The following is a 57,671-nucleotide window of genomic DNA, read 5'->3' on the forward strand; positions in this document are numbered from 1 at the left end:
TATTTAAATATGCAGCAAAAAAAGACATGGTATTAGGTATTAGCGATCAGCAAACCGGGGCTCGGGCCGTTATATTACCGATGTCCTCACCGCTAAATAAAATTCTGTGGACGGTTGATGACAGGACCGGCGAGATCGCTCTGGCCGCCAGCGAGGAGCTGCTGCTGGGTATCCACGGGGATCAAATGGGTTCAGGCGCAGCGATTGAACTCCAGGCGCGGGGGAGTAAAGCGACACAGCGGTGGGATTTAGTCAGCTCACGTCGCTTTATTAAAAGCAAACAAAACCCGAGCTTTGTTATTGACAGCGTCAACCGCGGCACGCACCAGGGGAATCCGATTATACTTTACGAATTTAATGGTTCGGAAGCGCAGCAGTGGGTATTTGTGCCGATGGATATGTTAACGGCAAATAGCCCGGAATAAATATTGCTTAAAAGAGAAATAGAATCGAGCCTCGCTTATTCTGGTACAGAGAATAACGAGGCTATGTCCTTATTGTGGCGTCGACAATATTAATTAAAAATAAATTGCCAGACAATCCAGCCGCCAAAAGCCATCAGTATGGCGCCGGCCGTGCGCTCGACTCGCCAGACGACGGCGGAAAGGCGGCGCTGCACCGACGGTAGCGCAATCAGCGTAACCAGCAACAGATCCCATATCAACACCACGCTGGTCATCCATGCCCCGCTGACGGCCTGCTGCACCAGCGTGACGTTCGGTCCCAACAGGGAGGTCATCAGCGCGAGGTAGAACAGGGCGTTTTTCGGATTGAGCAGCGAAGAACCCAGCCCGAGAAAAAGCTGTTTCACCAGCGACGGGCGCGAAACCGGGGCGCCATCCAGCGCCAGCGTGGTAGGACGGCTTCTTATCAGCAGACTGCCAATCCACAGTAAATACGCCGCGCCCAGCAGCTCAATCACCGTAAACAGCAGCGGCGCGTGGCGCAGGATCCCCCAGCCGATTACCGCCAGAATAATATACAGACCGTTTCCGGCGGCAATGCCGATACACAGGCCGACGCTGCCGCGCAGGCGATAGCGGATGGCGTAGCCCACCAGCAGAAAAAAATCCGGCCCGGGGCTCAGCAGGGCGACAAAATGAGAAAGCGCCAGCGCGGGGAAGGCGGAGGGAAAGAGCGTAGCGAGTATGTCCATAGCAACCTCAGTAGTAACCTGAGGTCACCCTACGCCAGCGTGAACGCTAATTATTGTCTGTTATTGATCGGGACTGCGCATACTGGCGCGGCGTGGCGGCGGTATAGCTGACAAAGGTTTTATGAAAGTGACTCTGATCGGCAAACCCGGCCTGGTAGCCCACATCGGCAATATTATCCCCTGCGCGCAGGCGCGTTTTAGCGAATTCAATACGCGCGATATTGATAAAACTGGCGGGCGTCAGGCCGGTCTCCTGCTTGAAGGTGCGGATCAGCGTCTCTTTACGTAGAGCAAACTCGTCGGCGAGGCTATCCAGCGTCGGCGGCGCCTGCAGATCGGTTGCCAGGCGGCTGAAAAGACGGGCGCTGGTCTCGCTTAGCGCCTGAGGCGCATGCGGGCGCAGCGGTAGAGTATGAACCAGACGAGCGACGCTTGCAGGGAGCTGCATGGTCTGCTGCTGCCTCATCTGCTCCACGATCTGCAGATAATGCGCAAAGAGCCCGGCATCGCGAATGACGGGCGATGATGTGATCAACCTTGCCTGATGCACACCGTCTGTCAGCTGTTGCCAGCACCAGCTTAGCTCGAGATAGAGCATATGGTAGCTGCGCGGCTGGCCGTCGCGCGGATTACAGCTGTGGGGTGCCTGCGCGGGGATAATAATCAGGTCGCCAGGGCGCAGCAGATACTCCTGCCCGCTGCAGATACAGCGCGTTTCCCCCTCGATAATCGCCCCAATGGAGAGCTGCGGATGACGATGCCGTTTATAGGCCTGGCGGCTAAGCCATGTGCTGCGCAGCTCCAGCCAGGGAAGCTGTTCGTCACGCCAGAAAGTTTGCTGAATGTCGCGCGTATGGCTCACGGCTGGCTCCTGAGCTGAAGGGAATAGCTGTTTATAACATGCCATCAGCCGGTGGGAAAACTGCGAGTCGCGTTGGACAAAAATGTTTTGCTTGCAGCCGAAGAAAAATAGCTTTCGTCGCGGCTCGTAAAGACCAACAGCAGGGCGTGTGGTGAGAAACAGGGCGCAGTAGAGTGGCGGCAGGATTTCTTACGCAGGCGGATAGCCATGGAAAAGGGTACTACGTCCACGCCGCACGATGCGGTATTCAAACAGTTTCTACGTCATGCTGACACCGCGCGGGACTTCCTTGATATCCATCTGCCGCCAGCGCTACGAAAAATGTGCGACCTGGATACGTTAACGCTTGCGTCCGGTAGCTTTATTGAAGAGAACCTGCGGGCATACTACTCCGATGTTCTGTGGGCGCTGAAAACTGCCGCGGGAGAAGGCTATATCTATGTGGTCATCGAACATCAAAGCTCCCCGGATGCGTTTATGGCCTTCAGACTCATGCGTTATGCTATTGCCGCGATGCAGCGCCATCTGGATAACGGGCATAAAACGCTGCCGCTGGTGATCCCGATACTGTTTTATCATGGCGTCGCCACGCCATACCCCTGGTCGTTATCCTGGCTCGACATGTTCGCCGACCCAGCCCTGGCAAAACAGCTTTATACCGGACCATTTCCGCTGGTGGATATTACCGTCGTACCTGATGACGAAATTGTGCAGCATCGAAGAGTCGCCCTGCTGGAGCTGATGCAAAAACATATTCGTCAGCGCGATCTGCTGGGTATTGTGGAGCATCTGACGGCCATTTTGCTTAATGGATACGCTAATGACAGGCAGCTGAAAACGCTGTTTAATTATCTGATTCACTCGGGCAAAGCGCTTCGGTTAGGTAAGTTCATCCGCGAAGTGGCCCAGCGGGTACCGCAGCACAAGGAGAAGCTAATGACTATCGCCGAAAGGTTACGTGAAGTAGGGCGCAGGCAGGGGAAGCGGGAAGGCCTTGAGAAAGGTCGTCTGGAGGGGGTTGAAGAGGGGCAGCGCGCCGAAGCGCTGCGTATCGCCCAAACGATGCTCGCCGAAGGTATGGCGTTGGAGACGGTGCTAAGAATTACCGGTTTGCCGGAGGCGGCGCTTGCGGTCAGGCATCATTAGGCCCCTGATGCGCCGGGGGGCAGCTGGAGCCGTTTAGCCCTCCAGGCGTTCACCATTTCATTCCTGGAAAATTCCGTATCTACCTGATCCGGAGCGCATCCTCAGCTATCTCGACTACCCTTAATAACCTGTGCGGTATTTATGACTGCGTTAACAGCGATAACAAGGAGACATGCGATATGGCTTATCAGACGGTGAATCCTGCCAATAATCAGCTTATCAAAGCGTATCCGGCACACAGCGATGCTGACGTGGAAGCGGCGCTGCAAAAGGCGGATGCGCTTTATCATTCGCAGTGGGCCAAGGGAAATATTGACCAACGGCTACCGATCCTGCACAAGCTGGCGGACCTGATCGACAGCCGGGTTGAAGAGCTGGCCAAAATCGCCAGCCAGGAGATGGGTAAGCTTATCGAGCAAAGCCGCGGTGAGGTCAAACTGTGCGCGCAAATTGCCCGCTACTACGCCGATAACGCAAAACAGTTTCTGGCGCCGGTAAAATATCCGTCAGAACTGGGTGAAGCCTGGGTCGAACACCATCCCATCGGCGTACTGATGGCGGTAGAGCCGTGGAACTTCCCTTATTATCAGCTGATGCGCGTGCTGGCGCCGAACCTGGCGGCAGGGAACCCGGTGATCGCCAAACATGCCAGCATCGTCCCGCACTGTGCGGAAACCTTCGCTCAGCTGGTTCGTGAGGCCGGCGCGCCAGAGGGCGCATGGACTAACCTGTTCATTTCTCAGGATCAGGTAGCGAAGATCATCGCCGACGATCGCGTACAGGGTGCGGCCCTGACCGGCTCGGAAAAAGCCGGTGGCGTGGTAGCGGCGCAGGCGGCTAAACACATTAAGAAAGCGACGCTTGAACTAGGCGGCAACGATGTATTTGTCGTTCTCGACGATGCCGATCTGGAGAAAGCGGTGAAGACCGGCGTGCAGGCGCGGCTCAATAATGCCGGGCAGGTGTGCACCGCGGCGAAACGTTTTATCCTGCATGAAAAAATTGCCGACGCTTTCCTCAGCCAGTTTACGCAAGCCTTCCGCGAGGTGAAAATTGGCGATCCGCTGGACGAAAGTACCACGCTGGGCCCGCTCTCCTCAAAAGACGCGCTGGAAACGTTGACCAAACAGGTGGACGAGGCGGTGAAAAATGGCGCGAAACTGCATCTGGGCGGCAAACCTGCGCAGCGAGAAGGCAGCTTTTTCGAGCCCACCATACTGACCGGCATTACCCGCGATAATCCGGCTTATTTTGAAGAGTTCTTCGGTCCGGTCGCGCAAATCTACGTGGTGAAAGATGACGATGAGGCGGTGAAACTGGCCAACGATTCGCATTACGGCCTCGGCGGAGCCGTGTTCAGCCAGGATATCGACAGGGCGAAACGCATGGCTTCGCGGATTGAAACCGGGATGGTCTATATCAACTGGTTAACCGATACCGCGCCGGAGCTGCCGTTTGGCGGCGTTAAGCGCTCCGGGTTCGGCCGCGAGCTTTCCGATCTTGGGATTAAAGAGTTTGTGAATCAGAAGCTGGTGGTGGTTCGCCGCTAAGCAACCGAGCGCGCAGATGCTCTGACTCCCCCACCGGACTAATGGCCCTCCCGGAAGACATCGATTGGCGAGGGTTTCTTCCTCAGGAAGAGGGAGGGGAAGGGTAATTTTGCGCCTCCTTCGCTCATCCTGACCCTCTCCCCCAAGGGGAGAGGGAACCGTCCATGCGGCTATTTGCGCAAGCTGGCAAACGCCGCGCGAATTTCTTTTTCCGGTAGATTGATGCCGATAAAGACGAGGGTACTGTGAGGCCGCTCATCGCCCCATGGTCGGTCCCAGTCGGCGCTGTAGAGGCGCTGAACGCCCTGAAACAGCAGGCGATTCGGTTCGCCGTCGATCCACAGCATCCCTTTATAGCGCATCAGCTGTTCGGCAAAAGTGAGCAGCAGATTTTCCATCACCCTGGAGACTTCGCTGATATCTACCGGATAATCCAGCTCCACTACGATTGACGATACGTCGTTCTGCTTGTCGGCCATAAAGTGGAAGCGCGGTTTGCTGCTAACCACGTTCTCCTCCAGCATAAAACCGCTGGTGTTAAACAGCAGATTCAGGTCGATATCGCCGTGGATGACGCGGTAAATGGGCGCGCGGACGTTGATGCGCGTCAGCCGCTCGCGGAGCTTGTCGCTGTCGCCCGCCACGTCGGTTTTGGTGAGCAGGATACGATCGGCGTACCCCACCTGCGACTGGGCAATGGTGAACTGGTTCATCTGCTGGTCAGCATGTGCCGCATCAACCAGCGCAATCACCCCATCCAGCAGGTAACGTTCGCACAGTACATCATGAGAGAAGAAGGTCTGAATAATCGGGCCGGGATCGGCCATGCCGGTACACTCAATCACCAGTCGGTCAAAATCAATTTCTCCGCGATCGCGGCTGTCGAGAAGATCGAGCAGAGCGTCTTCCAGTTCGTTGGAGCGGGTACAGCAGATACAGCCGTTGGTCAGGGTTTTAATCTGCGTCGCGCGGTCGCCGATAAGCTGGTCATCGACGGCGACTTCGCCAAATTCGTTTTCGATAACGGCAATTTTAAAGCCGTGCCGTTCGTTCAGGATATGGCGCAGTAGAGTGGTTTTACCGGCGCCAAGAAAACCGGTTAATAGGGTAACTGCAATCGGTGCCATATTTGCCTCCATTAGCAGCAGCGCACGCCGCCTTTGCCGTCGCCGCCGTAGCGGGCCTGCTGGCGTTCGCGAAAGAATTCATCATAGGTCATGTACGGCTGGTCCGGATGATTGGTCTGCATATGCTCGACGTAATTATCGTAATCCGGAATGCCAATCAGCATTTTCGCTGCCTGACCGAGATATTTTTTTGCCTGACCTAAGTTACCAAACATTATGCTTTCCAGAGAACGAATAAAGCCGGATGGCGGCTAGCGCCTTATCCGGCCTACAAACATTCGCTTGTGTAGGCCGGGTAAGCGTAGCGCCATCCGGCATTAGGGGTTAGTGATGTGAAGAGGTCTTCACGCCGCCTTCCGGTACCGGTACGTACGGTGTCTCTTTGTCGGTACGCACTTTATTGTTGCGTACGTTGAGCCAGGTTTTGATGCCGTAGAAAATGATGCTGTAGACCACGACAAGGAACAGAATGCTCAGACCGGCGTTGGTGTAGTTATTCACCACGATATGGTTCATGTTGGCAATCTGCTGTGCGGTCAGTTCGCCGCCGGAAGCGATCTTCTCTTTGTACTGCTGAGCCATGAAGAAGAAGCCTTCCATCTGCGGGTTGGTGCTGAACAGTTTCAGGCCCAACGCCCAGGTGGTGCACAGCAGCAGCCATGCAGCCGGGATCACGGTGACCCAGATATATTTGGTGCGCTGCATTTTGACCAGCACCACGGTACCGAGCACCAGCGCCACGGCGGCCAGCATCTGGTTAGAGATGCCGAACAGCGGCCACAGGCTCTTCACGCCGCCCAGCGGGTCGACCACGCCCTGATACAGCAGGTAGCCCCACAGACCAACGCAGCCCGCAGTACCGATAATGCCTGCTACCAGCGAGTCGGTTTTCTTGAGGAACGGTACAAAGTTGCCCAGCAGGTCCTGCAGCATAAAGCGGCCTGCGCGGGTACCGGCATCCAGTGCGGTGAGGATAAACAGCGCTTCGAACAGAATACCGAAGTGGTACCAGAAGCCCATATCCGCCATCGGGATGATTTTGTGGAACACGTGAGCGATACCCACGGCCAGCGTCGGCGCGCCGCCTGCGCGGTTCAGGACCGACGGTTCGCCGATATCTTTCGCGGTTTGCAGGATTTGTTCAGGAGAGATCACGAAGCCCCAGGAGCTGACGGTCGCTGCCGCGTGAGCGGTGACATCCCTCAGTTGGGCGGCAATCAGCGCGGCGTTTTCACCGCCCATTTCGTGCAGGTTCGGCATGGTGATGCCCAGACCCGCCGGCGGAGTGTTCATCGCGAAGTAGAGACCCGGTTCGATAATTGATGCCGCCACCAGCGCCATCACCGCCACGAAGGACTCCATCAGCATCGCGCCGTAGCCGATAAAACGGGCGTCGGTTTCGTTAGCCAGCAGCTTCGGCGTGGTGCCGGAAGCGATCAGGGCGTGGAAGCCGGAGACCGCGCCGCAGGCAATAGTGATAAACAGGAACGGGAACAGCGCGCCTTTCCACAGCGGACCGGTACCGTCAATGTACTGGGTCACCGCCGGCATTTTCAGGTCAGGGTTAAGGATCACGATACCCAGCGCCAGGCCAACGATTACGCCGATTTTCAGGAAGGTCGCCAGGTAGTCGCGCGGCGCCAGAATCAACCATACCGGCAGCAGAGCCGAGATAAACGCGTAGCCAATCAGGGTAAAGGTAATCGTGGTGTCTTTAAAGGTCAGCGCCGGGCCCCAGTAAGGGTCGTGGGCAATCACGCCGCCGAAGTAAATAGACGCCACCAGCAGAACGATGCCGATAACCGACACTTCGCCTACCCGACCCGGGCGCAGGAAGCGCATGTAGATCCCCATAAACAGGGCAATTGGCACGGTCGAGCAGACGGTGAACACGCCCCATGGGCTTTCCGCCAGCGCTTTAACCACGATTAACGCCAGCACCGCGAGGATGATGATCATTATCAGGAAGCAGCCGAACAGCGCGATGGAGCCCGGTACTGGACCCATCTCCTGCTTGATCATCTCACCCAGCGAGGCGCCGTTACGACGCGAGGAGATAAACAGCACCATAAAGTCCTGTACCGCTCCTGCCAGCACGACGCCCGCCAGCAGCCACAGGGTACCCGGCAGGTAGCCCATCTGCGCGGCGAGCACCGGGCCCACCAGCGGACCGGCGCCGGCAATCGCGGCAAAGTGGTGGCCAAACAGCACGTAGCGGTTGGTCGGAACGTAGTTCAGGCCATCGTTATTAATTACCGCCGGCGTCGAACGCGTAGGATCGAGCTTCATCACCTTTTGCGCAATGTACAGGCTGTAATAACGGTAGGCGACGAGATAGACGGAAACCGACGCCACCACGATCCACAGCGCACTGACGTGCTCACCGCGGCGCAGAGCGACGACCGAGAGGCAAAATGCCCCGATGATTCCAAGAATCACCCAGGGTATGTGCTTGAATAACTTTTTAGTATCCATAGTAAAACCTGGCGTTAATGAGATGAATAATGGGCCGAAGCCGTTTAGTTTTGAGTCAGGGTTGGTGGAGGTATTGATTAGCTATGCTGGAGACGATCTTGCCAGAACTTTGCGCGCGTAAAGTTGGGTAAATCTGTGAGTGGTTATATTTGGGGTTAAGCGGTCACTTGCCGGGGTAAGCGGTTGGGAGGGAAGTTAACAGGGAATAATTATGTGATTGAGATCACAGGGAGTTGTGGTGTGGCACGAGTCATACCAGCGGCAGATTATATCAATTCAAATTCATTATTCTCATTTCATAATGACTTCACATTTTACCTTTATTGCTGAAATATATTCAGCAGTCCAATAAAAATAGCCCCTCATTGATGAATTCGTCGTTAAGTTATTATTACGATGATTGCCTTATGAATATGAGTTGATATTTATGCACGTTTGAATGTATTTAATCGCCATTAAAGAGTGTTTGTCATCGACATGGATAGCCCTGGCTTAAAAAATAATGAATAAACGGAGTTTAATTCATAAGGCTTTTATTATCTCTGCGCTGCCAGTGTGGGGGTACGCCGCGCCTGCGGATACCGTACGTGAGCAGCAGTTCATCAACCAGCAGCAGCGCCAGCAAGCCCTGGAAAGTCAGCTCGCGCCGCCGTCACCGGATATTCATTTATCCGCGGAAGGAGTAAATATCGATGATGGGCTATTTCCCGTTGAACAACCTTGCTTTGCTATTTCTCGGGTTATTTTGCAGGGCGCCGAAGCCTTACCGCATTGGCTTCCGCTCCAGCGCCAGACAAATAAAGTGAATGGGCGTTGTCTGGGAGGAAAGGGAATAAATCTACTGATGGCCCAATTGCAGAATATATTAATCGACCGCGGTTATATCACCAGCCGGATCCTTGCTCCGCAGCAGGACTTAAAAAGCGGTGTTTTACGCCTGGTGGTGATGCCGGGTTATATCCGTGAAGCCAGGCTTACGGCGCAGAGCGATGATTATCTGTGGCTGGCGAGCGCATTTCCGGCGACTGACGGGAAACTGTTGGATTTGCGCGATATTGAACAGGGGCTGGAAAATCTGCAGCGCCTGCCGACGGTTCAGGCCAGCATGGAAATTGTTCCGGGCGAGACGCCGGGGCAAAGCGATATTGTCATTAACCGCCAACAGGAGCGCTTCTGGCGCATCGACGCCTCGCTCGATGATTCCGGCTCTAATGCCACCGGCCGTTACCAGGGGAACCTGACGCTGTCACTGGATAACCCACTATCCTTAAGCGATCTTTTTTACCTTTCCGGTTCACATAACCTCGATGGCAACGGCGGTAAATCCTCAAAGAACCTGACCGGCCACTATTCGGTCCCGCTGGGCTACTGGCAGTTCGTATTAACCGCCAGCCAGTACGATTACGTGCAAACCGTGGCGGGGGCTAACGGCGATTACCAGTACAGCGGTAAAAGCAAGAACGTTGATTTCCAGCTTAGCCGCGTACTGCACCGTAGCGGTAGTCAGAAGACCACTCTTAGCGCCGATGTGTTAGCCCGCGAGCAGCGTAACTTCATTAACGACACCGAGATTGCCGTCCAGCGGCGGCAAACGGCGGCCTGGAAGCTTGGTCTGCAGCATCGCCATTACCTTGGCAACGCCACTCTCGATAGCGGAGTGAGCTACCAGCGCGGTACCCGCTGGTTCGGCGCTCAACCTGCGCCAGAAGAGCAGTGGGGGGAAGCAACCGCCCTCAGCAAGATCCTGCAATTTAATGCTCAGCTCAATTTGCCTTTTGCCTTGGGCGGGCAACGTTTTCGCTTTACCAGTCGCTATCAGCGGCAGATGAGCAGCACGCCGCTGACTTCGCCGGATATGTTTTCCATCGGCAGCCGCTGGACGGTTCGCGGCTTTGACGGCGAGCGCACCCTGACCGCCAGCCACGGCTGGTACGTCCGTAACGATATCGCCTGGTCGACCCCGTTGCCGGGGCAGGAGTTTTATCTGGGAGCAGATTACGGCGAAGTCGGCGGCGCTGGCAGTGAAACGCTGGTGGGCAAACACCTCGCCGGAGGCGTGGCAGGGTTGCGCGGCCAGTACCTACGCGCCAGCTACGACCTGTTCGCCGGTATCCCTTTAGACAAACCCGATGATTTTAAAACCGAGCCAGCAACTTTTGGTTTCAGCGTCAGCTGGAGCTACTGACTTTTACTCACGCGCCGTCCGGCGGCGCGTGCTGCGCACAGGGATGATTTTCCGCGCCGCGGTGAACAACGGATGACGAGTAACGGCAATGAATAAACGCTTTTATCGAATCGTATTTAATAAGGCTCGCGGGATGCTGATAGTGGTGGCGGAAACGACCCGCTCTCATCGGGCTGGCGTGTCGCCGCAATCTGGCGCCGACGCGCGAACCGGGTCGACGCTGACGTCCATCCTGGCGCCGCTGGCCTTTGGGTTTCTGCTCGCGTTTTCCTGTCTCACCCCGGCTAAGGCAGCGATTGTCGCCGATAACCATGCGCCCGGCGGCCAGCAACCGCAGATCGCCAATAGCGCCAATGGCACTCCGCAGGTCAATATTCAGACACCGAGTGGCGCAGGCGTTTCGCGCAACGTCTACAGCCAGTTTGACGTCGATGGGCGCGGCGTGGTGCTGAATAACAGCCACGCCAGCACTTCAACCCAACTGGCCGGGATGGTCGCCGGTAACCCGAATCTGGCGAAAGGGGAAGCCAGAGTGATCCTCAACGAGGTGAATACCCGTGATCCGAGCCGGCTGAATGGCTATATCGAGGTTGCCGGGCAGAAAGCGCAGGTGGTGATAGCTAACCCTGGCGGAATTAGCTGCGACGGCTGCGGGTTTATCAATGCCAACCGCGCGACGCTGACGACAGGTCAGGTGCAGTACAGCAACGGGCAGATTAGCGGTTACGATGTCAATCGCGGCGAAATTATCGTACAGGGAGGCGGGCTTGATGCGAGCTCGGTAGACAGCACCGACCTGCTCGCCCGCGCGGTGAAAATCAACGCCGGGGTTTGGGCGCAGGAGCTAAAGGTTACTGCAGGGCGTAATCAGATCGATGCGGCGCACAGTCTGACGACGGCAAAATCATCCGACGGCAGTGCGGCGCCAGCGGTGGCGATAGACGTCAGCGCGCTAGGTGGGATGTACGCCCATAAAATTCGTCTTGTCGGTACCGAGCGAGGCGTAGGCGTTCACAATGCCGGCAATATCGGCGCGGCGGCGGGGGACGTAGCAATCAGCGCTGATGGCGCGCTCAGCAACAGCAGCGTGATTCAGTCCGCACAGAATCTGCAACTGTCCGTTAAGGGCGATCTTCACAATCAGGGCCAGTTGTACGCCGGAAAAGATAGCCTGGTGACGGCCAGCGCGACGCTAACCAATGACGGCATTATCGCCGCGCAAGGTGATACGCGGATTGCCGCCAGCACTTTGCGTAGCGCGCAAAATAGCACGCTCGCAGCCGGATTAAATAGCGATGGTTCTTCCGCCAGCAGCGGCGCGCTGACGCTGAATAGCCAGACTTCGCTGGCGTTGAATGGCCGCAATATGGCGGCTGGGACGCTGACGGCGCAGGGCAGGGCAGGGCAGTGGATCTTGATAACAGTCGAACCTCGGGGGCGCGGATTGTGGTCAGCGCCGCGTCCGGCGATATCACAACCCGAGATGCGGTGGTGGCGGCCAGCGAAAAACTCCAGTTGGCCGCCAGCGGCAAACTCAAAAACCATAGTGGCCTGTTGACGGCCAGCCAGCTTGAGCTGAAAGCAATGGCGCTGGATAACCAGCAGGGCGTAATCCAGCAGACGGGCGAGGACGATCTACGCCTTGATTTTTGCGCGGGATTGGATAACCACGGCGGTGAGATCGCCAGCAACAGCCATGCATTGACGCTCAGCACCAGCCAGTTGCTCAATCAAAACGGAACGCTGTTGCATATCGGCAGCGGCGGCATGTCGATTACCAGCGATGGCGTGCTGGACAACGGCGAAGGCACTATTGCCGCTAACGGCAATATCGTTTTGTACTCCGATAACATTAATAATCGCAGCGGTAAGATCAGCACGACGCAAGGCAATACTCAGCTCACTACGCGTCATGAGCTGGAAAATTCACAAGGGAATATCGTTGCTGGCGGTAGCCTTTCTCTACAAGTAGCAAGCCTTCGGAACCAGCATGGGCAATTGATTGCGGCGCAGGGCGACCTGGCCATGAGCTCTGAAGGAGGGCTGGATAACCGCGAAGGCGTTCTTGCCGCAAATGGCAATATCAAGCTTGACGCCGACAATCTGATCAACCATGGCGGAAAAATCAGCGCGGCGCAGGGCGACGTTCAGCTCACTGCGCGCCATGGGGTGGATAACTCGCAGGGGAATATCATCGCCAGCGGCGACATCCGGCTACGGGCTCAAAATCTTAACAATCGTCACGGGCAGGTTGGCTCGGCGCAGCGGGGCAGCGTCAACCTGACGACGAGCGGTTTGCTGGATAATCAGCAGGGCACAATTACCGCCGTTGATGCCCTGCGTATTCAGAGCGCCGCTGTTGATAACCGTCAGGGAGAACTGCAGTCCGGCGGTAACCTGAACATCACCATCCACAATCGGGGGCTGGATAACCGGCAGGGGCAGATCGTCTCCGCCGCCGCTCTGGATATAGCAGGCGTCAACCTGGTGCTGGCTAATACGGGCGGGACGCTACTTGCCGCGAGCAAACTTATTCTCGATGCCGATTCCCTCAGCGGCGATGGCGAGGTGCTCTCTCAGGGCGATATGTCACTAACGTTGCGTCAGGCGTTTCATCACGCCGGGAGGATCATCGCCAACGGCAACCTGCAGTGGAATCTCTCCGGTTTGGGACTGATTAATCAGGGTGTTATCAGCGTTGGCCAGGTGCTCAATCTCTATGTGGCGAAGCTGGATAACCGTCAGGAAGGTGAAATCAGCTCTGGCGAGAACCATTTTACGGTCAACGGCGAGTTGGTCAATCGGGGACTGATTGACGGTGGTTTAACCCATATTGTCGCCACGACGTTAACCAATATCGGTAGCGGGCGCCTGTACGGCGACGCCGTCGCGCTGCAGGTGGCAACGCTGACTAACGCCGCGGAGAACGGCGTGGCGGCGACGATTGCTGCACGAGCATTGCTGGCAATGGGCGTCGGCACGCTCAATAACCAGGATCACGCGCTGATCTACAGCGACGGTACGCTTACCATTGGCGGCCAACTTGCCGAAGACGGTTCGCTCAGCGGCCGGGCGGGAGTCTTTAATAACCACAGCGCAACGCTTGAGTCCGCCGGTGATATGGCGATCGATATCCAACAAATCAATAACTACAACGACCATCTGGTGACGAAAGATGTGATGGTCGAGCAGTCATGGCGCCATGAAGCGGCGCTGAAAGGATCGGTACAGCGCTTCGACTGGTCGCTGGTCGATACCAGCTATAAAAACAAATACGGCGTTCACGACGCCATCATGCCGGACGGTAGCCGTGGCGATGAGTTCTATGAATATCAGTACCAGCGTACCGTTGTGGAAACGCAGGTGGTGGAAAGCGATCCCGGCAAAATCCTCTCCGGCGGCCGGCTCATCATCAACAGCGATAAGCTGAATAACTACGACAGCCAGATTATCGCCGGGGGAGCGCTCGGTGGCGTGATTAGCGAACTAAACAACGTCGCCACGACCGGTAAACGGGTGACCACCGACGTCGGTACCCAGACTCGTTGGTATGAGAAAAAGACCAGCCGCCCGTTTGGCGGCACCAAAACCAGCCAGGGGAAAAAAAGTAGCGAATATGAACCGACGCCCACGGTTCAGACTAGCGATCTGCAAACCATAAAGTGGCAGGGCAATACCCAAATTGATGGCCATAGCAGTGTGATTACCCCGCGCGATCGCGCCGATGAGCCAGGTGAACTACCTGCCGGACGACTGGTGGAAGTGACGCCGGTTAACGCTGACGGAACGGTTATTCGCCTCGTCACGCCGGATACCCGTCTTCCTGTCAGCAGTCTGTATCAGATCGATCCACAGGCTAAAGCAGGCTATCTGGTGGAAACCGATCCGCGTTTTACCAACGGTAAAGCGTGGCTCGCCAGCGACTACATGCAAAATCAGCTGGGCGTTGATCAGGCGATGAAGCGGCTTGGCGACGGCTATTACGAACAGCGGCTGGTGCGTGAGCAGATCGTTAAACTGAGCGGCGAGCGCTACCTCCAGGGCTACAGTAACGATGAAGAGCAGTACCGGGCGCTGATGGACGCGGGCGTCGCCTTCGCCAAACAGTACAACCTGACGGTCGGGGTGGCGCTGACGCCAGCGCAGATGGCGCTGCTGACCAGCGATATGGTCTGGCTGGTCGCCAGAGAGGTCACGCTAGCGGATGGCTCTGTGCGGCATGTGCTGGTGCCGCAGGTTTATGCGCGGGTTAAAGCGGCCGATCTTGATGGCAGCGGCGCGTTGCTCGGCGGTGAAAACGTGGCGCTCAGTGTGAGCCGTGATGTGACCAACAGTGGGCACATCCACAGCCGCGGCGTGACGCAACTAACCGCGGAAAACATTCATAACAGCGGCTATATCGGCGGCAACCAGCTCACGCTAAACGCGCGTACTGATATCAACAATATTGGCGGAACGCTGCAGGGCGGCGATAGCCTGATCGCGCAAGCCGGGCGTGATCTCAACAGCGCCAGCACCCTCGGCGGCGGCCCAGGTAACATCAGCCTCGATCGGCCTGCGGGGATTTATGTCCAGAATGAAAACGGCCAGCTGGGGCTGCAGGCGTTACATAACATTAATCTGACGGCAAGCATGGTGAGTAACAGCGTGGCGGGCAGCCAGACGAAGATTATCGCCGGCAACGATCTCAACCTGCGGACGCTCGCCACTACCCACAGCGAAAGCGGAAATTGGGGGAAAGGCAACGATCGTTCTTTGACCCAGCGTAGCGATATCGGCACGCAAATTAATGGCGGCGCGGTTGCGCTGTCCGCCGTCCACGATATTCATGCCCGCGCCGCCAGCGTGACGGCAACCAGCAGCCTGACGGTTGCCGCCGGCAATGACATTAACCTCAGCAGCGGCGAGTCCTCATGGCATCTGACGGAAAACAACCATCAAAGCAGCAGCGGCCTACTGGCTCACCGCTCGCTCACCACTCACGATGAAGTGTGGGCGCAGAACGCCATCGGCAGCAATTTTAGCGGTGACAGTATTGTGATGCAGGCCGGGCGCGACCTGCTGGTGTCCGGCAGCAGTGTTGCCGGCACCCAGGACGTCAACCTTGTGGCGGGGCGTAACCTGACCATCGCCACCGCCGAGGAGAGTCGCCAGGAAAACCATCTACGTAAAGAGAAACATAGCGGCTTTTCCGGTACTGGCGGTGTTGGCTTCAGCGTCGGCAGTTCGTCGCTGAAAGCCACCGACGTGACGACAACGCTGAGTAGCGCCGCCAGTACCGTCGGAAGCTCACAGGGCAACCTTAGCCTGAGCGCCGGTAATGTGTTGACGGTTCAGGGATCTGACATGGTGGCCGGCAACAATATGGCGTTGACTGGTAAAACCGTGAATATTCTGGCAGCGGAAAACCAGAGCACCCAGACCCATACTGTGGAACAGAAAACCAGCGGCCTGACGCTGGCGTTATCCGGGATGGTGGGCAGCGCCATTAATACCGCGGTTTCCAGCGCTAACCAGGCCAGCACCGAGAGCAATGGCCGTCTCGCCGCGCTGAGCGGGCTGCAGTCGGCATTATCGGGCGTACAGGCGTATCAGGCATCGCAGATGCAGACTGCGGATTCCAGTCCGGAGAGCATGATAGGGGTCAACCTTTCCTGGGGTAGCCAGTCATCGAAATCCACTCAGCGACAAACGCAGAACACCAGCCGCGGCAGTAGCCTGATGGCCGGCACCAATCTCAGCATTATCGTCACTGAGGCGGATATCAACGTTGAGGGCAGCCAGCTGCAAGCCGGCGGCAGCGCGTTACTCAATGCCGCGCGCGATGTGAATTTATTCTCTGCGGAGAACGTCAGCACCCTGAGCGGTAAAAACGAGAGCCATGGGAGTTCGTTTGGCGTCGGTATTAACTTCGGTCAGGGCGCGAACGGGTTGACGGTCAGCGCCAGCGCCAATGCCGCGAAGGGCCACGAGAAGGGCAACAGCCTGATGCATAACGAAACGACCCTCAGCGCCGGGGAACGGGTGACTATCGTCAGCGGTCGCGATATGACGCTGACCGGGGCGCAGGTGAGCGGCCATCAGGTGACAATGGACGTCGGGCGTAACCTGACGCTGAGTAGCGAACAGGACAGCGATAACTACGATTCGAAGCAGCGTAGCGGCAGCGTGGGGGCGAGCGGCAGCATGGGCGGCGGTTCGGGCTCTCTCAACCTGAGCCAGAGCAAAATGCACAGCACCTGGGCATCGGTGGAGGCGCAAACGGGGATTTTTGCCGGCGAGGGCGGTTTTGATGTGAAGGTGGGCGGGCATACGCAACTGAATGGCAGCGTGCTGGCGAGCACGGCGGCGGAGCTGAACCGCTTGGATACCGGGACGCTGGGTTTCCGGGATATTAAAAACTCTGCCGAGTACAGCGTGGAGCAGCAGAGCGTGGGGGCGAGCACGAGCGGTAGCGTGGCGGGGCAGTTCCTGGGGAATGCGGCCAGCGGTCTGCTGATGGGGGCGAACGGCAGCGGCAGCGACAGTTCGCTGACGCGGGCGGCGGTAAGCGAGGGCAGTATCGTTATCCGCGACGGCACGAGTCAGCAGCAAGACGTGACGAGGTTAAGCCGGGATGCGGCGCATGCGAACCAAACGTTGAGTCCGATATTTGATAAGGAGAAAGAGCAGAACCGGCTGGCGGTGGCGCAGAAGATAGGTGAAACAGGTCGCCAGGTGAGTGATGTACTCGTGACGCAGGGCAAGCTGAACGCGCAGGCGGCGCAGAGCGACCCGGCTGCGCGGGCAGCGGCACGGGAGATGCTGGTAGCGGGAGGGAATGCCCATCCGAGCGAGGAACAAATCAGCGCGCAGGTGAGCCGGACGGCGACGGCGGACTACGATACGGGCGGAAAGTACCAGAAGGTGGCGCAGGCGGTAACGGCGGCGATGCAGGGTCTGGCGGGCGGCAACCTGGCGCAGGCGGCGAGCGGCGCAGTGAGTCCGTATGTGGCGGAAATCATTCACAGCCAGACGACGGACAGCGCGACAGGCAAGGTGAATGTGGAAGCCAATGCGATGGCGCACGCGGTGTGGGGAGCGATAGCGGCGGCATCGGGAAATAACAGCGCGCTGGCGGGGGCGGCAGGCGCGGTGAGCGGCGAACTGCTGGGGCGCTGGATAGCGGCAGAATATTATCCGGATGTTAAGACAGAAGAGCTGTCGGATGAGCAGAAGTCGACGATAAGCGCGCTGAGTACGCTGGCGGCGGGACTGATGGGGGGGCTTAGCGGAGGCAGCAGCGGGGATGCGGTCGCGGGGGCGCAGGCCGGGAAGAACGCGGTTGAGAATAACTCGCTGAGCGGTGATAAGGCCCGAGAAGCGGCGAAACAGGCTGCTGAATCCCTGAAAAATCAGGTCAGGGAAAAGCTGGGTGAAGGCACCACTTCTGCCATCGCGAACGCCATTATCAATGGCCTTGCTGATACCGGCGATGCGGCATTAGGTTCTGTTGACTATGCTGCTGATGCGGCCATGGTGCTGGCTTCCTGTGCTGTGGGTGACAGTTACTGCAGTAAAGCGATGAGCGACCTGGCCGGGAAGAATCAGGCGCTGGCGGATACTGTTACCACGCTGATGCAGGGTGAAACCTGGTCTGCGGTTGCGGATACGGTTAAACAGGCGGCTGGCGGGAATCAAGCTGCACTGGAAGCAACGGGCGGGCTGCTGGCAGGCATTATGTTGCCAGGGAGGAAAGTACCAAGTCCAGCGACTCGAATTGAAACAATATTAAAATCTGAAAAAAACTGGGAAAATGCTCGAAATAAGGCGCTAAATATTGTGGGTAATTTGGGTGCTGACTCTAAGCCTGTAATTGGGCGACTAGAAGTGAGTGCTGGGAATGGAAAAATAATTGGACGGCAATCTAATGATGGTAAGGTTGGTTGGCGTGTTGATTATGATCCTGAAAAGGGAACGCACATCAACGTATGGGATTACTCTCAAGGGAAAGGGCCGGGCAAAGCAGTCAAGCAGGTTATACCATTTGAAGGTAATGAAAAAGCGTTTGAAACCATATTGAAACAGTTGAATAGGTAGAAAAATGAATTTATTTGATGAGTGTAAAGAGGCCCTTGGTGCTGATTTCGAAGTGCTTGAAGGACAGAGAGAGAAGGATGCGCTTAATATTTTGTATAAGTTCCCATTTATTAATGGGAACTTATTGTGGGATGATTTTAACTATTCAGATTATGAAGATATAAATCATCTCATATCCGATTGTTATAATAAAAAACATGATGTGTTTGTTTTTGTGGATAACATTAACATTCCTGTTTTTAGAACTAACCTAGTATTGGTTGCTGAAAATATTTATGACGTTACAGCTTTATCTCCTAAGCTGTTCATTTTTAACAATGAATTGATATTACAACCTCTATTTCCAACAGACATAATTCGTCTGGGTATAAAAAATTAGAGATATATAAAATTCCGGCGTTAAAGCCGAGATTTTTTACCCGTCAGCCCTTGACTGGTTCTGTCACCAGTCGTCCCTGGTCCACGCTGACCGTGACCGGCGTGTCGGTACTGAATCCCGCCTCAGCCAGTTTCCCTTCAGGCGTAGGTTCAGGCGCAATTACAAATGGTATTGGTGCTGGGTTTGGTTATGGTATAGGCAAAGGCATTTCTTGGGGTACAAATGCATGGGCAAACTAGGTGGAAAGCAGGTTGGGATCCGAAGTTTAATCCTATTATGCTAAAGTATACTGAGATTAAAGGTGACTTTGGTATCTCAAAAGAAGTTACACCGAGTAACATTCCAGGCAGTTTTGGCGACATAGGAGCATCTTTCTCTTCAGAATATGGCGGGAAAAACTCGAACCAATCATTGAGAAGAAATTGAAATGAAATCCTTCAATGAGAAAATATTAAACCTGCTGATTCTATTTATCGCCTGTATTCTTGGGGGTATTGTTAGTTTCCTGTGTATAACTTTGTCTATAGACGTTTTAGTTTGAATGCTAACAGGAACTTTTGATTTGAAAAAAGCCGATATACTCAAAACCATTAAAATTGGTTGTGTGATTGGAATCTTCACTGGTGCGGTTTTTATTATTGCCAGACTATTCAAACTAAAAGGATTTTAGAGCAAAGATAGGATAAAAATTCATCCACAGAGTTGGGATTAGTGTGGAGAATAACCTGATGGGTAGGAACGAATGGAGCCAGGGTGAGAAAGCCAGAGAGCATGGTGCAGTTAACCCCTCTGGTGAAGCCTGGCAGCGAGGGATTGCTGAGAATAAAGCTTATGCAGGTACGTTGGCTTCAGCGGGGGCTAATCTACCTGCCGGGTGGAATGCAGGTTACTGGCGCGATGGGCGGAACAGAAAATGCTGGTATTCAGTATCTTATTAATGGAGAAGTTAATCCAACGGATGTGCTCATTGCGACGTATGTTGGAGCTTTTACCAGAAATACAGGATTAAAGGGAAGAAGGGTGGAAAGAACAGAAGGTGGCGCAGGCGGTGCAGCGCTGACACAGTTTACACAGCAGGAACGCTAACGCGAATCTGTGTTGCCTCTCCCCGTTATCCGGGGAGAGGCTGGCGAGGCCATTACGCCACGACCTCCATCTCCATCATCACCGGATGGAAGCGGCGCTTAAAGTAGATCAGCCCGTTGCCCTGCTGGCTCAGGGTTATATTCCTGATTTCTACCAGATAGACCAGGTGGCTGCCGATGGTCTGTACCTGGCTAATCTCGCCTTCGAGACTCGCCAGCGAGCCTTTCAGCACCGGCTGGCCCAGCGCGCCTTTTTGCCAGCAGCTGAGGCCGAAACGGTCGTCCATCGTCATCCCGGTCATACCGGCGAAGTGGCGCGCCATCTCCTCTTGCTCGTGGTTCAGCACGTTGATGCATAGCTTGCCGTTGCCCTGAAACACCGGATTCATCGCGCTGTTAGCGTTGATGCAAACCATCACCGACGGCGGCGTATCGGTCACCGAACAGACCGCGGTGGCGGTGATACCGCAGCGGCCCGCCTCGCCTTCGGTGGTGATGACGTTAACGGCGGCCGACAGGCTGGCCATGGCATCGCGAAAACGCAGACGTTGTTCATCTAATTGCATTGTGACCTCCCGCTGCCGCTTACTTCAGCAGCTTATCCAGCATGTTGATATCGGTATTGTTGTGCAGATGCGGCACCGTCCAGCCGTTCTGGTCGTACTCGGACAGGCAGCGATCCACCATCGCCATCATTTTGTCCATGTTGCCGGAGCTCTGCGCCTGACGCAGGCACTGCAGGCGAATTTCATCCTGGCTACCTGAGTAGTTGATTTCGTACAGTTCGTGACGACCACCAAACTCGCTGCCGATGGCGTCCCACATCAGTTTGAGGATCTTGATACGCTCGACGTGATCCATGCCGTTCGATCCGCGCACGTATTTCGCCAGATATTCGTTGATCTGCGGATTGTTGAGATCGCGGGCGCTGGACGGCAGATAGATCAGGCCGCTGGTGACGTTGCGTTCAATAATGTTTTTGATTTTGGCGTAGGCCATCGGCGCCATCACGCGATAGGTTTGCAGCGCGGCGTGATCCGGCAGATACGCGCCGTTAACCCACGGCGTGGCTTCGGCGCACATCGAGTCGCTCAGCGCCCAGAACATATTGCGCCAGGCTACCACTTCGCCGAGATCCGCCTGTACGCCGCGGAACTCCAGGGTGCCGGTGCACTCCAGCGAGCGCTTGAGCAGGGCGGTGATAAAGTCGAGCTTCACGGCCAGACGCACGCAGGCCTGCAGCGGATACATGCGGGCGAAACCGCCTTCCATCGTCCAGCGGCGGCAGCGATCGAAGTCGCGGTAGATCAGCACGTTTTCCCATGGGATCAGCACATTATCCATCACCAGGATCGCATCATTTTCGTCGAAGCGGCTGGAGAGCGGATAGTCGTACGGCGATCCGGTTGCTCCGGCGACCAGTTCATAGGAGGCGCGGGAGATAAGCTTAACGCCTTCGGCATCCATCGGCGCGACAAACATCAGCGCGAAGTCCGGGTTTTCGCCCATCACCTGCGCCGAGCCGAAGCCAATCATATTGTAGTGGGTCAGCGCCGAGTTGGTGGCCACCACTTTCGCGCCGCTGACGATGATCCCGGCATCGGTCTCTTTCTCCAGCTTGATATAGACGTCTTTCACTTCGTCGGCTGGCTTATGGCGGTCGATCGGCGGGTTGACGATGGCGTGGTTAAAGTAGAGGCCGGTTTCCTGGATGCGGGTGTACCAGTTACGGGCGTTCTGTTCAAACTGACCATAAAACGCCGGGTTTGCGCCGAGCGCGCAGCCGAATGCGGCTTTGTAGTCCGGGGTACGGCCCATCCAGCCGTAGCTCAGGCGCGACCATTCAGCGATGGCGTCGCGCTGCTGGCGCAGATCGTCGGCGCTTTTCGCGACGCGGAAGAACTTGTGGGTATAGCCGCCGCTGCCGGTATCGGTGCCCCAGCACAGGGTATCCTGCAGCTCGGGTTTATGCAGCGCATCGTACATCTGGGCGACGGAGGCGGCGGCGTTGCGGAACGCCGGGTGGATGGTCACGTCCTTAACGCGTTCGCCGTAGATATAGATTTCGCGGCCGTCCTGCAGGCTCTTCAGGTACTCTTCGCCAGTTAACGGGCGTTTCGCGTCTGCACGGAAATTTTCAGGTTTCATAGGTGACCTCTTCAGTATTAATCGGAATGCGATGTTAAATTTATGTTTTGTTTTTGTTGTTCAATTGAAGCGGTTAACGCGGCTTTCGTGAAGAGACTTTTAGGTCAATGGTCGGTACTTTTCAGGCGGGGTTGGGTTATGTGATCGGGGGTTGGTTTTTCTATTTTCCGGCCTGGCTCTCCGGTGAACCGACGACAAGCCACGGCGAGTTTTGAATTTGTAGCCCGGACAGATGCGCAGCATCGCCTCCGGGAAATTCAGATACTCTGCGCTCTGCTCCCGGGGGCGGCGCTTGACCCGCCTTGCCCGGGCTACCGCCTCTCAGACGGCTGCGAATTCGCCGCGCCGCCCCCGGAAAGATCTTACGACACCGGTACTTTCTGCGCCCGATAGGCACTCGGCGAGCAGCCGACTAAGCGGTTAAAAAAGCGGGCAAAATAGGCCGGATCTTTAAAGCCCAGCTGCCAGGCTATTTCGCTTACCGCGTTGTCGGAAAACAGCAGCAGCCGTTTGGCCTCGCGCAGCTGCCTGTCGAAAATCAGCCGCTTGGGCGGCCGGTTGGCGAAGCGGCGGCAGATATCGGTTAGCCTTGATTCGGTCAGATGCAGCTCGCTGGCGTAATCCGGCACCGTCCAGTGCTGGTGGTAGTGGCTATCGATCAACTGGTTAAACCGCTGGAACAGCTTGAGCTCGCCGCGTATTCCGCTGGCCGCATGATCGTCAAGTTTCGCGTTGCGCAGCAGCAGGGTGAACACCGCCTGCACCAGCAGCGTCAGGGTATGTTCCCGCCCCGGCAGCTGCGACGTCGATTCCCGTTCAATCAGCCGCCAGTAATGCGCCAGCGCCGCCAACTCCTCGGGCTTATCGGCCAGCGACAGGCAGATGCCCGGCAGACCGAAAGCCTCCCGCGTGCCGGGATAGAGCACCTCCAGCAGCGGCCAGACCAGATCCTCGCGCACCGTCAGCACATGACCGTCGCTATCGGACTCGGTGATAAAAGCGTGCGGCACCGAGGGTGGCGTCAGGACAAACAGCGGCGCCTGCACCGAATAGCGATGATCGTCGAGCTGCAGCTCAATCTGCCCGGTATCGAGAAAGTGCATCTGAAAATACTGGTCGTGACGGTGCGCCTGCATATCGCGGCCAAAAAACTTCGCCATCCGGGCAAAGGATTGGTAATGTACCTCCTCCGTTCCCAGACTCTCATCGTACTCTTTATTAATATCGATATTGGCAACAGGACTCTGGCACATAGCGGCTCCTTACGGCGTCGCGCGCGGACGCGATCCTTTCATCGGAATCGCCCAGATAATGACTGCGCCAATGATCAGCAGGGCGGCGACGAACCACAAGCCGCTGCTGAAGCTGCCGGTAATATCCTTCAGCCAGCCGATCATAAAGGGGCTGAGCGCCGATCCGATATTGCCGGTCGCGTTGATCACCGCGATACCGATCGCTCTGGCGCGCAGACTGATCGACTGATCCGGCGTGGTCCAGAAAATGGCCATCGCGCTAAACGATCCGGTCGAAGCCATCACGATCCCGAGCAGCTGGATCAGGTTATGATCGGTCGCCGACGCCAGCAGCCAGCCTGCGGCGGCGAACAGGAACGGCAGGGCGGTGTGGTGCTTACGCTCCTGGTGCTTATCGGAGTGCCGGCTCCAGTAGATCATTCCCAGAATGGTACAAATCTGCGGGATCGCCGCCAGCAGGCCGATGGTGATATTGCTGCTGCTTTCGTTAAAGCTTTTGAGGATCTGCGGCGTCCAGATGCTGATCGCGCTGAGCGTATTGGTCAGGCAGAAGTAGGCCAGGGTGTACATCAGCACGATCGGCGTGAACACTTCCCGCCACAGGCTGCGCTGCTGCATGGCGTGATGGCTGATCGCCCCTTCCGGCTGGACCAGCGTCAGGCGGTCGTTGTCCATCATCTCCTGCAGGCATTTTTTATCTTCTGCGGTCAGCCATTTGGCCTTCGACGGCGAATCATCCAGCCAGAACCAGACCATAATACCGAGCAGCACCGACGGGAAGCCTTCCAGCAGGAACAGCCACTGCCAGCCGTGCAGGTTCAACAGGCCGTCCATCGACAAGATATAGCCTGAAACAATCGACCCCAGCGCGGTGGTTACCGGCATCGCGATCATAAACAGCGCGTTGGCGCGGGCGCGGAAAAAGGCCGGGAACCAGTAGGTCAGATAGAGCAGAATGCCGGGCAGAAAACCGGCCTCGGTGATCCCCACCAGCATGCGCAGGATATAGAGGCTATTCGGCCCGGTCGCGAACATGGTGGCGGTGGAGGCGATGCCCCACAGCACCATGATGGTGGCGATCCAGCGGCGGGCGCCGACGATGCTGAGCATCACGTTGCTCGGAATGCCGAAAATGACGTAGGTCGCGTAAAACAGGGTGGTGGCAAGGCCGAACATGGTGGCGTTAAGGCCCAGATCCTGCCCCATGGTCAGCCCGGCAAAGCCGATATTGATGCGATCTAAAAACGAAAAGATAAACAGCACGAACAAAAACACGATCAGGCGACGAAAGAGCTTGTTGATAACCGACTGCTGCTGCGCCGTCAGCTGCTTGTGCTGATTAGCCGGATCGAACTTTTCCGGGATGGCAGATGATGTATCGCTCATTATCATTTTCCTCTAATGGGAATTTTGTAGGGTACTGCGGGTTGCCGGGTGGCGCTGCGCCACCTGGCGTTAATAGACGCCTGACGAACCCTCGGCGGTTTTTTCTGCGCCAAATCGTGCCGCCAGCGCTTCCGCCCCCCGGGCCAGCAGGGTGGTATCGACCCCGACGGCGACAAACAGCGCGCCGAGCTGCAGGTAACGCTTCGCCAGCTGTTCGTTGGCCATCAGGATCCCCGGCGCTTTGCCCGCTGCGCGAATTTGCCCGATGGCGTGCTCAATGGCGGCCTGTACTTCCGGGTGCTGAGGGTTGCCGCTGAAGCCCATGTCGGCGCTCAGATCCGCCGGGCCGATAAACACGCCGTCCACGCCCTCGACATCGAGGATCTGCGGCAGATTGCTGAGCGCTTCGCGAGTTTCGATTTGCACCAGCACGCACATCGCGTCGTTAGCCTGATGGAGATAATCCGGGACGCGGTTCCAGCGCGAGGCCCGAGCGAGGGCGCTGCCGACGCCGCGAATACCCGCGGGCGGATAGCGGGTGGCTTTCACCGCCAGCCGCGCTTCGTCGGCGTTCTGCACCATGGGTACCAGCAGGGTTTGCGCGCCGATATCCAGCAACTGTTTAATCTGCACCGGGTCGTTCCACGAGGGGCGCACCACCGGCTGGCTGGGATAAGGGGCGATCGCCTGCAGCTGGGTCAGTATCGTCTGCACGCTGTTTGGCGCGTGCTCGCCGTCGATCAGCAGCCAGTCGAACCCGGCCCCGGCCAGCAGCTCAGCGCTGTAGCTGCTGGTCAGTCCCAGCCACAGGCCAATCTGCGGTCGACCCGCTTTTATGGCGTCTTTAAAGGCGTTATTCATCATATTCCTCCTAGACGAACCGGCAGCTAATCGCGCCCATGGTGCCGTAATCAACGTGGAAGGTGTCGCCTTTGCGCGCCGGTACCGGACGCGTAAAGGAGCCGCCGAGAATAATCTGCCCGGCTTCCAGCTGGACGTCGTAAGGCGCCAGCTTGTTCGCCAGCCAGGCCACGCCGTTGGCCGGGTGATTCAGCACCCCTGCGGCGACGCCGGTCTCTTCAATCACGCCGTTGCGATAGAGCAGGGCGGAGATCCAGCGCAGATCCAGCTCGTCGGGTTTAATCGGACGGCCGCCGAGGATCACCCCGGCGTTGGCGGCGTTATCGGAGATGGTGTCGAAGACTTTGCGCGGGCGCTGGGTTTCCGGGTCGATGTTGTGGCAGCGGGCGTCAATCAGCTCCAGCGCCGGGATCACGTAGTCGGTGGCGTTGTAGACGTCGAACAGGGTGCAGTTGGGGCCGCGCAGCGGTTTGGCCAGCACGAAAGCCAGCTCGACTTCGATACGCGGGACGATAAAGCGGTCGGTAGGAATATCGCCGCCGTCGTGGAAAAACATATCGTCCAGCAGCGCGCCGTAGTCCGGTTCGCTGATTTGCGAACTGGCCTGCATCGCTTTCGAGGTCAGGCCGATTTTATGCCCTTTCAGCACGCGGCCTTCGGCGATCTTCATATTTACCCATTCGCGCTGTACCGCGTAGGCGTCTTCGATGGTGATCGTCGGGTGATCCAGCGAAATAGCGCGGATCTGTTCACGCTGTTTTTCCGCCTGGTTCAGCCGCTGGGCGATCAGGCTATGGGTATGTTTATCGAGCATAGTTGCTTCCTGTTACGTCATTCGGTGCTGCTGCGCCGGGTGGCGACGCGGAGGCGTCTTAGCCGGCCTGGGGTTTGTGGCAGTACTTGTTTTCACCCTCTCCCACCGGGAGAGGGGCGGGCCGCACCTATTTAAACAACGCGTGTACGTTGTTCTGCTTGTAGTTCAGCGTCGGGTGCAGTTCATCGATCTCAAACGACAGCGCCAGATAGCGGCTCTCCATCAGCGCGGCGAAATGGGCTTTGATCAGCGTGAACAGCATATCGCCCACGTCCTGACGGCTCTCCAGGCTGCGTCCGGTACCAATCTTTAGCGTCATATGCACGAAGGCGTAGTCATGCTGGCCATCGGCCATCTGCCAGGTATCCAGCCAGATGGCGCGACTGCGAATGCCGCCGATAGGAAAGATGCCGGTTGCCGCCAGCGCGGCGTTCACTTTGCTGAACAGACCCGGTAAATCAGCCTGCTCACGGATGTTGTTGGTACATTCAGCGATAAAATGCGGCATTCTGCGTGCTCCTTACGCCGTTTCCGGCAGCGGGAAGACGGCGTTGACCTGACCGGTGCCGGAGCTGGCAAAGAGTTCGGTAATAAACTCTACTTTGCCGTCATATTTGTCCCAGCCCAGCAGGCCCAGCAGCATCACCGTGTCGTGCATATTGCCTTCACCGAAGCAGTAGTCGGCGTACTCCGGCAGCATGGTGCAGAACTCTTTGAATTTGCCTTCGCGCCACAGCTTCACGACCCGTTCGTCCATCTGGTGATCGAACTCGCGGGTATAGCTGTTCATTCCCTCTTCGGCGCGCTGGTCGTCGATAAAACGGTGCGACAGCGAGCCGCTGGCAAAGACCGCCACGGTGCCGTCATATTTCTCAATCGCTTTAAGAATGGCTTCGCCCAGCTTGCGGCTGTCGGCAAAGTCATGGACGGTACAGAACGCCGAGATAGAGACCACTTTGAAATGCTTATCGCTGTTCATGTAGCGCATCGGCACCAGGGTGCCGTACTCCAGCTTCAGGCTTGGAATGTTGTGCGCTTTGGCGCGGACCCCGAGTTTGACCGCTTCGTCGGCGATCAGGTGGCCGAGCTCCGGATTACCGTCATAGTCATAGGTCATGTCGCGAATAAAATGCGGCAGCTCGTTGCTGGTGTAGACGCCCTGGAAATGGTCGGCACAGTTGATGTGGTAGGCGCTGTTGACCAGCCAGTGGGTATCAAAGACGATGATGGTATCCACGCCCAGCTCGCGGCACCGCTTGCCGATTTCTTTATGCCCATCGATGGCTCCCTGGCGGCAGCCGTGGTTTTTACCCGGCAGTTCAGAGAGATACATCGACGGTACGTGAGTAATTTTTGCTGCTAACGCTAACTTTCCCATATCAGACTCCCCATTTTGGGATCGGATGGTCGCCCATCGAGATGCAGACGTTTTTCATTTCAGCGAACACTTCAAAGCTGTATTCGCCGCCTTCACGGCCGGTACCGGAGGCCTTCACGCCGCCGAACGGCTGACGCAGGTCGCGGACGTTCTGGGTGTTGACGAACACCATTCCGGCTTCGATGCCGCGCGCCAGGCGCAGCACTTTGCTGACGTCCTGGGTCCAGATATAAGAGGCGAGGCCGTACTCCACATCGTTGGCCAGGCGCAGACCTTCCGCCTCGTCTTTAAACGGCAGCAGACAGGCTACCGGGCCAAAAATCTCTTCCTGCGCCACGCGCATGCGGTTATCGACGTCCGCCAGCACCGTTGGCCGCAGGAAGTTGCCGTTTCTCAGATGGGCAGGCAGATCGGCGGGCTTATCCGCGCCGCCGGCCAGCAGGGTCGCTCCTTCTTCAATGCCGAGGCGGATATAGCCGGAGACTTTCTCCCAGTGCTGCTGGCTAATCAGCGCACCCACCTGAGTGTTCGGGTCGGTAGGGTCGCCGACGCGCAGGCGATTCGCGCGTTCGGCAAAGCGTTTAACGAACTCGGGGTAGATGCTCTGCTGAATGAAGATGCGCGAGCCGGCGGTGCAGCGTTCGCCGTTGATCGAGAAAATGGTGAACAGCGCGGCGTCGAGAGCGCGCTCAATATCGGCGTCTTCGAAAATCAACACCGGCGATTTGCCGCCCAGCTCCATGGAGTACTTTTTCAGCCCGGCGTTTTTCATGATGTTGCGCCCGGTGGCGGTACCGCCGGTAAACGATACCGCGCGTACGTCATGGTGGCGTACCAGCGCATCGCCCGCCGTCGCGCCGTAGCCCTGAACCACGTTCAGTACGCCCGCCGGAATACCCGCTTCCAGCGCCAGCTCGCCAAGACGGTCAGCGGTTAGCGGCGACAGTTCGGACATTTTCAGCACCGCGGTATTCCCCAGCGCCAGGCACGGCGCCACCTTCCAGGTCGCGGTCATAAACGGCACGTTCCACGGCGACACCAGCGCGCAGACGCCGACCGGCTGCACGAGGGTGTAGTTGAGCATCTTGTCATCAACCGGATAGGTCTTACCGTTCATTTGCTGGCACACTTCGGCGAAGAATTCGAAGTTGTGCGAAGCGCGCGGGATCAGCACGTTTTTGGTCTGGTGGATCGGCAGGCCGGTGTCGGCGGTCTCCATGGCGGCGATCTCCGGGACGTTCTGGTCGATCAGATCGCCCAGCCGGCGCATCAGACGCGCGCGCTCTTTCATCGGCAGATTGGCCCATTTCGGAAACGCCTCTTTTGCCGCCGCCACCGCCTGATTCACCTCGTCAGCCCCGCCGGAGGCGACCTCCGCCAGCACTTCGCCGGTGGCCGGGTTAGTGGTATGGAAATACTCCGCGGCGGCGACGTTTTTGCCGTTGATCCAGTGGTTAATTTTTTTCATGACAGCTTCTCCTCATATGCCTGCTGGCTAATGATGTGGTTGACCAGACGGCCGACGCCTTCCACTTCGACGATCACTTCATCGCCCGGCACCACGTCCGACAGCCCCTTCGGCGTGCCGGTGGCGATCATGTCGCCCGGCTGCAGGGTCATAAATTCGCTGAGGTAAGCGATCAGGAACGGAATGCTGAAGATCAGATCGGCGGTAGTGCCCTGCTGGCGCAGCTCGCCGTTGACCCAGGTGCACAGCGCCAGGTTGTGCGGATCGGGGATCGCCTCTTTGCTGACGATCCACGGGCCTATCGGCGTCAGGGTGTCGCGGCTTTTGACCCGCAGGTTGGGGCGATAGTAGTTTTCCAGGTAGTCGCGGATGGCGTAGTCGTTGCAGACGGTGTACCCGGCTACGTACTCCATGGCGTCGGCTTCGGCGACCTTACGCGCGGTTTTGCCGATCACCACCACCAGTTCAGCCTCGTAGTGCATGTACTCGACGTTATCCGGGCGCACCGACTCTTGCCTATGGCCTATAAAGGTGTTGGGCGCTTTGATAAACACCAGCGGTTCGGTTGGCGGCGTAAACGCCAGCTCGCTGGCGTGATCGGCGTAGTTCAGGCCCAGCGCGAACAGGGTGCCGTCGGCGGGCGGCAGCCAACGAAACTCGCCTTCCTTAAGCAGACTGCCGTTGGCGAGCTGGACCTGACCACGTTCATTCACCTGGACATCGTGCCGCTGTCCCTGCCACTCAATACGTGCTTGCCTCATGCCAGCTCTCCTTCATCAATCACCGGGTTTTCCAGCGCCGGGAAGCCCTCGGCGAGAATACGTACGCGATCGCCGGGGCGCAGCGTAACGCGGGAGTGGGGCGTACCGATCAGAATCGCATCGCCGGGATTGAGGGTGGCGAATTCGCTCAGGGCGCTCAGCAGCTCGGCGGCGGAGCGCTGGAGATCGGCGGTAGTCCAGCTGTCCGCCTCGCGACCGTTGATTTCGGTGATGATGGTCAGGTTATCGACATCGCTGAGCGGCGCGAGTGCGCCAAGCGGACAGAAGCCGTCGCGGCATTTGGCTTTTATGGCCGGACGATAGAAGCTCTCTTCCGGCAGGCTGACGTCGTTCGCCAGCGCGTACCCGGCGATATAAGCCGCGGCGTCTTCTGCAGCGACTTTGCGCGCGGTTTTACCGACGATCAGCGCCACGGTGGCGCCACTCTGCACGGTTTCGCCTTGCGGGTAGGGAATGCTCTCGCCATCGCCGATAACGGTGTTGCGCGGTTTGATAAACCAGACCGCGGTCTTCGGCGGCGTTTTATAGGGGGCCTTTTGAAACGCTTCGCGCCAGGCGTCGAGCTGGCTGCGGTGGTTAAGCGCCACGGCGAAGATGGTACCTTTCATTTACCACTCCTCTGCTACGGATTTGGGAAGTCAGTTAATTCATTAATATGTTAATGATCATCTTTTATGCTTTGCGGGAATGTTTGGCAAACAGAAGTGAATGTTTTGTGATCGGATTAACAATAAATTTACAGATTTGTATTTTAATTATTATTAATCAATTAGATAACAAAAGCAGTTGTACCATCTGGTACTTTTCAGAGGCAGAAACCGGTTGCCTTCGGAGGGAATTAGCGCTAATTATTAACTTATTAACAGATTGGGGATTTACTTCAGAGGTATGTGATGCATGATTCGTTAACTATCGCGCTGCTGCAGGCGCGGGAAGCGGCGATGGCCCACTTTCGGCCCATCGTTAAACGCCACAATCTGACCGAGCAGCAGTGGCGTATCGTGCGTATCCTCGCCGAACATCCGTCGATGGATTTTCACGATCTGGCCTTTCGCGCCTGTATTTTACGTCCGAGCCTGACCGGCATCCTGACCCGTATGGAACGCGACGGCCTGGTGCTGCGTTTAAAACCGGTAAATGACCAGCGCAAGCTCTACGTTTCGCTGACGCCGGCGGGTTCGACGCTTTATGAAAGCGCCCAGGCCCAGGTGGAAGAGGCCTATCGTCAGATCGAAGCCCAATTTACCGTCGAAAAAATGCGTCAGCTTACCGCGCTGCTGGAGGAGTTTATCGCCTTGGGGAATGGAGCGCAGGGAGAGGGAGAGGAATAATACATTGTCCGCGCGAAAAACATCCCGGAGGCGGTGCTGGCGCACCTGTCCGGGCTACGGGTTCACAGCATGGTAGCCCGGACAGGCGCAGCGCGCCGCCTCCGGGAGAAAGCGTCCTTCAGAACAAGGTATCGAGCTCTTCCAGCACGTTATACTGCTCGTCCACCAGCAGCAGGGTTTTCCATTTATCAAACGTCAGGCACGGATGCGAGGTACCGAACACCAGAATATCGCCGACCTGCACGTCGCTGCCGGGCGCGAGGCGCAGCATACAGTGCTGGTCCATAATCCCCACGCTCTCGATCCCCTCCGCGGATAGCTGCGCGCCGTTGCGATAGCGGGCCACAGGCTGCGGCAGGCCGGCGTCAAAGGCGCAGTCGCGCTTACCGAAGTTCACCACCGCGCGATCGGCTTCCGGCACCGACTGGACCATCGCCATCAGCTCCAGCGCTGAGGTTAAATCACCGCCCAGATCGCAGGCGATCGGATCGCGGGCCACCAGTGCTTTCTGCGCGATATCGTAGATCCCACGGTCGTGGGTGATATAGCACCCGGGGCGGATAACGATTCGGCAGCGCGCCGGTTTCTTCGCCGCCAGCCAGATATTGCACACCACGTCGTACCAGACGGTACCGGCTCCGGTCAGCACAAATTCCCCCTCAACCAGATGTTCCATCCGGCAGGCCAAATCGGCGGCCTGGCGCAGCAGAGCCTCCACCTGCGGCTGCGGATCGTCGCCGTGTAACACCCCTTCATAAAGTTCGAGACCGCGCAGCCTGAGGCCCGGAAGTTCCGCCGCGGCCTGCGCCAGCGCCAGCGCATCCTCAATGCTGCGGCAGCCGCAGCGCCCACCGGCCACGCCCTGTTCAATCAGCACGTCCAGCGTTTGCTGCCTTTCGCTGAAAAATGCCGACAGCGCGCGTGCATTGGCAAGGCTATCGATGCAGCAGATAAACTCCGCCGCCCGGTAATGCGCTTTCAGGCGCGATACCGCCTGCATATTCGCCCTGCCGACCAGCTGATTGACCATCAGAACGCGCTCAACGCCGCTGGCCATCGCCGCGCTGGCCTGCCAGGCGCTGCCGACGCCGATTCCCCATGCGCCCGCCCGCTGCTGCGCCTGAAAAATCCACGGCGTCATCGTTGTTTTACCGTGCGGGGCCAGCGAGACGCCGCGCGCGTCGGCGTAACGCTGCATCCAGGCGATGTTATTTTCCAGCGCCGTTTTTTTCAGCAGCGCGGCCGGAAGGCAAACCTCCTCCGCCAGCAGATTGGCCGGTGCGGACATTATGGCGGCTTTGTGCGGAATAAGCGTATCGGAATGGTATTTCATAACACTATCCTTTTAGGGTTTAAGATCGGATTAAAGCTAAGTATCAAACTTAATTAATTGAAATATATAGAATATATAATTTGTTTATGTTCTTTGTGAATAAAAGTATCACAATTTGATCTGGTTTTTGCGTAGTTTTCCACTGTTTTTCCGCCTTGTAAATGGTTTACTTGTCGGCAGAGTTGAAAGGGAGTAATTGCGATGAAAGTTAACTGGCTTTTCAAAAACGTCACGGTCATTGACGGCAGCGGCGGACCACAGTTTCGCGGCGACGTGGCGGTGAAGGGCGATCGAATTGTGGATATGGCCCCGGCGCTGAACCTGGCGGCGGAGCAGGTGATTGACGGGCAGGGGCGCGTGCTGGCTCCCGGATTTATCGATGTGCATACCCATGACGATATCAACGTCATCCGTATGCCGGAGTATTTACCGAAGCTGAGCCAGGGGGTGACGACGGTGATTGTCGGCAACTGCGGGATCAGCGCGGCGACGGCGACCATGCGCGACGGCGTACCGGACCCGATGAATCTTCTGGGTGAGGAGGAGCACTTTGTTTATCCCACCGTTGACGCTTATGCCCACGCGGTGGAGACCGCTAAGCCGTCATTAAACGTCGGCACGCTGATTGGCCATACCGCGCTGCGTAATAACCATATGGACGATCTGTTCCGCCCGGCGACGGAAACCGAGATTGCCGGAATGCGGGTGCAGCTGCGCGACGCGCTGCGTCAGGGCGCGCTGGGGCTGAGTAGCGGGCTGGCCTACGCCAGCGCGTTTCAGTCCACTACTGAAGAGGTGATGGCGCTGGCCGAGGAGCTGGCGGCAGAAGGGGGAATTTATACTACCCACCTGCGTTCGGAGTTCGAACCGATTCTGGAGGCGCTCGACGAGGCGTTCCGCATTGGCCGCCACGGTAACGTACCGGTGGTGGTATCGCACCATAAGTGCGCCGGCGCGAAAAACTGGGGTCGCACGAAGGAGACGCTGGCTTTCTTCGATGAGATGCGCCAGCGCCAGGAGATCGCCTGCGACTGCTACCCGTACTCTGCCAGCTCGTCGACGCTGGATATGAAGCAGGTCACCGATGAGTTCGATATCGTCATTACCTGGTCGGAAGCGCAGCCCGAGCAGGCCGGAAAAACCCTGCAGCAGATTGCTGACGGCTGGCAGGTTAGCCTGCACGAGGCGGCAGCGCGGCTGATGCCCGCAGGCGCCATCTACTACAACATGGACGAGCAGGACGTGCGGCGGGTACTGCGTTATCCGGTGACCATGATCGGCTCAGACGGTCTGCCGAACGACCCGATGCCGCACCCGCGGCTATGGGGCGCGTTCCCGCGGGTCCTGGGCCACTACTGCCGAGATGAACGGCTGTTTCCGCTGACCACCGCTATCCACAAAATGACCGGTCTGTCGGCGGCGCGTTTCCAGCTGGCAGAGCGTGGGCTGGTGAAAGTGGGCTATTTTGCCGATCTGGTGCTGTTTGATCCGCAGACGGTGCGCGATGTCGCCAGCTTCTCCGACCCGAAACAACCGGCGGACGGTATCGAGGCGGTGATGGTTAACGGCGTGATGAGCTACGGCAGCGATAAAAAGATTACCGGGCGCGCAGGGCGTTTCCTGCGCCGCCGAATGAACTAAGGAGAGAAAAATGAGCATTAAACGTTATGGCGTTGAGGGCGGTACCGGGACCGGTGGGCAGCATCTGCCGTTCGCGCGCGCGGTGGAGGCGGGGGACTGGCTGTACGTTTCCGGCCAGACGCCGATGAAGGAGGGTGAAGTGGTGGAAGGGGGCATCGTTGACCAGGCGCGTCTGGCGATTCAGAACTGTGTGGATATCATGACCGAAGCGGGCTACACCCTGGCCGACGTGGTGCACGTCAAGGTGATCCTCACCGATGCGCGCTATTTTCAGTCTTTCAATAAAGTATTCCGCGAGTTCTTTGGCGACAATCCGCCTGCCCGTATCTGCTGCGTAGCGGACCTGGTAGTGGATTGTAAAGTTGAAGTGGATGTGACCTGTTATAACGCGGCTCGCGTATAAAAATTTATTAACCAGAAATATAAACAGGATTTTTGAGCGCTGAATTCATTCAGCGCTTCGTAGCCTTTTACCTTTTACCTACTCAACTGGCAGGATGTGAATTATGAATAGTCATATCTTTTTAGTCGGCTTTATTATTTACGCGCTGGCCATGATTTGGCTTGGCTGGTACGTGTCGCGTAATCAAAAAAGCGGTGAAGATTTTTTACTCGGCGGCCGTTCCTTACCGCTGTTTCTGACCCTGGGCTCTACCGTGGCGACCATGGTGGGCACCGGTTCAAGCATGGGCGCGGTTGGCTTCGGCTACAGCAACGGCTGGGCCGGGATGCTGTACGGCGTGGGCGGGGCCATCGGTATTTTGCTGGTCGCCTGGCTGTTCGCCCCGGTGCGCAAGCTGCGCTTTATGACCATGAGCGAAGAGCTTTCTTATTATACTGGCGGTAGTCATTTAATTAAAAATATCGTCGGCATAATGATATTTGTGGCCTCTATTGGCTGGCTGGGGGCGCATATTCTTGGCGGCAGCATGTATTTATCCTGGGCGACGGGAATAAATCTGACGCTAGCGAAAATTATTATCGCTCTGGCCTTTGCGATTTACGTCATCATCGGCGGTTATTCTGCGGTGGTGTGGACGGATACCATTCAGGCATTAATTCTGTTTTTCGGTTTTATCCTGATGGCAATTCTGGCGGTGGTTCACGTCGGGGGATGGGATGCCATCGTCCAGGCGATGGATCCCAAGGCGATGAGCCTGTTTGCGGTCGATAAACTGGGGGCCATTCCGGCGCTATCGCTGGCGATGGTCATCGGCGTCGGCGTGCTGGCGACCCCTTCCTATCGCCAGCGTATTTACTCGGGGAAAGATGTCTCTTCGGTGCGCCGCTCGTTTGTCTATACCGGCGTGCTGTATCTGTTTTTCTCGGTGCTGCCGGCGATTATCGGCATGGCGGCATGGACCATGAACCCCAATCTCGAGAACAGTAATTACGCCTTCCTGTTCGCCACCAGCTTCTTACCGGCGATCCTCGGGCTGGTGGTGCTGATTGCCGGACTATCGGCCACCATGTCCTCGGCCAGCTCTGACGCGATAGCCGCCGTGGCCATCATGATGCGTGATGTCTACACCCTTGTTACCGGAAAAATGCCGCCGGCGCATAAGGCGATAACGCTCTCCCGCTGGATGCTGGCGTTCGTTATCGGCCTGGCGATGATCTTCGCCCTGACCTCGAACGATATCATCAGCTATATCACCAAAATGATCTCCATGCTGATGTCCGGTCTGTTCGTCTGTTCGATTCTCGGCCGCTTCTGGCTGCGCTTCAACTGGCAGGGCGCGTTTACCGCGCTGCTGAGCGGCATGCTGGTTTCTCTTGTGGTTCTGATGAAAGCCGACTGGCTGGCTTACTGGGGGAACCCGTGCATTCCGTCGGTCGTCGGCAGCTTTGTTTTCGCGATTTTTGTCACCCTCTTGACGCCAGCCAGCAAAGTTAGCCGTGAGCAGGCGCTGGAAATGATCACGCAAGAGCGTGAAGGTCAGGCGATGCCGGCGAAGACGACGGTGCAGGTCTCAGGAGAAGCACAATGAAGGACTATATTGCCGTCGACTGGGGCTCTACCCAGCTGCGCGGCTGGCTGATTCGCAATGGCCAGTGCGTCGAAACAAAGCAGCTGCCGCTGGGTATCACCCGCCTGAACGGACGAGCGCCTGCCGACGTATTCGTGGAGCATTTGGCCCCCTGGCGCGGCGCGGAGGCGCTGCCGGTGCTGATGGCCGGGATGATCGGCAGCGATGCGGGCTGGCAAGCGGTACCGTATCTGGACTGTCCGGCAGCGATCGACGCGCCAGGGCAGCAGCTATGCGCCGTTGCTGAAGGTGTGTGGATTATTCCCGGCCTCAAGATTGAACAGGACGGGGATTTCAACGTGATGCGCGGCGAAGAGACGCAGCTGCTGGGGGCCTGGCAGCTGGCGCCGGCGGAGTGTTACGTGCTGCCGGGCACCCATTGCAAATGGGTACAGGTGGCGAACGGCGCGGTGCGTCATTTTGCCACGGCGATGACCGGTGAACTGCATCATCTGCTGATGACGCAATCGCTGATCGGCAAAGGGCTGCCGGTCCAGCAGCCGGACGAGACGGCGTTTGAACGGGGGCTGGAAAAAGGACTGGCGCAGCCGTCGCTGATTAGCGAACTGTTTGTCGCCAGGGCCGCCCGGGTGCTGGGAGGTCTGGCCGCGACCTCGGTCAGCGACTATCTCTCCGGGCTGCTGATTGGCGCGGAAGTGGCGACCCTGGGGCAGCGTTACCGTACCTCTAGCGTCACGCTGGTTGGCGACCCGGCGCTGAATGCCCGCTACAGTCGGGCGATGAAGGCGCGCGGAATGACGGTTAACAGCTGCAGCGGCGATGAGGCGCTGCTGAGCGGCATGGCGAGGATAATGCATGGACAAGATTAAACTGGTGGCGATTTTACGCGGTATTCGCCCCGCTGAGGCAGCGGAGCATATTGAGACGCTGATAGAGGCAGGATTTCGCTATATCGAAATTCCGCTCAATTCGCCGGACTGGCAGCAGAGTATTCCGCAGATGGTCGCGCGCTTTGGCGAGCAGGCGGTGATTGGCGCGGGAACGGTACTTAAGGTGGAACAGGTCGATTTTCTGGCCGATGCCGGAGCGAAGCTTATCGTGACGCCGAATACTGAGCCGACGACGATCCGCCGGGCGGTGGCGTGCGGAATGCGGGTTTGCGCCGGGTGCGCCACCGCGACCGAGGCGTTTAACGCGCTGGATGCCGGGGCGCAGTGGTTGAAAATTTTCCCGTCTTCCACTTTTGGCCCGGACTACATTCGGGCGCTGAAAGCGGTGCTGCCGTCGGAGGTGCCGGTGCTGGCGGTCGGCGGCGTGACGCCGGAGAATCTGGCAAGCTGGGTTGAGGCAGGGTGCGCCGGCGCTGGCCTGGGAAGCGATCTGTATCGCGCCGGGCAGGCCGTGGAACGTACCCGTCAGCAGGCGGAGAGGTTTATCGCCGCCGCCCGCTGCGGTTAATCGCCCAGCGGCTGGCGATCGACGCCGCCGCGGTGGCTGTCGAGCGCCAGCTTAATCCGGCGCAGTCTGCCTTTTGCCTGAGTTTTGTTGGCCATCGCCAGTTCGGTGGCCAGCACGTCAACCATCGCCAGCATCGCATAGCGTGAGGTGCTGGGCTTGAAAATGTAGTCGTTTTCGCGCACCAGCAGCGGCAGCACCAGATCCGCCTGCTCCGCCAGCGGCGTTCCGGCGGGGGTGATGGCAATGACCTTTGCGCCGTACTGCCTGGCAATCGCCGCGCTCTCGATGATTTCCTGGGTATAGCCGCCCAACGACAGCACGATAACCACATCCTTTGGCGTCACCGCCGAGCTCATCATGCGCACCAGCAGACCGTCGTTCTGGCTGACAACCGGGAGGCCGAGGCGAAACAGGCGATACTGGATCTCCTGAGCGCAGATGGTAGAGCCGCCGCCCATCCCGAGCGCCAGGATCTGCCGCGCGTCGCTCAGCCAGCTCACCGCACGCTTCAGCGCTTCAATGTCCAGCGCCCGGCGGTTGGTTTCCAGCACGCCGATGATCGACTCGTAGATCCCCTGTACGCCCTCAAGGTCCGGGACATCGAGGATAAATCGCTGTCCGACCGCCAGAGATTGCGCGAGCCTCATCTTCAGCTCGCGGACGTCTTTACAGCCGAGCGCCCGGGCAAAGCGGGTAACGGAGGCCTGGCTGGTGTGGGTCAGACGCGCCATCTCCGCGATGGGCAGCTCCGCCGCCGCCGCGACATCATCGAGAATGAACTGCGCGATGCGCTTTTCGGTCGCCGTGAGTTCCACAAAGCGATCGGTTATGCAGGAAATGATATCGATTGACCAGGACATACGGGTATCAACAGGTAAGTTATCAATGATACTTTGTACCATATTCCGCCGCTGAAATCAGCGCCGGAGGCTACAGCGTTAGGCGCATGGCGCAGCGCGTCTCCGGCGGCAGACCGTGTTCCGTTTCCAGCTCCCTTTTTGCCGCCAGTCCCGCCAGTAGTCTTCGCTCACTTAACATTGAAAACCCCAGTCGCGTGTAAAACGGCGCGTTCCAGGGCACATCGCGGAAGGTGGTGAGCGTGACCGCCGGATAAGCCGCCTGGCGGGCTGTCTCAATGACCTGCTCCAGCATCATGCGGCCAATGCCTCGCCCCTGCCATGCCTGATGAACGGCGATCTCGACGATAAACAGCGCATCATCCAGCGGTTCGCTCAGCAGGAAGCCTATCGGTTGGTCATCGGCCACGGCCAGCAGGCTGTGGTCAGTTTCAAGGAACAGCCGGTGGCGCTCGGGGCTTATCACTTCGCTTTCCGCCAGCCAGGCCAGCGCCGGAATCTGGCGAAAAGCCTGGGCCGCCGAGCGCTCAATGGCGGGCAGAAGAGGGATGTCTCTCTCCTCAGTCAGGCGTAACGTCGCGGCGGCGGTTATAGTGTTAGTTTTCATCACCTCAGCATAGCAGCCTCCGGGAGAAATGTATGGAGCTTACCGCCGTTTCCGCCACTCAGTTTAGCGTCGCGCAGCTGACGACGATCCTTTGCGACTGTTTCGAAGATTACCTGGTTCCCGTCACGCTGTCGGTAGAGGTTTTTGTCCAGCGTTTTAGCGCCGAAGGGCTGAGCCTGCTGGATTCCTGCGTCTGGCTGGATGGTGATGTCCCTGCGGCGATGGCCGTTGTCGCCCGGCGCGGCGATGAAGCCAGGCTGGCGGCATTTGCGATGCGACCCGCGTATCGCGGAAAGGGCGTCGGACGCCGGCTGATGGGGTCGCTGCTGGATGCATTGCGCGAGCAGGGCGTACGGCGGATGTGGCTGGAGGTTATTCGCGATAACCACGCTGCGGTAGCGCTGTATCACTCGCTGGGCTTCGAGGTGCGGCACGGGCTGTGCGGCTATCTGAGCGCGCAGACCGCGAGCGAGGAGTCATCCGTATTGCAGGAGTATGACGTGCTGGCGCTGACGCGCAGGGCCGGCGCCGAGCTTAATGGCCAGCTGCCGTGGCTGATGGACCCGCTCACCTTCAGCACCCTGCCGTGCCGGGCGCTGAGCCTCCATCAGCAGGCTTTCGCCGTGCTGGCGACCTTATCCAGCAGGCCGCAGCTGCAGTTTTTATGGGTCGAGCCCGCCGCACGCGGGCGCGGGCTAGGGCGGGAAATGCTGATGGCGCTTGCCCGACAGTTTCCAGGGCTCGGGACCTCGGTGACCATCCCGGAACGCTTTACGCCCCTGTTCCAGACCGCCGGCTATACGCCTGGGGTATTAAAACAGTATGAAATGAGCGCAACGCTGAGCGCCCTGCCATCAGCAGGGCGTTAAGATTCAGCCGTTACGCGGGTCGCTAATCGGCTGACGGACCAGGAAGATATAGGCCAGCGCGCCGAGGGCGGTGACGCAGCCGCAGATCACCAGCGCCAGCTGGAATGAGTGGGTGGTATCGACAATAAACCCGGTCACTACCGGCGCGAAGGAGGCGCAGATAAAGCTGGCGAAGTTCTGGATGCTGCCGACGGACGCGGTCATTCTTGATGCCACCGCGACGTGAATCAATCCCCAGCAGGAAGTACCGGCAAAGTGGATGCAGAACAGCGCCATGCCGATTAACAGCACCGCAGCGATAGAGGTGGTGGCATGTGGCACGATCAGCGTAAACGCGGCGGAGCAGAACATCCCGGCAATAATACAAATTTTACGGCTTTTGATCGGCGCCATGCCGCCTTTAACCAGCCAGTCGGTAACGTAACCGTTGATGAGCATACCGGCGGCGCCGAACAGAAAAGGAATGGCGGCCATAAACCCGGTACTTTTCAGATCGAGGTTATACGCCGTTTGCAGGTAGCCCGGCAGCCAGGCCAGATACAGCCAGGCGGTATAGTTGATGCCGCTGAAGCCCAGCATCATTCCCCACATGGTTTTGTTTTTAAACAGGCTGCGCCATTCGGCAAAGCTCAGCGGGTCGCGGCGAACGTTGACGCTTCCGGCATTAAGGTAGGCCTGCTCATCGGCGGCGAGGGGGACATCCTCCCGGTTGCGATAGAGCATATACCAGCCGATAGCAACGAAGATCCCCAGCACGCCGATGGTAATGAACATCCAGCGCCAGCCCATCATCAGCATCATGGCGGCAAGGATCGGCGGGCTGATCGCGACGCCAATCGTCGAGGCGGCGTTAAAGAAGCCCATCGGGCGGCCGCGCTCTTTAATATTAAACCAGTCGTTGATCACCTTGACGCCGCACGGGTTCATCGGCGCTTCGCCGATCCCCATGCCGATACGCACCAGCACGAACTGGGTAAAGCTATGTACCATCCCGGAGACCGCCTGGAACAGCGACCAGAAAAACATGCCCAGCCCCAGCATGATGCGCGGGCCTTTACGGTCCAGCAGCGGCCCGCAGGGGAGCTGGGCGATGCCGTAGGCCAACGAGAAAACGGACAGCAATGCGCCGATTTCGGTGGCGCTGAGCCCCAGCTCTTCGCGAATCGTTAAGTTCGCGACGGACAATGAACTTCTGTCGAGGTAGTTAATCACCGCCGCCAGAAATAACAGGATCATTGCCGTTGTCTGAATTTTTTTAATGCGCGCGCTGCGCGTTAACGTATTATTTAACGGAACGCTGGCAGTCTCCGCCTTTCCTTTATCAAAGGTTGTCTGCGGGTCGATAGTTATATTTCGTGATTCCACGCCTGACTCCTGGTTATTCTATTTGAACGACAAGTGACATCGAATGGTTTAAACCCACCCACCTATTTCACAGTAAAGTAAGTCGACTTGTTTTCAGCATAAATAACCTTTTTTCTGGCACTGGATTATGTTTTGAGAACTGTGCTGCTGATAATCATTTTCTGTTTTTAATCGGTACTTAATGAGCCAGGGATTCGCTCTGCCTGAGCGAGTTAATCATCGATTGCTTCGCCGAGTTCAGGTGGTTACGCAGCGCCAGATTAGCGTCCAGATCGCTGCGGCAGATAAGCGCGCTCAGGATGGTCATATGTTCATCAATGGCGATGATATTACGCTGTTTAAGGTCACTCTCATCCCACTGATAGTGAAAGTGGAAAATCACGGAAATAATCTCAAGCGATTGATTGAAAAATATATTCTCAGCCGCGGACAGGAGCAGCGAGTGAAAGTCGCGATCGAGCTGGGAAAACATACGAAAGCTGTCGCCGATGCTGTCACGCAGTGCGCGATGGCGCTCAAGCAGGGTTTTCGCCTGCAGCCAGCGGGCGTCGTTGTCCGGGAGATTGAGAAAATGCTGAAGCGCGTGGGTTTCCAGCATTTCCCGCAGCTCGAACAGCTGCTCAGCCCAGGATTGCTCAAATTTCTTCATGTTCCACTGGCCGCGCTTTTCGCTTTCAATCAGGTTGTAGCGGCTGAATTTCAACAAAAATTCCCTCACTACGACCGGACTGACGCCGGCAGCACGCGCCAGCTGCAGCTCGGAAAACATCTCTCCGGCGCGCAGCTGGCGCTGGTTAATCATGGTGAAAAACGCCTGCTCAAAGAGACGGTTCTGCTCGGCCAGCGAGGCGCTGGAGCCATCGAAGCCGTCCTGCATCTCCGGCTGGCGAAGGATCTGATAATCCCGAGCGTTCTGACGCAATACGCCCCGCTCGCACAGGTGGCTGAGGATATGGCGCACGGTGGTGCGGCTGATGTTGTACATCTCCGCCAGCGCACTTTGTGAGGGCAGCGGCGACGGAAGAAAGCCGCGCGCCATATCGTTAATGACCTGGTTAATGACGTTGTGACGAAGGTTTTGCGAGCGGCTCATTATACATCTCCATTTTTTTAGCTATTAAAGCCGGATTTAAAACAGTTTTGTGCGTGAGATTTCACAATTTTTGCAATGAATTTATTCTCACCTCTGTTTTTCATCGATATCTAAGCCAACAAATACGGAGGCAATTATTATGACGTCGATGAATACATTAGTTTGTCAGGAACCTAAAATATTGCGCTGGGAAAAACGCCAGATTCCCATTCCCGGTGATGATGAAGTGCTCATTAAAATAAAAACGGTGGGGATTTGTGGTACGGATATTCACGCCTGGGGAGGGAATCAACCTTTTTTTAGTTATCCACGCGTGCTCGGACATGAAATATGCGGCGAGATTATCGGTCTCGGTAAAAATATTCTTAACTTGAAAAGCGGACAGCAGGTAGTCGTCATACCTTACGTTGCCTGCCGTCAGTGTCCGGCCTGTTTGAGCGGCAGGACTAATTGCTGCGAGAAAATTTCGGTGATCGGCGTGCATCGGGACGGCGGGTTTAGCGAGTACCTCTGCGTGCCGGTAAAAAATCTGCTGGTGGTGGATGACGTCGAGCCGGAAGCCGCAGCGCTGATTGAGCCTTTCGCCATCAGCGCCCACGCGGTGCGTCGCGCCGCTATCCAGCCGGGAGAGCAGGTGCTGGTGGTCGGCGCGGGACCCATTGGTCTCGGGGCGGCGGCTATCGCTAAAGCCGACGGGGCGCAGGTGGTGGTGGCGGATACCAGCCCGGCGCGGCGCGACCATGTGGCGCAGCACCTTGGTCTGGCCACGCTCGACCCTTCTGACCCGCAATTCACCGAGCAGCTGTGTGACATGTTTGGTGGTTCGCTGGCGCAGAAGGTGATCGATGCCACGGGGAATCAGCAGGCGATGAACAACACGGTGAATTTAATCCGTCACGGCGGCAGCATCATTTTTGTTGGCCTGTTTAAAGGTGAACTGCAGTTCCCGGACCCGGAGTTTCATAAGAAAGAGACCACCATGATGGGCAGCCGTAACGCGACGGAAGAGGATTTCGCCAAAGTCGGACGTCTAATGGCCGAGGGGAAAGTGACCGCCAGAATGATGCTGACCCACCGTTACGATTTCAGGTCGCTGGCCGAGATTTACGAAAGCGAAGTGATTAACAATCGCCAGCTTATTAAAGGCGTCATTCATTTTTAGCAGGAAAGGCTATGAAATCGTTAAACAGACAAGATTTTCCCGGGCCGCACTACCCGACGCGCGTGATTCAGTTCGGCGAGGGCAACTTCCTGCGGGCGTTTATCGACTGGCAGCTGGATCGGCTGAATGAGCAAACCGATCTGGCGGCAGGGGTGACCATTATTCGCCCGATCAACACCGAGTTTCCGCCGTCGCTCAATACCCAGGATGGACTTTACACCACGGTGATCCGCGGGCTGGACGAACGTGGCGAGGCGGTGAGCGAAGCGCGGATTATTCGCTCCGTTAATAACGAGATCAACCCCTGGCAGGATTTTGCTGGCTATCTGGCGCTGGCTCGTAATCCGGCGATTGAGTTCGTATTTTCAAATACCACTGAAGCTGGTATTAGCTATCATGCCGGGGACCGGCCTGACGATAAGCCGCCGGTCAGCTTTCCGGCGAAGCTGACCCAGCTGCTGCTCGAACGTTTCCGCCATTTCAACGGCGCAGCGGATAAGGGGTGGACGATTATCCCCTGTGAGCTGATCGACTACAACGGCGAAGCCCTGAAGGCGCTGGTACTACGCTACGCCGACGAGTGGCAACTGCCCGCGGCTTTTCGCGACTGGGTTGAGACCGCCAATACATTTTGTTCAACGCTGGTTGACCGTATCGTCACCGGTTATCCGCGCGAGGAAGCGGCAAAGCTGGAGGCGGAACTGAGCTACCATGATGCTTTCCTGGATACCGCCGAATACTATTGGTTATTCGTCATCCAGGGATCGCAGGCGCTGGCGGAGACGCTGCGGCTAGATCGCTACCCGCTCAATATCCGTATCGTAGAGGATATCCGGCCCTACAAAGAGCGCAAGGTTGCCATTCTTAACGGCGCGCATACCGCGCTGGTGCCGGTGGCGTGGCTGTGCGGTGTCGATACCGTTGGCGAAGCGATGCATGATCAGGCCATACGCCATTATGTGCAGCAAACTATCGACGAGGAGATTATCCCGGCGCTGGATTTACCCGCCGATGAGCTACGGCAGTTTGCCGATGCCGTGACCGGACGCTTTCTTAATCCCTGGATTCGCCATCAGCTGCTCTCCATCGCCCTGAACGGCATGACTAAGTTTCGTACCCGGATCCTGCCGCAGCTGCTGACGAATATTCGCCGGCACGGCACGATCCCGCCGCGGCTAACGTTTGCCCTGGCGGCGCTCATCGCCTTCTATCGCGGCCAGCGCGAGGGACAGACCTATCCGCTGCAGGATGATGACGTCTGGCTAACCCGTTTTGCCGAAGGATGGGCGCAGGTGGCGCGCGGCCGCCCGCTGCATGAACTGGTCACGGAAGTCCTGCAGGATGCAGCGCACTGGGGTGAAGATCTGACGACCGTTCCGGGGCTTGCCGATCAGGTTACGCGGTATCTGGAAATGATTTTGAGCGTGGGGATGCGGGAGGCCCTGAGGCGGCTGTAGTCGGTTTGTTGTGCGGCGTCCGCGGATTTGGGCGCCGTTTTTTTGTGCTCTGAACCGCAAAAAATAAATTAAGCGCCAATGGTTGGCGGATTTCCCGCATCATAAGCCCCTGTAAGGTGAAGAGGGGGATGCGATGCGTAAAACGGAACTATTGGCTTTTCTGCAAAATCAGACCGATTTTTTTGATCCGGATAACCTGAGCGAGGTCTTCACCGCCGGCTACCTGGCCCGGCGTTTTGCCATGCAAAGAAATACCGCCAGCCACTATCTGAATCAGCTGGTGGCCCAGGATGTGCTGGTAAAGATTAATACCCGTCCGGTCTATTTTTTCCATAAAGCCGCCTTCTGCCAGCAGTTTTTCCCCCTTTCCCGCAGCGAGTACGCCAGCATGGCGGAGCTGCTCGCGGAGAGCGATCGACAGCCGGAGCAGGCGGATCATTTTTCATTGCTTACCGGCCATGACGGTAGCCTGCGCAAGCCGATCGAACAGATGAAAACCGCGCTGTTTTATCCCAACGGTGGCCTGCCGCTACTGATCGTCGGCGACAGCGGAACTGGCAAAAGCTATATGGCGGAGCTGATGCATGAGTTTGCCATCGCCCAGGGACTGCTGCCGCCCGATGCGCCCTTTGTCAGCTTCAACTGCGCCCAGTATGCCAGCAACCCGGAGCTGCTGGCCGCCAACCTGTTTGGCTACGTGAAAGGCGCGTTTACCGGCGCGCAGGGCGATAAAGCCGGGGCGTTTGAAGCGGCAAACGGCGGCGTGCTGTTTCTCGATGAAGTCCACCGCCTGGATGCGCAGGGACAGGAGAAGCTCTTCACCTGGCTGGATCGCAAAGAGATCTATCGGGTGGGAGAAACGGCGCAGGGGATGCCGATATCCCTGCGGCTGGTGTTTGCCACTACCGAAGATATTCACAGCACGTTTCTGACCACCTTTATTCGTCGTATCCCGATCCTCGTTAGCCTGCCTGATTTACAGACCCGCAGCCGCCACGAGAAAGAAGCGCTCACGCTGCAGTTTTTCTGGCAGGAGGCGCGCACGCTCGCCGCCCGGCTGCAGCTGACGCCCCGGCTTTTGCAGGTGCTGACGCACTACGTATATCGCGGTAACGTCGGTGAGCTAAAAAACGTGATTAAGTACGCCGTTGCGTCAGCCTGGGCCAGGGCTCCGGGCAGCGAGAAGCTGAACGTCACGCTGCACGATCTGCCGGAAAATATCATGGCCGCGACGCCGGCGCTTAGTGAACCGATGGGCCATGAAGAGCCGCTGCTTATCGAACCGCAGACCAGCCTGGTCTGGCTGCTGCGCGCGCGCGACCCGGTTCAGGGGCTGATTTATGATACTCAGTGCCGCGTTCTCGCGCTGTATGAGGCGGTGCTGAGCAAAAAAAGGCTCTGGGAAGAAGCGCAAAAAAGCATGGGCGAGGAGATTGAAACCCTCTTCGATCGGCTGATATTTGATAATCACGATACCCAGAGTTCGCATATGCTGCTGCTGATAACGCATCAGGTGCGGGAGGAATTTTATCGCCTTGAAAAGCGCTTCAATATCCAGTTTAACGGCAACTGTATTTATGCTCTAAGCCACTACCTGATTCATCGTTCCCGCCAGGCGCAGTCGACGATGAGCAACGAGAAAAGCCGCCAGCTGGAGGATTTCCTGGCGCAAAAATATCCGTTGCTGTATCGCTTTTGTGAAGAGATCCTCGCCGCGCTGGCGCTGAAGCTGGACATTGAACCCCGACGTATTGACCTGTTGTTACTGGTGCTGTGGTTACAGAAAAATGGCGCCATTAGCCAGCAGCAGGTGACCCGGGCAATTATCCTCGCCCACGGTTACGCCACCGCCAGCAGTATCGCTAACGTGGCGAACCGGTTGCTGAAAAGCCAGCTGTTTGAGTCATTCGATATGCCGCTTGATGTCACGCCGGAGGCTATTGCTAACCAGGTGATGGCCTATATTGAGAGTCACGCGCTGGCCTCCGGACTGGTCATCCTGGTCGATATGGGTTCGCTGAACGCCATTCATAGCCATTTTAACCGTCGGCTGACGACGCCGATGGCGATAATTAATAACGTCTCGACCGGGATGGCGATGTACGTCGGCGAGCGAATTTTGCAGGGCGACATGCTGGAAGATATCGTCCGGGAGATCCGCGGTGACCTCGCGATCGAGCATCAGCTCTATTACCCGCAAGCGGACAAACCGCGGGCGATTCTTACGACCTGCGCCACCGGCCTGGGAGCGGCGGCGAATCTGTCGGCGCTGTTAAAAGCCAGCATCCCTGAAGCGCTGGGGATCGATATTGTGGCATGCGATGTGGAGACGCTCGCCGATCCCGCGCGGCGGCAGCCGATGCTGAGCCGCTATGAGGTGCTGGCGATCGTCGGAACCCTGGACCCGCAGCTTGCCGATCTGCCGTGGATTTCGCTGGATTCGTTAATCTCCGGCGAAGGGAGCCGCCCGCTGATGCGCATCTTCGGCGAGCTGGCCACCGCTGAGCAGGTCAGCGAAATCAATAACCTGATCCTGAAGAATTTCTCGCTGCGCCGGGTGATCGAGTCGGTGACGATCCTCGATACCGGTAAAGTGATCAATCAGGTTGAGCAGTTTTTACTGCGCTATGAGCATCTGGCCGGCTGCGATGTGCCTAACGATCGCAAGGTAGCGCTGTATGTGCATATCAGCTGTCTGATAGAGCGCCTGATCCGCAACGCCTCGCCATCCCATTATTCCGGAAGGCAGTGTCCGCAGAGCGAGCTGGCGACGCTCCGCGAGGCTTTTAGTGTCATAGAGAGTGGATATAGTGTCAAAATCCCCGCCGTAGAGCTGTACTACATTCACGATATTCTGACGCGGGAAACTGAATTTATTCAGGAAGATCAAGAGTTTTAATCCCTTTCATTAGTTGATCCTTGCGCTAGCCGGCGCGCCACTGTTTCTGGCACGCCGGTTGCAATCAAGAAAGCAGTGGAATGCGCTTTCGAGGTAAGGATGAAACGACACTATATTTTTGCCAGCCATGGCACCTTTGCTAACGGTTTGCTGAACTCCGTGGAGCTGATCCTCGGTAAACAGCCGGATATTCATACCCTGTGCGCCTACGTCGAGGAGGAGGCCGACCTCACGCAGCAGGTGGAGACGCTGCTGGCGCGTTTTCCCGCCCAGGATGAGCTGATTGTGATTACGGATATTTTCGCCGGTAGCGTCAATAATGAATTTGTGCGCTTTCTATCGCGCCCGCACTTTCATTTATTGTCCGGCTTAAATCTGCCGTTGATTATTGATTTGCTCATTTCAGCTGGCGAAGAGAATACCGAAAAATTAATTTCTGAAGCATTAATAAGCGCCAAAGAGAGCATTCAGTACTGCAATCAGACGATTGCCAGTGCGATGACTATTGATAAAGACTTCTGAAATGAGGGAACACTATGATTACGCTATTAAGGGTTGACCATCGATTACTTCACGGCCAGGTTGCCTTTTCCTGGACGCAGTATGTCGGCGCTGATTGCATTTTAATTGCCAACGATAATGTCCCAGATGATGAGCTACGGAAAACGACGATTAAGCTCGCTAAACCCCCTTCAGTCAAACTGGTGATTAAAAATATTAACGACTCTATTGAATCGATAAAAAGCGGCGTGACCGACAAATATAATCTGTTTATCGTCGTGGAATCGGTAAATGATGCCTGGCGGATTGCCAGCGCCGTCGAGGAAATTAAAAGTATTAATCTCGGCGGAATTAAAGCCAAAGAGGGCAGTAAAAATATCTCTAAGGCGATTAATTTACTCCCGGAAGAAATAGAGCAACTGCAGCAACTGGTTGGGAAAGGCGTCGAAGTTGAGATTCGCCAGGTCCCTAACGACCGCAAACAGCTTTTTGCGGAATGCGTTTAATTCCGCGGAGGACAGATTATGGTAGAGGCTCTCTTACTGGGGCTGGTGGCGTTTATCGCGCAATCGGAATATGCATTAGGAACGTCGCTGATTTCGCGGCCTATCGTGACCGGGCTGCTGACCGGGCTGGTGCTGGGGGATGTACAAACCGGCGTCATCATGGGCGCGACGCTTGAGCTGGCTTTTATTGGCTCTTTCTCGGTCGGCGCATCGATTCCGCCTGATGTAGTAACCGGCGGTATTCTCGGCGTGGCGTTCGCCATTACCTCCGGCGCGGGAACGGAAACGGCGCTGCTGCTTGGCCTGCCCATCGCCACCCTGACGCTGATCCTGAAAAACGTCTATCTGGGGATGTTTATTCCGATGCTCAGCCAGAAGGCTGACGGCTATGCGGAGCAGGCGGATACCCGCGGCATTGAACGTATGCATTTGATTGCTGGCTTCGGGCTGTCGCTGATGCTCGCCACGGTGGTCACCGTGTCATTCCTGGTCGGCAGCAATGCGGTGAAATCCCTGCTTGACACGATCCCGGAATTTATCAAACACGGGCTCAGCGTCGCCACCGGCATCATTCCGGCCCTCGGCTTCGCAATGCTCGCCAGGCTACTGATTAATAAGAAAGTTGCGCCGTACTTTTTCCTCGGTTTCGTGCTGATGGCCTACCTGAAAATTCCGGTAACCGGCATCGCCATTCTCGGCGCTATTGTGGCGGTGGTCATGGTTAACGTCACCGCGTTGAGCTCACCTCGTACGACGACAGAACAAGGAGTCAGCGATGACGACGAAGATGATTTCTGACGAAACTCTGCAGCTGCAGGCGCAGGAAGAAGCCCGTATTACGCCGCGCGATCTACGCCGGGTCTTCTGGCGCTCCTTCCAGATGGAGTTCTCCTGGAACTATGAGCGGCAGATGAATCTTGCCTTTGTTTACGCGTTGATTCCGGTGCTGAAAAAGCTGTATCCGCGCAAAGAGGAGCTGGCCGGGGCGTTAAAGCGACATCTGGTATTTTTCAATACCACGCCGCATATCGTCACCCTGCTGCTGGGGATCACCGCGGCGATGGAGGAGAAGAATAGCCAGCAGAAGAACATGGACGCCAACGCGATTGATAACGTCAAAGCGTCGCTGATGGGGCCGCTGGCCGGGCTGGGGGACTCCTTCTTCTGGGGCACGCTGCGCCTGATCGCCACCGGCATCGGCACCAGCCTGGCGCTGAAAGGCAACATTCTCGGTCCCATCCTGTTTCTGCTGGTGTTTAACGTGCCGCACATCCTGGTGCGCTGGTTCTTTACCCGCTGGGGCTATGTGCTGGGCACCGGGGTACTGCAGCGCATCCAGAAGAGCGGAATGATGGAGAGCCTGACCTACGGCGCGTCGATTATCGGCCTGATGGTGGTCGGGGCGATGACCGCTTCAATGATTGATATCACCATCCCCATCTCATTCGGCGCCGGAGAGGCGAAAACCCAAGTGCAGGACATTATCAACGACATTCTGCCCTGCATGCTGCCGCTGGTAAGTTTCGGCATCGTTTACTGGCTGCTGGGGCGCAAGGTTAAACCGCTCTCTATTATCGGGGGGATGGCGCTGGTGGGCATTCTGGGTTCGTGGATTGGCTTGTTTTAACAGGAGTCGAAAATGGTAGCAACGATGATGACCTATATCAGCGAGGAGTCGGCCTGTCTGACGCAGATCCTGCGCGACTACCGGCAAAAGCTGGCGGCGATTGAGACTTTTGCCCGCCAGCACCCGGTGCGCCGCATTCTGCTGTTGGCGACCGGGTCGTCGCTGAACGCCGCCCTGTGCGCGCGCTATTTCTTTGAGCAGCGCTTCGGCGTCCTGGTTGAGATTAAAGAGCCGTACAACTTTACGCACTACGAGGCGGTCGATCCGCATACCGATCTGGTGGTGGCGATTTCGCAGAGCGGTAAAAGCGCCTCAACGCTGGAGGCGATGCGTAAGGTGCAGGCATTGAGCCTGCCGGTTTTTGCTCTGACCTCCGATCCGCAAAGCCCGATAGCCCGGGCCTGCGACGGGATACTGGATATCAACACCGGGATTGAGAGCGTGGGGTTTGTCACCAGAGGGTTTAGCGCGACGGTGCTGAATTTGCTGCTGATGGCGCTGACCATCGCCCGTAGCCAGGGAAAAGCCAGCGAGGCCGAGGAGCAGCGCTATCTTGCCGAACTGCAGCGGCTGGCAGCGGCGATCCCGGATGTCATTGACCGCACCTCGCGGTTTATCGACAGGCATGGCGAAGCGCTGCGGGGCGGCGAGCGCTTTGTCGCCACCGGCTATGGCGCTCTGGTTGGGGTTGCGAAAGAGTTTGAAACTAAATTTACCGAAACGGTGCGCGTGCCTTCCAGCGGCTTTGAGCTGGAAGCTTATATGCACGGTCCCTATCTGGAGGCGAATTGCCGCCATGTGATGCTGTTTATTGAAGATGCGCCGGATGGGCGGACCCGGGCGCTGCGGGACTATATGGCGCCGTCCATTGCCCGCGCCTTTACGCTGACGCTGAGCGACGAAGAGGATGCGCAGACGCTGGCGCTAAACTGCCCGTGTGAACATCACCTGGCGCCGCTGCTGCTGATTGTTCCCGTCCAGATGCTGGCCTGGCATACCGCCGGACTGAAAGGCATCGATCTGGCTAAACGTATTTTTGACGATTTTGACCGCGTCTTAAAAAGTAAAATCTGATTATTCAGGAGAAAACTATGTTGGGTTTTAATCAGGACGAGTACCTGACCAGTGCTCGCGAAATCATCGCTGCGCGCAAACAGGCGGAAGCCGTCGCCGACGATATTTATCACAGCGGCTGCAGCGCCTTATTTTTCGCCTCGGTAGGCGGTTCTTTAGCTCCGATGATGGCAATTAATGAGTTTGCTAAAGAATTAACCGGCGTGCCGGTTTATCTTGAGCAGGCGGCGGAATTAATCCATCGCGGGCATAAAAAATTAAATAAAGATGCGGTGGTGGTGACGTTATCCAAATCCGGCGATACCAAAGAGTCGGTGGCCATTGCCGAATGGTGCAAAGCGCAGGGGATTCGCGTCGTGGCCATTACCCGTAATGCCGACTCGCCATTAGCTGAGGCGGCGAGCTGGCATATTCCGATGTGCCACAAGAACGGCGTGGAATATGAATATATGCTGCTCTACTGGTTATTCTTCCGCGTCATTTATCGTCACGGCGATTTCGCCCATTACGATCGTTTTGCCAGCCAGCTGGAGTTGCTGCCGGAAAATCTTCTGCAGGCCAAACGCCAGTTCGATCCGCAGGCGGATAAAATTGCCGCTCAGTATCACGGCTGCGACTATATGATGTGGATCGGCGGGGCGGAAATGTGGGGCGAGGTTTATCTGTTCTCGATGTGTATTCTCGAAGAGATGCAGTGGAAGCGGACCAAGTCGGTGAGTTCGGCTGAGTTTTTCCACGGCACCCTGGAGTTACTGGAAAAAGAGGTCCCCCTGTTCTTGGTGAAAGGCGAGGGTAAATGTCGGGCGCTGGATGAGCGCGTTGAGCGCTTTGCTGCGAAGATCACCGACCACCTGGTGGTTATCGACCCGCGTGACTATCCGCTGAACGGTATTGATGATGCTTTCCGCTGGATCATGGCGCCGTGTGTCGTTTCTACTCTGCTGGTGGACCGGCTGGCGGCCCACTTCGAACATCATACCGGACACGACCTTAATATCCGTCGTTATTATCGTCAGTTTGATTACTAAGCTATGCTGATGGCGGCCAGCCCGGCTGGCCGCCGCGCTATTCTCCGAGGCGCTTCCCAGAAAATTATCGTCAAACCCAACGGGTCAAAAACTGATGGTAGAGTCCGGCTTTCCTTCTCTTTCTGGCAAGCGGACGGCCATGAAAAAACGGATGACCTCAACGCCGCATGATGCGGTTTTTAAGCGATTTCTTCGCCACCCGGAAACGGCGAATGATTTTCTCACGCTGCACCTGCCGGAAGCGATCCGTCAGCGATGTGATTTTTCTACCCTGCGGCTGGAACCGGCGAGCTTTGTCGATGAAGATCTGCGCGCCTGGTACTCGGACGTACTATGGTCGGTACAAACCCCCTGCGGCCTGGGATATGTGTATGTGGTGATAGAGCATCAGAGCTCGCCGGATAACCATATGGCTTTTCGCCTGATGCGCTATGCGATTGCCGCCATGCAGCGTCATCTCGACGCCGGGCACAAAACGCTACCGCTGGTGGTGCCGATGCTTTTTTATCACGGTGCGACCAGCCCCTATCCCTTTTCCCTGAACTGGCTGGACGAATTTGCCGACCCGCAGATGGCGAGGACGCTGTATGCCTGTCCGTTTCCGCTGGTTGATGTGACGGTGATACCGGACGATGAAATTGTTCAGCACCGGCGGGTCGCGCTGCTGGAACTGATGCAAAAGCATATTCGCCAGCGCGATCTCAGCGGGATTACGGAGTCGTTGGCGACCCTTGTCATGCTGGGATACACTAACCGCAGGCAGTTGAGAGTGCTGTTTCATTATATGCTGCAGTACGGCAACACCGCCGATCCGAGCGTGTTTCTCCGCCGGTTGGCCCGCCGTCTGCCACAATATGAGGAGAGGTTGATGTCTATCGCTCAAAAACTCAAGCAGGAAGGGATACAGGAAGGCCGGCAAGAAGGGCGCCTGGAAGGTCTGCAGGAAGGTAGCCGGCGGGAAGCGTTGCGCATTGCCGGCAGTATGCTGCAAAACGGTTTAGATACCGAGACGGTTCAGCGGATTACCGGGCTCTCAGCGGATGAGTTAAAGCCGCTGCATAGCTAATATCCGCACCCAGTCACCGCGACCCGGCGCAAAAGCCGCCGGGTGGAAGGGGCTACCCTTCGCTTTTCACCACTTTGATTTCAACCATACCGATGCCCAACTGACGCGGGGAGTGGCCGAGAATATTGCCCTCGTTCGTGGACTGCGGGTCCGGCGGCGCAATCGTCAACGTACTGCTACGCGACGGATTATCGAAATGTAGGGTAGTGGTGGTGACATCATTAGCCAGGACGATCGTTTGTTCGCTGCTGCCTACCCGTACCGGAATCGGCTTATTGGCATTCGGACCGTAGGCTTTGGCGGTAATCACCAGATCGAATTTCTCCGGCAGCGGCTCCTTATATTCAATTTTCACTTCGCTGCCGAGCTGAGCGTTAGACCATCGCCCCCATGTTTCCGGTCGAGAGATACCGCTAAATTGCTTCACCTCTTCCGGCGCGCCGGCAACGTTGAACAGGAAGCTGTCGGCTTTATAGCGAATGTCGTTATCTACAATCTTCAGCGTATCGACGTTGCCCTTATAACGCTCCATATCGATAAGGGTATCTTTGAACGCGGTTTTACCCTGCCACTGGGCTTTGTCGACGCGCTGGACTTTCTGTTCGCCTCCCAGCTGGCCCTGCGATACGCACCAGTCGGTGGAGAGCGCCACTTCCGGCGACCACAGCTGACCCATCTTGTAGCAGCGGTCGACCCAGACGAAATTATCACGCGGCGCGAAATCGGCCAGCTGGAAGCGCAACGGTGCGGAGTATTCGCTTTCCGGCAGCGGCTCAACGCGTTTGTCGGAGATGCGCAGCAGCAGCGGCAGGCGGAAATGGCTGCCGGAGAAGGAGATCATATTTTTCTGCGCATCAACGGTGAAGTTCTTCATCTCTTTGGGGAAATTCCACAGGCGGATGATATCCGGCTTCCACGCCAGCACTTTCTCTTTCATATTGAGGAACACAGTGGAGAGCGATTCTCCGGAAAGGCTGCTGCGGCCAAGGCCAATAAAGTTATCGCCGCCGAGAATATCGAGCACCGTCGCGCCGTTATCCATGGTATTACGTTTGACGGCCAGCGTATCCTGCTGGGGTTGATCGCCGCGCAGGACGAAAAACAGATTGCTGCGATCCTGCTTATTCAGATAATCCCAGGCGCTGTTTTTCATCGCCAGGTGATCGGATGACACCACGATGACCGTATTTTTGAACCACGGAGAAGCTTTAATCTTCTCGATTAACGCCGCAATGTGCTCCTGACTGCAGGAGACGGCGCTAAAGGAAAGATTCTTTTTGCCGTCCATGTCGTAGCTTTTGCGCTGGCAGGTTCGGGAGATGAAACCATCCGGATGATGAGTATCGACCGTCAAAGCAAACAGCGAGAAGCGTTTACCGGACTGCGAAAGCGCTTCGAATTTTTTCCAGGTTTCATCAAGCACCGTATCATCGTAGAAGCCCCAGTCGTTACGATAGGCCGGATCGGCAACCGTGGTTTTTAGCTCTTCCGCGCCGTACAGATGATCGAAGCCGTGAGACTTCAGGAAGACATCTTTTCCGGCGAAGCGCAGATTCGCGCCCTGTACGAAGTAGTTCTCATAACCCGAGTTTTTCAGGATATCCCCAAGGCAGATATTCTGCGGGAAAAAGCTGGAAACTGAGGCCGAGGCGTTGCCTTCAAACGGCGCAAACAGTGGGATCCCGCACTGAGAGGCGACCATTCCGGCAATCGTGTAGTCGGTACCGGGCAACTGGGCGGTATTGCTGAAATCCAGCCCCTCGCTTTTGAGTTTACCGAGCTCCGGCGTCAGGTCCGGGAAGGCGTCGTTATCAAAATAAGTGCGCTCCAGACTTTCGCCGTAGATGTACACCAGGTTCAGTTGCGGATTGGCGATGCTTTTTGATGGCTCTTTGTAGTAAGCCACGAAGTCAGGATCGCCATCGCGGGACTGGGATTTAACCAACTCGCTAATCTGGCGAAAAGCGGGGCTGGCATCCACTGAAGCCAGCGCCAGAACCAGCGCCACGAGGCTGTAGCCAAAATGATGAGGGTGATGCCGGCGGCGGCGGAGCACCCAGCCGAGTGCGCCAAATACCGCGACCAGCGCCACGACCAGCCCAACGCCAGGCAGGATATATTTGCCCACGCCAGCGCCCGTCAGGCTGTTGGTCAACGTATAAAGTACCGCGTCATTGATACCATCGCCTGTGAAGTAATTGCTGGCGTAGAGGGTAATATTCAGAATAACGAACAGGCCCAGTACCGTGAGCGTGGCGGCGAACCACCAGGTATTACGACCGGCTTTTAATGCATAAATCATCACCGAGGCAAGAAACAGGGCGATGGATAACAACTCTGACACAGCTCATCCTCATTCACGCCAGTTGTCTGCTGGCCAGATAGATCTTTTTCCACGCTACACTGTAATTGCAGCGCAATATTGCCGCAATTGTAACGTCATGAATTTGTGCTGTGGTTCAGAATTGGTTTAGAAATCGCCGTTTTTGATCTGCTTCACATCCAGTCAGCCAGGGGATTCCGGGTAAAGATGTTAAAAAACAGCCGTTGCCGCCGCGTTGGCCAGGGTAACGCGCCAAACGCGGCATTAAGAAGATAAATCAGGAGAGGAAGCTCACGCCCTGTTTTAAGACCAGGTCGCAGGCTTTGGTTTTGACTTTTTCCGCCAGCGGGCTGCTGCCAAGGTTGTTCAGATTCAGCTGCTGGCCATCTTTGCTGGTCAGCAAACCCTGAAGACCCTCAAGATAGCTGGTGTCTTCTTTTTGTTTTTCCGGCGTGCTGAGACCCAGTTTATCCAGCACCTGATTTTTGATGTTTTCAGTATTGGTGACTGAAGCCAGCTTCTGTTTCGCGCAATAAGACATAATCCCTGCGGCATTATTCATGCTGCTGGAGGTCAACGACTGGTTGCCGCCGTTGAGCAAACCGGTCAGCGAAGAGAGGGACATCCCGCCGCTTTGCTGGCTACCGTTCTGGCTGCTGAGCTGGTTTGCTGCGCTGGAGAGCGAATCCTGCCAGGAGGTGGCGTGGGCGCCGAAGGTGAATAAAGCGCCGGCCACTATCGCCGTGCGGAACAACGTTTTTGCAGATTTCATAGACGTACTCTTCGCCGTGGCTGAACATGCAAAGATTATAACGCTGGCGGTGTTCAGAAATATCTTAATACTCTTTTCCGGTTACGCGATCGCGGTAGCTTTCCCAGTTAAAATTGACCCACAGGCTATTGCCCAGCCGCATACGGTCCATTACGCGCTCGCCAAGCAGTTTGTTCATCTCGTCCATGGTGCTGTTCGTCAGCATACCGGTTGGGCGCTTTGACGAAGAGCGGCGATCGACAATCTGATTAATGATGACCTTCTCGTAGCGTGATTCCGTTTGCATACCGATTTCGTCTATTACCAGCAGGTCGACCTTGCTCAAATCGGTGAGTAGCTGCTCTTCGCTGGTTTCCCGGTTGCCGAAGGTATCTTTCATCGCTGACATAATATCGGCGACGGTGATAATCAATACCGATTTCCCCCGCAGCAGCAGCTCGTTGCAGATAGCGGCGGCAAGGTGGTTTTTTCCGGTACCCGGCTTTCCGGAGAAGATAAAGCTGGCGATATTGCCGTCGAACTCCTCAACGTACTGGCGCGCTCTGGACAGCGCAATCATCTGGCCCTCGCACTCAAC

The 57,671-nt window shown here is 56.9% G+C and carries 48 protein-coding genes and 1 pseudogene (2 of these 49 cut by a window edge); 25 read left to right on the forward strand and 24 right to left on the reverse strand.

What is annotated here, in order from left to right; genetic code table 11:
• Positions 1–425, forward strand: the 3' portion of a protein-coding gene (locus tag K2184_RS18405; protein WP_049129287.1) for an RICIN domain-containing protein. 10 nt of this gene lie to the left of the window's left edge; only the last 425 of its 435 coding nucleotides appear in the window; the start codon falls outside the window, past its left edge; the stop codon is at positions 423–425.
• Positions 426–514: 89 nt separating this feature from the next.
• On the opposite strand, the gene K2184_RS18410 is transcribed toward K2184_RS18405, so the two are convergent.
• Together K2184_RS18410 and K2184_RS18415 are read right to left on the reverse strand one after the other, a co-directional pair.
• Positions 515–1,156: a LysE family translocator gene (locus K2184_RS18410; protein ID WP_163525716.1), complete on the reverse strand. Its 642-nt coding sequence runs from the start codon at positions 1,154–1,156 to the stop codon at positions 515–517.
• Positions 1,157–1,202: 46 nt separating this feature from the next.
• Entirely contained in the window at positions 1,203–2,018 is an 816-nt protein-coding gene (locus tag K2184_RS18415; RefSeq protein WP_023320287.1) for an AraC family transcriptional regulator, read from the reverse strand.
• A 207-nt stretch (positions 2,019–2,225) separates the two neighbouring features.
• On the opposite strand from K2184_RS18415, the gene K2184_RS18420 reads away from it, so the two are divergent.
• Both K2184_RS18420 and K2184_RS18425 read left to right on the forward strand, forming a co-directional pair.
• Positions 2,226–3,164 (forward strand): Rpn family recombination-promoting nuclease/putative transposase, encoded by a 939-nt coding sequence (locus tag K2184_RS18420; protein ID WP_004108583.1) that lies wholly within the window; start codon positions 2,226–2,228, stop codon positions 3,162–3,164.
• 179 nt (positions 3,165–3,343) lie between these two features.
• Positions 3,344–4,714 carry an NAD-dependent succinate-semialdehyde dehydrogenase gene (locus K2184_RS18425; RefSeq protein WP_004108581.1) on the forward strand — a complete coding sequence of 457 codons (1,371 nt, stop codon included), beginning with the start codon at positions 3,344–3,346 and terminating at the stop codon, positions 4,712–4,714.
• A 170-nt stretch (positions 4,715–4,884) separates the two neighbouring features.
• Here K2184_RS18425 and yjiA read toward each other — a convergent pair whose 3' ends face one another.
• The 3 genes from yjiA to btsT form a co-directional block, all read right to left on the reverse strand.
• Positions 4,885–5,841: a GTPase gene (gene yjiA, locus K2184_RS18430; RefSeq protein WP_004108579.1), complete on the reverse strand. Its 957-nt coding sequence runs from the start codon at positions 5,839–5,841 to the stop codon at positions 4,885–4,887.
• 11 nt (positions 5,842–5,852) lie between these two features.
• Positions 5,853–6,056, reverse strand: coding sequence for a YbdD/YjiX family protein (locus K2184_RS18435; protein WP_004108577.1), 204 nt, complete (start codon positions 6,054–6,056; stop codon positions 5,853–5,855).
• Positions 6,057–6,165: 109 nt separating this feature from the next.
• Positions 6,166–8,316 carry a pyruvate/proton symporter BtsT gene (btsT, locus tag K2184_RS18440; RefSeq protein ID WP_004108575.1) on the reverse strand — a complete coding sequence of 717 codons (2,151 nt, stop codon included), beginning with the start codon at positions 8,314–8,316 and terminating at the stop codon, positions 6,166–6,168.
• A gap of 502 nt (positions 8,317–8,818) precedes the next feature.
• Between btsT and K2184_RS18445 the strand changes: the two genes are divergently transcribed.
• The 5 genes and pseudogenes from K2184_RS18445 (at position 8,819) to K2184_RS18465 (ending at position 20,045) form a co-directional block, all read left to right on the forward strand.
• Positions 8,819–10,501, forward strand: coding sequence for a ShlB/FhaC/HecB family hemolysin secretion/activation protein (locus K2184_RS18445; RefSeq protein WP_049101527.1), 1,683 nt, complete (start codon positions 8,819–8,821; stop codon positions 10,499–10,501).
• A gap of 88 nt (positions 10,502–10,589) precedes the next feature.
• Positions 10,590–11,657: pseudogene (locus K2184_RS18450) on the forward strand (two-partner secretion domain-containing protein); the annotation flags it as partial.
• A 251-nt stretch (positions 11,658–11,908) separates the two neighbouring features.
• Positions 11,909–18,580: a hemagglutinin repeat-containing protein gene (locus tag K2184_RS18455; RefSeq protein WP_423787308.1), complete on the forward strand. Its 6,672-nt coding sequence runs from the start codon at positions 11,909–11,911 to the stop codon at positions 18,578–18,580.
• A 4-nt stretch (positions 18,581–18,584) separates the two neighbouring features.
• Complete coding sequence (locus tag K2184_RS18460; RefSeq protein ID WP_004108566.1) at positions 18,585–18,959, forward strand: CDI toxin immunity protein; 375 nt, start codon at positions 18,585–18,587, stop codon at positions 18,957–18,959.
• 771 nt (positions 18,960–19,730) lie between these two features.
• Positions 19,731–20,045: a hypothetical protein gene (locus K2184_RS18465; RefSeq protein WP_224261103.1), complete on the forward strand. Its 315-nt coding sequence runs from the start codon at positions 19,731–19,733 to the stop codon at positions 20,043–20,045.
• A gap of 52 nt (positions 20,046–20,097) precedes the next feature.
• Here the strand turns inward: K2184_RS18465 and K2184_RS18470 are convergent, their stop codons facing one another.
• From K2184_RS18470 to K2184_RS18520, 11 genes are all read right to left on the reverse strand, one after another.
• A complete protein-coding gene (locus K2184_RS18470) occupies positions 20,098–20,610 on the reverse strand; it encodes a 4-hydroxyphenylacetate 3-monooxygenase reductase subunit (protein ID WP_163525715.1) in 513 nt (170 codons plus the stop codon).
• 19 nt (positions 20,611–20,629) lie between these two features.
• Positions 20,630–22,192, reverse strand: a complete 1,563-nt coding sequence (gene hpaB / locus K2184_RS18475; RefSeq protein WP_004108559.1) for a 4-hydroxyphenylacetate 3-monooxygenase, oxygenase component — start codon at positions 22,190–22,192, stop codon at positions 20,630–20,632.
• Positions 22,193–22,554: 362 nt separating this feature from the next.
• Entirely contained in the window at positions 22,555–23,445 is an 891-nt protein-coding gene (hpaA, locus tag K2184_RS18480) for a 4-hydroxyphenylacetate catabolism regulatory protein HpaA (RefSeq protein WP_163525714.1), read from the reverse strand.
• 9 nt (positions 23,446–23,454) lie between these two features.
• Complete coding sequence (gene hpaX, locus K2184_RS18485; RefSeq protein WP_004108554.1) at positions 23,455–24,831, reverse strand: 4-hydroxyphenylacetate permease; 1,377 nt, start codon at positions 24,829–24,831, stop codon at positions 23,455–23,457.
• A 69-nt stretch (positions 24,832–24,900) separates the two neighbouring features.
• A complete protein-coding gene (hpaI, locus tag K2184_RS18490; protein ID WP_024273687.1) occupies positions 24,901–25,692 on the reverse strand; it encodes a 4-hydroxy-2-oxoheptanedioate aldolase in 792 nt (263 codons plus the stop codon).
• A 10-nt stretch (positions 25,693–25,702) separates the two neighbouring features.
• A complete protein-coding gene (hpaH, locus tag K2184_RS18495) occupies positions 25,703–26,506 on the reverse strand; it encodes a 2-oxo-hept-4-ene-1,7-dioate hydratase (protein ID WP_004110326.1) in 804 nt (267 codons plus the stop codon).
• A gap of 127 nt (positions 26,507–26,633) precedes the next feature.
• Positions 26,634–27,014: a 5-carboxymethyl-2-hydroxymuconate Delta-isomerase gene (locus tag K2184_RS18500; RefSeq protein ID WP_016809284.1), complete on the reverse strand. Its 381-nt coding sequence runs from the start codon at positions 27,012–27,014 to the stop codon at positions 26,634–26,636.
• A gap of 12 nt (positions 27,015–27,026) precedes the next feature.
• Entirely contained in the window at positions 27,027–27,884 is an 858-nt protein-coding gene (hpaD, locus tag K2184_RS18505; protein WP_004110330.1) for a 3,4-dihydroxyphenylacetate 2,3-dioxygenase, read from the reverse strand.
• Position 27,885: 1 nt separating this feature from the next.
• Positions 27,886–29,352: a 5-carboxymethyl-2-hydroxymuconate semialdehyde dehydrogenase gene (gene hpaE, locus K2184_RS18510; RefSeq protein WP_004108546.1), complete on the reverse strand. Its 1,467-nt coding sequence runs from the start codon at positions 29,350–29,352 to the stop codon at positions 27,886–27,888.
• Positions 29,349–30,113: a fumarylacetoacetate hydrolase family protein gene (locus K2184_RS18515; protein ID WP_004108544.1), complete on the reverse strand. Its 765-nt coding sequence runs from the start codon at positions 30,111–30,113 to the stop codon at positions 29,349–29,351. The genes hpaE and K2184_RS18515 overlap by 4 nt, the downstream gene beginning before the upstream one ends.
• On the reverse strand, positions 30,110–30,742 hold the full coding sequence (locus tag K2184_RS18520) for a fumarylacetoacetate hydrolase family protein (protein WP_049594283.1): 633 nt from the start codon (positions 30,740–30,742) through the stop codon (positions 30,110–30,112). The genes K2184_RS18515 and K2184_RS18520 overlap by 4 nt, the downstream gene beginning before the upstream one ends.
• Positions 30,743–31,027: 285 nt before the next feature.
• Here K2184_RS18520 and hpaR point away from each other — a divergent pair, with 285 nt between their 5' ends.
• Positions 31,028–31,465: a homoprotocatechuate degradation operon regulator HpaR gene (gene hpaR, locus K2184_RS18525; RefSeq protein WP_004110337.1), complete on the forward strand. Its 438-nt coding sequence runs from the start codon at positions 31,028–31,030 to the stop codon at positions 31,463–31,465.
• 118 nt (positions 31,466–31,583) lie between these two features.
• Here the strand turns inward: hpaR and K2184_RS18530 are convergent, their stop codons facing one another.
• Positions 31,584–32,798: an amino acid deaminase gene (locus tag K2184_RS18530; RefSeq protein ID WP_163525713.1), complete on the reverse strand. Its 1,215-nt coding sequence runs from the start codon at positions 32,796–32,798 to the stop codon at positions 31,584–31,586.
• Between the two features lie 201 nt (positions 32,799–32,999).
• Between K2184_RS18530 and K2184_RS18535 the strand changes: the two genes are divergently transcribed.
• From K2184_RS18535 to K2184_RS18555, 5 genes are all read left to right on the forward strand, one after another.
• Positions 33,000–34,439, forward strand: coding sequence for an N-acyl-D-amino-acid deacylase family protein (locus tag K2184_RS18535; protein WP_163525712.1), 1,440 nt, complete (start codon positions 33,000–33,002; stop codon positions 34,437–34,439).
• A 10-nt stretch (positions 34,440–34,449) separates the two neighbouring features.
• Positions 34,450–34,842 (forward strand): RidA family protein, encoded by a 393-nt coding sequence (locus K2184_RS18540; protein WP_163525711.1) that lies wholly within the window; start codon positions 34,450–34,452, stop codon positions 34,840–34,842.
• Positions 34,843–34,945: 103 nt separating this feature from the next.
• Complete coding sequence (locus K2184_RS18545; RefSeq protein WP_064345413.1) at positions 34,946–36,430, forward strand: sodium:solute symporter family protein; 1,485 nt, start codon at positions 34,946–34,948, stop codon at positions 36,428–36,430.
• Positions 36,427–37,299 (forward strand): 2-dehydro-3-deoxygalactonokinase, encoded by an 873-nt coding sequence (locus K2184_RS18550; RefSeq protein WP_163525710.1) that lies wholly within the window; start codon positions 36,427–36,429, stop codon positions 37,297–37,299. Before K2184_RS18545 ends, K2184_RS18550 begins: the two co-directional genes overlap by 4 nt.
• Positions 37,286–37,888, forward strand: coding sequence for a 2-dehydro-3-deoxy-6-phosphogalactonate aldolase (locus K2184_RS18555; protein WP_064370950.1), 603 nt, complete (start codon positions 37,286–37,288; stop codon positions 37,886–37,888). Before K2184_RS18550 ends, K2184_RS18555 begins: the two co-directional genes overlap by 14 nt.
• On the opposite strand, the gene K2184_RS18560 is transcribed toward K2184_RS18555, so the two are convergent.
• Complete coding sequence (locus tag K2184_RS18560) at positions 37,885–38,748, reverse strand: MurR/RpiR family transcriptional regulator (protein ID WP_026055990.1); 864 nt, start codon at positions 38,746–38,748, stop codon at positions 37,885–37,887. The genes K2184_RS18555 and K2184_RS18560 overlap by 4 nt on opposite strands.
• Before the next feature lie 70 nt (positions 38,749–38,818).
• A complete protein-coding gene (locus tag K2184_RS18565) occupies positions 38,819–39,352 on the reverse strand; it encodes a GNAT family N-acetyltransferase (RefSeq protein ID WP_004110351.1) in 534 nt (177 codons plus the stop codon).
• A gap of 32 nt (positions 39,353–39,384) precedes the next feature.
• Here K2184_RS18565 and K2184_RS18570 point away from each other — a divergent pair, with 32 nt between their 5' ends.
• A complete protein-coding gene (locus K2184_RS18570; protein ID WP_004108522.1) occupies positions 39,385–40,221 on the forward strand; it encodes a GNAT family N-acetyltransferase in 837 nt (278 codons plus the stop codon).
• Positions 40,222–40,224: 3 nt separating this feature from the next.
• Here K2184_RS18570 and K2184_RS18575 read toward each other — a convergent pair whose 3' ends face one another.
• Both K2184_RS18575 and K2184_RS18580 read right to left on the reverse strand, forming a co-directional pair.
• Positions 40,225–41,586, reverse strand: coding sequence for an MFS transporter (locus K2184_RS18575; protein WP_163525709.1), 1,362 nt, complete (start codon positions 41,584–41,586; stop codon positions 40,225–40,227).
• A 178-nt stretch (positions 41,587–41,764) separates the two neighbouring features.
• Positions 41,765–42,679: a GntR family transcriptional regulator gene (locus K2184_RS18580; RefSeq protein ID WP_004108518.1), complete on the reverse strand. Its 915-nt coding sequence runs from the start codon at positions 42,677–42,679 to the stop codon at positions 41,765–41,767.
• Between the two features lie 139 nt (positions 42,680–42,818).
• Here K2184_RS18580 and K2184_RS18585 point away from each other — a divergent pair, with 139 nt between their 5' ends.
• The 10 genes from K2184_RS18585 (at position 42,819) to K2184_RS18630 (ending at position 53,999) form a co-directional block, all read left to right on the forward strand.
• Positions 42,819–43,841 carry a zinc-binding alcohol dehydrogenase family protein gene (locus tag K2184_RS18585; protein ID WP_004110354.1) on the forward strand — a complete coding sequence of 341 codons (1,023 nt, stop codon included), beginning with the start codon at positions 42,819–42,821 and terminating at the stop codon, positions 43,839–43,841.
• Between the two features lie 11 nt (positions 43,842–43,852).
• Positions 43,853–45,298: a tagaturonate reductase gene (locus K2184_RS18590; RefSeq protein ID WP_196552823.1), complete on the forward strand. Its 1,446-nt coding sequence runs from the start codon at positions 43,853–43,855 to the stop codon at positions 45,296–45,298.
• A gap of 133 nt (positions 45,299–45,431) precedes the next feature.
• Positions 45,432–48,197: a sigma 54-interacting transcriptional regulator gene (locus K2184_RS18595; protein WP_064351903.1), complete on the forward strand. Its 2,766-nt coding sequence runs from the start codon at positions 45,432–45,434 to the stop codon at positions 48,195–48,197.
• Between the two features lie 99 nt (positions 48,198–48,296).
• Positions 48,297–48,719 carry a PTS sugar transporter subunit IIA gene (locus K2184_RS18600; protein ID WP_004108510.1) on the forward strand — a complete coding sequence of 141 codons (423 nt, stop codon included), beginning with the start codon at positions 48,297–48,299 and terminating at the stop codon, positions 48,717–48,719.
• 14 nt (positions 48,720–48,733) lie between these two features.
• On the forward strand, positions 48,734–49,204 hold the full coding sequence (locus K2184_RS18605; RefSeq protein ID WP_004108507.1) for a PTS sugar transporter subunit IIB: 471 nt from the start codon (positions 48,734–48,736) through the stop codon (positions 49,202–49,204).
• A gap of 18 nt (positions 49,205–49,222) precedes the next feature.
• Positions 49,223–50,002: a PTS mannose/fructose/sorbose/N-acetylgalactosamine transporter subunit IIC gene (locus K2184_RS18610; protein ID WP_032728862.1), complete on the forward strand. Its 780-nt coding sequence runs from the start codon at positions 49,223–49,225 to the stop codon at positions 50,000–50,002.
• Positions 49,980–50,831 carry a PTS system mannose/fructose/sorbose family transporter subunit IID gene (locus K2184_RS18615; protein ID WP_163525707.1) on the forward strand — a complete coding sequence of 284 codons (852 nt, stop codon included), beginning with the start codon at positions 49,980–49,982 and terminating at the stop codon, positions 50,829–50,831. The genes K2184_RS18610 and K2184_RS18615 overlap by 23 nt, the downstream gene beginning before the upstream one ends.
• A 12-nt stretch (positions 50,832–50,843) precedes the next feature.
• Complete coding sequence (locus K2184_RS18620; protein WP_004108501.1) at positions 50,844–51,905, forward strand: SIS domain-containing protein; 1,062 nt, start codon at positions 50,844–50,846, stop codon at positions 51,903–51,905.
• Positions 51,906–51,922: 17 nt separating this feature from the next.
• The gene (locus tag K2184_RS18625; protein ID WP_004108499.1) at positions 51,923–52,933 is read left to right on the forward strand and encodes an SIS domain-containing protein; all 1,011 of its coding nucleotides are present in this window, start codon (positions 51,923–51,925) and stop codon (positions 52,931–52,933) included.
• Positions 52,934–53,072: 139 nt separating this feature from the next.
• Entirely contained in the window at positions 53,073–53,999 is a 927-nt protein-coding gene (locus K2184_RS18630) for an Rpn family recombination-promoting nuclease/putative transposase (RefSeq protein WP_017145046.1), read from the forward strand.
• 52 nt (positions 54,000–54,051) lie between these two features.
• Here K2184_RS18630 and opgB read toward each other — a convergent pair whose 3' ends face one another.
• From opgB to dnaC, 3 genes are all read right to left on the reverse strand, one after another.
• Positions 54,052–56,343, reverse strand: coding sequence for a phosphatidylglycerol--membrane-oligosaccharide glycerophosphotransferase (gene opgB / locus K2184_RS18635; RefSeq protein ID WP_049128123.1), 2,292 nt, complete (start codon positions 56,341–56,343; stop codon positions 54,052–54,054).
• Positions 56,344–56,599: 256 nt separating this feature from the next.
• Entirely contained in the window at positions 56,600–57,094 is a 495-nt protein-coding gene (locus K2184_RS18640; protein ID WP_004108494.1) for a DUF2501 domain-containing protein, read from the reverse strand.
• A gap of 64 nt (positions 57,095–57,158) precedes the next feature.
• Positions 57,159–57,671: the 3' portion of a DNA replication protein DnaC gene (dnaC, locus tag K2184_RS18645; protein ID WP_024273697.1), read on the reverse strand. 225 nt of this gene lie beyond the right edge of the window; the window shows 513 of its 738 coding nt (coding positions 226–738); the start codon falls outside the window, past its right edge; it ends in the stop codon at positions 57,159–57,161.

Origin of the sequence: Klebsiella sp. K5-306 (genome assembly GCF_051835185.1) — a bacterium.
GTDB classification, from domain to species: Bacteria; Pseudomonadota; Gammaproteobacteria; order Enterobacterales; family Enterobacteriaceae; genus Klebsiella; species Klebsiella oxytoca.

Bases quoted from the DNA above. Each gene is read 5' to 3' on its own strand.
- K2184_RS18410 (WP_163525716.1), bottom strand. From the start codon at position 1,156: ATGGACATACTCGCTACGCTCTTTCCCTCCGCCTTCCCCGCGCTGGCG.
- K2184_RS18420 (WP_004108583.1), top strand. From the start codon at position 2,226: ATGGAAAAGGGTACTACGTCCACGCCGCACGATGCGGTATTCAAACAG.
- K2184_RS18425 (WP_004108581.1), top strand. From the start codon at position 3,344: ATGGCTTATCAGACGGTGAATCCTGCCAATAATCAGCTTATCAAAGCG.
- yjiA (WP_004108579.1), bottom strand. From the start codon at position 5,841: ATGGCACCGATTGCAGTTACCCTATTAACCGGTTTTCTTGGCGCCGGT.
- K2184_RS18435 (WP_004108577.1), bottom strand. From the start codon at position 6,056: ATGTTTGGTAACTTAGGTCAGGCAAAAAAATATCTCGGTCAGGCAGCG.
- btsT (WP_004108575.1), bottom strand. From the start codon at position 8,316: ATGGATACTAAAAAGTTATTCAAGCACATACCCTGGGTGATTCTTGGA.
- K2184_RS18445 (WP_049101527.1), top strand. From the start codon at position 8,819: ATGAATAAACGGAGTTTAATTCATAAGGCTTTTATTATCTCTGCGCTG.
- K2184_RS18460 (WP_004108566.1), top strand. From the start codon at position 18,585: ATGAATTTATTTGATGAGTGTAAAGAGGCCCTTGGTGCTGATTTCGAA.
- K2184_RS18465 (WP_224261103.1), top strand. From the start codon at position 19,731: ATGGTGCAGTTAACCCCTCTGGTGAAGCCTGGCAGCGAGGGATTGCTG.
- K2184_RS18470 (WP_163525715.1), bottom strand. From the start codon at position 20,610: ATGCAATTAGATGAACAACGTCTGCGTTTTCGCGATGCCATGGCCAGC.
- hpaB (WP_004108559.1), bottom strand. From the start codon at position 22,192: ATGAAACCTGAAAATTTCCGTGCAGACGCGAAACGCCCGTTAACTGGC.
- hpaA (WP_163525714.1), bottom strand. From the start codon at position 23,445: ATGTGCCAGAGTCCTGTTGCCAATATCGATATTAATAAAGAGTACGAT.
- hpaX (WP_004108554.1), bottom strand. From the start codon at position 24,831: ATGAGCGATACATCATCTGCCATCCCGGAAAAGTTCGATCCGGCTAAT.
- hpaI (WP_024273687.1), bottom strand. From the start codon at position 25,692: ATGAATAACGCCTTTAAAGACGCCATAAAAGCGGGTCGACCGCAGATT.
- hpaH (WP_004110326.1), bottom strand. From the start codon at position 26,506: ATGCTCGATAAACATACCCATAGCCTGATCGCCCAGCGGCTGAACCAG.
- K2184_RS18500 (WP_016809284.1), bottom strand. From the start codon at position 27,014: ATGCCGCATTTTATCGCTGAATGTACCAACAACATCCGTGAGCAGGCT.
- hpaD (WP_004110330.1), bottom strand. From the start codon at position 27,884: ATGGGAAAGTTAGCGTTAGCAGCAAAAATTACTCACGTACCGTCGATG.
- hpaE (WP_004108546.1), bottom strand. From the start codon at position 29,352: ATGAAAAAAATTAACCACTGGATCAACGGCAAAAACGTCGCCGCCGCG.
- K2184_RS18515 (WP_004108544.1), bottom strand. From the start codon at position 30,113: ATGAGGCAAGCACGTATTGAGTGGCAGGGACAGCGGCACGATGTCCAG.
- K2184_RS18520 (WP_049594283.1), bottom strand. From the start codon at position 30,742: ATGAAAGGTACCATCTTCGCCGTGGCGCTTAACCACCGCAGCCAGCTC.
- hpaR (WP_004110337.1), top strand. From the start codon at position 31,028: ATGCATGATTCGTTAACTATCGCGCTGCTGCAGGCGCGGGAAGCGGCG.
- K2184_RS18530 (WP_163525713.1), bottom strand. From the start codon at position 32,798: ATGAAATACCATTCCGATACGCTTATTCCGCACAAAGCCGCCATAATG.
- K2184_RS18535 (WP_163525712.1), top strand. From the start codon at position 33,000: ATGAAAGTTAACTGGCTTTTCAAAAACGTCACGGTCATTGACGGCAGC.
- K2184_RS18540 (WP_163525711.1), top strand. From the start codon at position 34,450: ATGAGCATTAAACGTTATGGCGTTGAGGGCGGTACCGGGACCGGTGGG.
- K2184_RS18545 (WP_064345413.1), top strand. From the start codon at position 34,946: ATGAATAGTCATATCTTTTTAGTCGGCTTTATTATTTACGCGCTGGCC.
- K2184_RS18550 (WP_163525710.1), top strand. From the start codon at position 36,427: ATGAAGGACTATATTGCCGTCGACTGGGGCTCTACCCAGCTGCGCGGC.
- K2184_RS18555 (WP_064370950.1), top strand. From the start codon at position 37,286: ATGGACAAGATTAAACTGGTGGCGATTTTACGCGGTATTCGCCCCGCT.
- K2184_RS18560 (WP_026055990.1), bottom strand. From the start codon at position 38,748: ATGTCCTGGTCAATCGATATCATTTCCTGCATAACCGATCGCTTTGTG.
- K2184_RS18565 (WP_004110351.1), bottom strand. From the start codon at position 39,352: ATGAAAACTAACACTATAACCGCCGCCGCGACGTTACGCCTGACTGAG.
- K2184_RS18570 (WP_004108522.1), top strand. From the start codon at position 39,385: ATGGAGCTTACCGCCGTTTCCGCCACTCAGTTTAGCGTCGCGCAGCTG.
- K2184_RS18580 (WP_004108518.1), bottom strand. From the start codon at position 42,679: ATGAGCCGCTCGCAAAACCTTCGTCACAACGTCATTAACCAGGTCATT.
- K2184_RS18585 (WP_004110354.1), top strand. From the start codon at position 42,819: ATGACGTCGATGAATACATTAGTTTGTCAGGAACCTAAAATATTGCGC.
- K2184_RS18590 (WP_196552823.1), top strand. From the start codon at position 43,853: ATGAAATCGTTAAACAGACAAGATTTTCCCGGGCCGCACTACCCGACG.
- K2184_RS18595 (WP_064351903.1), top strand. From the start codon at position 45,432: ATGCGTAAAACGGAACTATTGGCTTTTCTGCAAAATCAGACCGATTTT.
- K2184_RS18600 (WP_004108510.1), top strand. From the start codon at position 48,297: ATGAAACGACACTATATTTTTGCCAGCCATGGCACCTTTGCTAACGGT.
- K2184_RS18605 (WP_004108507.1), top strand. From the start codon at position 48,734: ATGATTACGCTATTAAGGGTTGACCATCGATTACTTCACGGCCAGGTT.
- K2184_RS18610 (WP_032728862.1), top strand. From the start codon at position 49,223: ATGGTAGAGGCTCTCTTACTGGGGCTGGTGGCGTTTATCGCGCAATCG.
- K2184_RS18615 (WP_163525707.1), top strand. From the start codon at position 49,980: ATGACGACGAAGATGATTTCTGACGAAACTCTGCAGCTGCAGGCGCAG.
- K2184_RS18620 (WP_004108501.1), top strand. From the start codon at position 50,844: ATGGTAGCAACGATGATGACCTATATCAGCGAGGAGTCGGCCTGTCTG.
- K2184_RS18625 (WP_004108499.1), top strand. From the start codon at position 51,923: ATGTTGGGTTTTAATCAGGACGAGTACCTGACCAGTGCTCGCGAAATC.
- K2184_RS18630 (WP_017145046.1), top strand. From the start codon at position 53,073: ATGAAAAAACGGATGACCTCAACGCCGCATGATGCGGTTTTTAAGCGA.
- K2184_RS18640 (WP_004108494.1), bottom strand. From the start codon at position 57,094: ATGAAATCTGCAAAAACGTTGTTCCGCACGGCGATAGTGGCCGGCGCT.